This window comes from Neptuniibacter caesariensis (assembly GCF_000153345.1).
Taxonomy (GTDB): domain Bacteria; phylum Pseudomonadota; class Gammaproteobacteria; order Pseudomonadales; family Balneatricaceae; genus Neptuniibacter; species Neptuniibacter caesariensis.
This window is the reverse complement of the sequence record NZ_CH724125.1, coordinates 606,833-664,503: the sequence shown is the minus strand read 5'-3', so window position 1 is coordinate 664,503 and position 57,671 is coordinate 606,833. Positions and strand designations below refer to the sequence as shown.

Below are 57,671 nucleotides of genomic sequence, written 5' to 3'. Positions count from 1 at the left end.
ACCTATGACAGGCCTTGATATGGATGGTCAGCAATTGATTACTGATCTAATTCTATCGCTTCGCCAATCAGGTAAAACCTTGGTGATGGTGCATCATGATATGAGCTTTGTAGCCGAGCATGCTGACAATGTCTTAATTATCGATGGTGGATTGCAATCGCAAGGCGCACCGGAGCAGTTGAACCTTAACCAGGCTATTCAGGGCCAAAGTGCTGCATCATTAGGGGAAGTTGCCTGATGGAATCACTACGTAATTGGGCATTTCAGTTGCAGGCTGAAGGGGTATTGCCGGGTATCTTTGAATATGGCTTTCTGATTAATGCATTGGTGGCGGCATTGATTATCGGCCCTTTATTAGGGGGCATGGGGAGCCTGGTCGTTATTAAACGATTGGCCTTCTTTTCTGAAGCGGTGGGCCATGCGGCACTCACGGGGATCGCCATCGGTATTTTGCTGGGTGAGCCTGCGGCTCATCCTTACGCTTCACTGTTTAGTTTTTGCCTGATTTTCGCATTGCTGTTGCACTGGATTAAAAGCAGGACCCAGGTGCCTTATGATGCGCTGGTTGGGGTGTTTCTTGCCGTCGCCATTGCAATGGGCGCGGCCTTGTTATTGTATGTGGCGCGTAAGGTAAACATTCATATTATTGAGAATGTGCTTTTTGGCTCGATCCTTACCGTACAGGATCGTGATTTGTTTATTCTCGCAGTGATCGGTGCCATCTGTTTGCTACTTGCTATCATGTTTGGTAATCAAGCTCTGCTGGCTTCACTTAATCCTGAATTGGCCAGAGTCAACGGTATCAATACCCGGTTATTCGATTACATATTCGTGGTGATGATCGCGCTAATCACCGTGGCGGCGGTGAAAATTGCTGGGGCAATCCTGGTCGGAGCCATGTTGCTTATTCCTGCAACGACTGCGCGTCTGGTCACACGCAATATCAGGCAATTCTTCTGGAGTAACATCCTGTTGTCTACGCTGTGTTGTGTTGTCGGAATCATCATGCCGATGGCACTGGATCTGCCGATCCCATCAGGTGCCGCGATTGTGCTTCTTGCCAGCTTAGGGTTCGTTCTGGCAGTCATATTCAATCGTTTAAAAGCTATCGCTTAGCGAGTTGTATCTTCTAAGGAATATCGATGAAAGCACTGCTTCTGTTACTTTCTACGTCATTATTTATGACAAGTTCATGGGCGTTAGCACATAAAAAAACGCAGCCCAAACCTGTTATTGTCAGCGCGTTGCCGGTTTTGCATGCACTTAATCAAAGCTTGCTGGAAAGCACGCCGGTTGCGGTCAAATACCTTCCGGCCAAGCGGCTACCAGTTAGCCGAATAAGTAATTGGTTAAAGCATAAAAGCCAACCCGCTATTGCTAAATTAGAACCGGTCACCGCCCTGATTACGGTGGAATCTGTCTGGCCTGAATACGCATTACTAAAACATATGCGCAGTAACAATATTGCTGTGATAGAGATTGATGCCGCGACTGAAATCCTGGCTGGCGGCGCACAGATCCGCTTATCCGAAGCTGATCTGGAAGGTCAGACAGCGTTCTGGATGGCACCCGATAACCTGATCGTAATGAGTCAGATTATTGCACGCGATATGCTGCGTGTTTGGCCTCGCTATGCCGCACAGATTAAAGAAAATCAGCAATCACTTCAGCAAGCGATTCGTGGCTATGCACTTAAACTGGACCAACTGCTTCTCGAGCATGATATAGCGGAGATCTGTCTGGAATCAGACCGGCTGATGCCTTTAGCGCAGGCGACTTATTTACCGGTTGAAACCAGCAACTGTGCAACTGAAAGCCTGAAAATAATAGCTTTTAGTAAGAAGCAACTTATGCACAAAGGGCAGTGGCAGGTTGATAGCTTGAATAAGCCGATTAAGGGTAATCTGCATGATTGGTTGAGTGTAAATCTGCAGCGATTGGAGCAGGCTCTGTAGAGCGAAAATTTGCTCATTTTAAAGCTCTCTTCTACGTTTACTGAAAGATAGCCCCATTTAGTCCAGGGTTTGAGGACTAAAATTGATTGCTAAATTTCATAAGAGGAGAGCCCTCTCATGTCTCATTCACCCGTACACCGGGCAGGGGATGCGCCGGTTAAAGTACACCTGGAAGCAGGCCAGACATACGCCTGGTGCGCATGTGGTCGTTCTGCAAGTCAGCCTTTTTGTGATGGATCACATCAGGGAACCGGTCTGGATCCTATCGTGTTTACTGCCGAAAAAGATGGCGATGTCTGGTTATGCATGTGTAAACAAACCTCAGGGCCTCCTCTGTGCGATGGCAGCCACAAAAACTAATGGGGGCATGTGATTGCTGTGGTAAGATAGCGCGCTTTCTAATGGCGGTGAGGAAAGCCAGTGTCACAGTACGATGTTGTAATAATCGGAGCAGGGGCTTCAGGCCTTATGTGTGCGGCAACGGCGGGTTATCGCGGGCGCTCAGTTCTGGTGCTGGAACACAGCAATAAAATCGGTCGTAAAATCCTCATGGCGGGTGGTGGACGTTGTAACTTCACCAATATTCATAACTCACCGGCTAATTTCCTTTCGGAAAACCCTCACTTCTGTAAATCAGCATTAAGTCGCTACAAGGCTCAGGATTTTATCGATCTGGTTGACCGTCACGGTGTTGAATATCACGAAAAGACCCTCGGCCAACTGTTCTGTAACGAGACAAGTAAAGAGATTCTCCGCGTCCTGCTGACTGAATCAGAATGGGCAGGTAACGAGATTCGCACTGAAACTTCAGTAGAGAAAATCGACAAGCAAGCCTCTGGTTACTTACTCAAAACCAGTAGCGGTGATATCCAGGCGGAATCAGTCGTAATTGCCACCGGTGGTCTGTCCATTCCCAATGGTGGAGCAACCAGCTTTGCCTATGATGTCGCAGCGCAATACGGATTGCAGGTGTTACCTTGTGCGGCGGCACTGGTGCCTTTCACCCTTCAGCCTAAGGATAAAGAGGTGCTTAAAGAGCTGTCAGGTGTATCCCATCGGATTAAAGCGACAATTGGTAAAACCAGCTTTGTCGAGAATATGCTTTTTACCCACCGTGGCTTGAGCGGACCAGCGATTTTACAGATCTCCTCTTACTGGCAACCAGGTGGAGAGGTCGAGATAGATCTGTTCCCCGAATTTGATCTGTTGAGCTGGTTGAAGGAGCAACGTGAAGCGCGGCCTAAAGCGGAAATTACAACTATCATGGCGCAACAGATGAGCAAACGCGTGGCGCAAGTTCTGTGTCAGATGTTTGGTTTCAGCGGCATCATGGGCAACCACTCCAACAAAGATCTGGAGGCAATCAATAAGGCCTTTCGCGAGTGGAAAGTGAAACCTTCAGGTACCGAAGGCTACCGTACAGCGGAAGTTACGATCGGCGGTATCGATACCAATGAGATTAACCAGAAAACTATGGAAGCCAAGAAAGCGCCGGGATTGTATTTTATAGGTGAATGCCTCGATGTAACCGGTCATCTTGGAGGGCATAACTTCCAGTGGGCCTGGGCGTCAGGATTTGCTGCGGGGCAGGTGGTTTAATTTCAGGAAACAATTATAACGAGGATAGCTCTTCCCCCTTTCTTTTATAGAAAAAAGGGGGCTAAAATTGTTCCTTATTTCAGACTATTTTGTTGGATTGATAGGGAAATAGTTCAACAGCAATACTTTTAGACGTAGGGGTGCGACTTTGTTCCCCATAACTATCTAGCGGTATCAGCGGATTTGTTTCCGGATAATACGCCGCTATGTTGCCGATAGGGATATCGTAGGGAACAAGTCTGAAACCGTGAATTTCTCTAACCTTTTCGTCGTGCCATAGTGCTCGCAAGCTAACCCGCTGGTCCGCTTCATAACCTAGACGGGTGATATCTTCCGGGTTTATAAAAACTACCTTCCGTTCATTTTTGATACCCCGATAACGGTCATTCATTCCGTATATTGTGGTGTTGTATTGGTCGTGGGATCGCATAGTTTGCAGTATTAATGTGGTTTTACTGCGTTTGCTACCTGGCAAAAATGGAATAATTTCAGTGGGTAATTGATGAGTGTGGAAGGCCAGCTTTTCCGAAGCTGTTTTCCAAATACGTTCACGGGCACTGTTGCCCAGATAAAATCCACCAGGCTGATCAATTTTACGATTGAAGTTATTGAAGCCTGAAACAGTATCTTCGATAAGATCACGTACCAGCGAATAGTCTTCTGCTAATCTTGTCCAGGGCACCTTGGCTTCGCCAAGAGAAGCGGCTGCGATTCCACAGATAATATCTGGTTCAGAACGCATTTCCTTGGATAATGGCTCTAAAATTCCTTTAGATGCATGCACCATGCTAAAAGAGTCTTCTACAGTTACTTTTTGCTCTCCACTTTGTTGAAGGTCTATATCTGTTCTGCCAAGGCAAGGCAGAATTAGCGCATCTTTACCTGTAATCAGATGAGAACGATTGAGTTTAGTGCTGATATGTACAGTAAGATCACAGTTAGCCAAAGCGCTTTCTGTTACCGGGGTATCTGGTGTGGCTGCAGCAAAATTACCGCCAAGGCCAATAAATACTTTACTTTCACCCGATCGCATCGCCTCTATGGCCTCTACTGTGGAATGGCCGTGGTTACGCGGAGCATCAAAATCGAATCTCTCTTCAAGGCTATCAAGAAAGTCTGCAGAAGGGCGTTCATTAATTCCCATCGTCCGGTCACCTTGAACATTACTGTGACCTCGGACAGGGCAGAGCCCCGCCCCTTTTTTTCCTATATTCCCATTGAGCGCCATCCAGTTAACCAGTTCATGCAACGTGGCCACAGAGTGGAAATGTTGCGTTAGCCCCATAGCCCAGGTGCTGATAACCCGGTTTGATTTTGCATAGACCTCTGCCGCTGTTTCTATCTCTGATTGCTCCAGACCGGATTGCTCGCATATCTGGCTCCAGTCTGTTTCTTTAACTGTATTCAGGTAATCGGCAACACCGGTTGCGTGTTCGGATAGAAAGCCGGAGTCGGGTGTAAAGTCACTTCTTTCCAAAAGAGCCTTTACCATCCCGCGGATAATGGCCATATCTCCACCAAGGTGCGGGGTAAAGTACAACGAGTTCATGGTCGTTGAACTATTCGATAGCATTTCAATCGGATCTTGTGGGTGCTGAAATTTTTCAAGACCACGCTCTTTCAGGGTGTTAAATATGACTACGCTTGCACCACGCTTAATGGCTCCTCGCAAGGTGTCTAACATGCGGGGATGATTAGTGCCCGGGTTCTGACCGAAAACAAAAATTGCATCAGCGTGTTCGAAGTCTTCCAGAGTTACTGTGCCTTTGCCGATTCCTATGCTACTGCTAAGAGCGACGCCACTGGCTTCATGACACATGTTGGAGCAATCAGGGAAATTGTTCGTACCAAACATCCTGCCAAACAGCTGGTATAGGTAAGCCGCTTCATTGCTGGCCCTGCCAGAGGTATAGAGTTCAAGTTGATCAGGGTGTTGAAGGTTGTGAAGGTGATCTGCAATTAAATTGTATGCCTGATCCCATGTGATCGGTAAGTATTTATCAGAGTCAGCATCATAACGCATGGGCTCACAAAGCCGCCCCTGATATTCAAGATAGTAGTTGGTTTGTTGTTTTAACCAGCTCACTTGGTACTTGGCGAAGAATGTCCGATCAACTTTCTTAGATGTTGCTTCCCAGTTAACAGCTTTAGCCCCGTTTTCACAAAAACGGATTCTGCTCGGGTTTTTCTCTTCACCCCAAGCGCATCCGGGGCAGTCAAAGCCATCGTGTTGGTTGGTATTAAGCAGGGTTTTGATATTTTTCGCGGCATTCTTGCTTTGCAGGAGGTGCGTCGTTGTACTTTGCAGTGCGCCCCAACCGCCAGCTGGTTTATCATCAGAGGGTTTCTGGATCTCTGCTCTGTCGCTGTTCGATGACTTTTGCTTTTTCATAGTTCACCCCCGAGAGAATTCGAATGTGTGTAGACCCTGATCTCCCCTGAGCGGGTGACCTGAATAAGGTTTAATTTATAGTGCTGTGCCATATCTATCGCAAGATTGCTGGGGCTGGAGAGATTAACCAGAGTAGAGAGTCCTGCTCTGGCTGCTTTTTGTACCAACTCGACGCTGCAGCGGCTGGTTAATATTACGAAGTGCTGGCTTAGCTTGAGCTGTTCAAACAACGCAAAGCCGAGCACTTTATCTAACGCATTATGCCGCCCGATATCTTCCTGCGTAGTTAATATGGTGCCGGAAGGGTCTATTAATTGTGCAGTGTGTAGGCCTGCAGATGATTTAATATTCTTATGGGCATTTATTAATAGGTCAGAGGTTGGAATCTTTGTTTCGTGAAGAGGGTTAATGCCGGGTAATGCTTCGCTTATCGCTGCACTGCCACAGAGCCCGCAACTGGTTAACCCTCGCCTGAAACTTTGTCTTTTCTTGTATTCATGAAATTGCCGGGGGCTAATGCGCAGATCCACGATCAGGCTTTTTACCTTGAGGTCTTGTTCAGCGCTATTAATCTGGTGGGAATCTTCACGAATAGTAATATCCCGTATCTGTTCAATGTGATCAACGATTCCTTCAGCGAAGGCAAACCCGGCAGCATAGTATTTCAGATTAGTCGGGGTAACCATCATCACTGCATGAGCTATCCCATTAATAGCAATGCTGACAGGTGTTTCGATTGCGTGAGATTTAGATTGGCTACACATTTTTTGCATGAATTTATGATAACTAGTTAAAGTCTACCCTTAATAGCTGGCTAGCGGGTGTTGGCTGAACCGTTAACTGAAGTTTCGCTCCATATACCCTTTCTAAAAAAGCCCCCGGGACGGGGGCAATAAACTAGCTAATAAGCAAGCTAGCAGGTCGACGCAAAGTTTAGTGGATATAGATTAGCGCCCTCCTGCGCCTAAACGGGACTGCTCACTGGAACTGACCAAAATGCCTGTACCTAGGCGGTTTATCTCGCCCCAGAGTTCATCATCAATGTTGATACCGTTAGCAACCGCTTCTTCTTTATTTGATGCTACCTTTTCAGCAGATACATCAAGGGTATTGGAGTTTCCTCTCGAATGTTGCAATGAAGAGGTCAGGTCTACCCGTGAACTACAGATAATGGTCAATGCCTGAGCATCTAAATCGTTAACCTCAAGGGCTGTTGTTGCTTCACTGTAACTTGGGTAGCGATCACCGGCTTTTATCGCCGCAGTATGTTCTGTAATAACATGGCTGCCGTTTTGCCAATATGCTGCAGCGCTAATTCCTCTGCGGCCACAATCCGTGAGAGCTTTAAGGATAAATTTACGATTATGGCAGTTATGTACGGTAACGGTTGCTATGCCATTTTCCAGCGCCTTGGCATGAGCAAGATCGACTGAGGCTGCGATACAGTTGAGAGCGCTGCGGCCATGGCTATCAATGATGGCAGAGGTCTTGTCTTCATAAACTACGCTACTCAGTGGCTTATCACTGTCTGTATTGATGAAGGGCAAAGCACGGGTTAATTCATCCAGCCCTTTTAAACCATGCTTTTCCAGCCAAAGGATCATGTTGGCAGCGTCTTCGTAATTACCTACGAAGTAGCCGGTAGCTTCAAAACAGCGGCGTAGGGCTGCACTCAATTCATTCATGGATATTTTCATTAGTTTACTCCCTGCTGTTTTGGTGCCAGTGGCATGAACCAGTCATCGTTAAAGGGTTTGCCAATATCTTCGAGTAAAGGGGCCCCCTGGAACATGGTATTACGTACCCATAGTCGAGAACGCGGGTCAAACTTACTTACCCCAAAGAAGGCCAGTTTACAGCGCAGCAGGTGCATCGGCAGGATGTTTCTATCTAGCAAGTTAGCTTGAATATCACCATAGATGCAGCGGTTCATGCTTTGAATACGTCGTACTATGCCACGCATTTTAGGGTGGGCAACCATAAAGCGGGCGGTGGTGTGATCGGCGTGCTCGTCCATATACTCGCAGAGATGGTTGTAGCATTTACGTACCGCGTATCCGACACCGAGTGCCATTTGCTTATCTTTCGCTTCCAGGTCAGCGACGCTACCCAGACGAGGTTCCATCTTCTCTTCGGAGCGATACCAGCATGTTTCACGTGTGCCTTCAGCTGTAAAATCAATAGCAAGCGCCCAGTCATAACGGCTTTCAATCACTTGTTTCAATACCTGAAGGGGCATCAGAGGATCCAGTTCGAGGACTTCGTCAGCATTGTGAAACTCTTCAAGTTCATCGACCAGTTCCGGGTAGAGTTCCAGCATGATAGAAACTAGCATCTCCTGACCTTGAAGGGAGCAGTTAGTCTCACTCCATTGCAATAGCTCATCCCAGCCACTGAAACCATTATTCGTGTGTTGTTTCAATGATGTTAAGTCCTGCAATACCTTCTGGTTATTATCCGTCTGCCACTCATCTTCAGTTTCAGTTTCAGCCGTGTGTATGTAGCTGCGATCAATTAAGCAATTGAATTCTTGTTTGATACTGTCATCAATATGTCCTAAAGCGCGGACACGTGCCAGGGCCAGCTCTCGCATCTCTACCCACTGATTGATCAGCAATGGATGGTTAACCAGATAAGGAGCCATGCCCAGCCCTGTTGAGTTGCCAATGCCAAAATAACGTTTGATCTCTGGCTCAAATGGGGCAAAGTTCTCGGGGGACTTGTGTTTGGCAATATGCTCAGCCTGGAGTAGGCTGAAATTGCGTAACATCAGGCAGACAAACATCTCACCTGCAAAAGGGCGGGCAAAATCAGGGAATTTGCTGCGTACTTTTTCCCAGTCAGCCATACCTAATTTCCCGCTGCCGTAAACTGCAGTAGTACGGTACAAATAGCCAACTTTGGCAATTCGTTCGGCATCCGGCTGTTTGCCCTGTGCTAACTGCTCGACTACATAATCAAAATTACGTGCACTACGGTTGGCCCTTGAGAGAACAAACACCCGCGAATCAACTCGACCTGCTTCTTGTTTAGGTACGTTCTGACGTAGTTTTTCCAGGTAGACATCATCAACTTCACCTTCGACAAGCGCCATGGTCAGGTCCCACTTGGTGGCGATAACGCGGTCGTTACGTTCTTCTGAAGAGAGATAATCTGAGAAAAGTACGAAGCTGAATACCCCGTGAGGGGCGTTGATTTTATAGATAACAGTGCCGTAGCCGTCTTTATCCAGTTGGAACACGGCTGGGGTGATCTGCCAGCGTTCTTTCATAATCCGACGGACCAGCGTGCGCATAAAACTTAAGCGGCTTTGGTGCAACGAACCTAAGCGCTCCAGGTCCATGACTTGGTTGGCAGGGCGGAGTGGCAATGCATTATCACCTCTGAGTGAGGTAAGGATAGCAGCAGGTGTTGTCATTATTATAATCCTCTATTGCAACACATCTTTTTTAAATGGCCGGTATGAAACCCGGATACAGCATAGATGTGTGGAAACCAACGAACTCTGATTCTCTGCGGGTTTCGCATTAGTTGTTTTCTACAGAGAGAGCCACACCTGTATGGTTAAAGTATTAACCCGTTACCCGGTGTAAACAAATCAGACTGCTTCTGAAGCCTGATGATCAACTACAGTACGTCAGCGACCGTAGTGACTCGTTTATCATGGGAAAATAGTTAAGAACGTACAAATCAAAAGGTTATATCGCTCGATAAGATAAACTTATCAATAGTGCTGAAGGTATTATTTTTTCTATGGTTTGAGGCGCTGGGTTTACAGGACCTATCGCTTTAAAAAAATAAATAGTCCATTTTTGCCTTCTATTAGAAATGGTGACAGCTAGCCTTTACCCGTTGAGTCTAGAATAAACTGGATTAAGGACTCTGCTGCGGGGGTCAGGCTTTTATTGCTCATCTGGATAATCCCTATTTGGCGGACAATATCCGGTTCTTTTAAAGGGATGAACCTCAAATTGGGGTTGCCTTGTGGGAAAGCAAAGCCGGGCAGTGTGCTGATGCCTAATCCCTGTTCAAGCATAGCTATGAGTGAAATCATATTAGAGATATAGAACTGTGATGATGTCAGAAGGGGAGCAGCATCGGTTTCCTGAAGCAGGCGAGAGGTGCCGTTACTTATTAAGCGGTGATCACGTAACTCTTTCCAATGCAGTTCAGATTTATCTGCTAAAGGGTGGTCGCTACGGCAAACTACCCCAATCTGGTCTTCCCATATCGGGGTGAATGTTTTATCACTATGTTCATCCGCTTCCCACATGCTAGCTATCCCGAAGTCCACTTGCTTGTTTTCCACCATCTTTAAAACTGCCCCGGCATTATCATCAAAGAAACTGATATGAAGATTAGGGGCGTTTTCAACAAACTTAGATAAGATCTCCGGTAGCATTCTGCTTGCAATCGAGGGCACGGAAGCTAGACGCAGATGACCTGTTTTATGTTCTGCCAGTAAGGTCATATCTTGAGCGATGCGATCGTGGTGTTCGATTAGTTCTTTGGCTTTGGGCAGAAAGGATTTACCAAAAGGAGTTAGTTCAGTTTTAGTAGTTTTGGTGTTTCGCTTTTCAAACAGCGACTCTCCCAGCTTATTTTCCAGATCCTTGATAGAAAGTGATATCGCCGGTTGTGTGCGGTGCGCTTTCTCTGCAGCAAGGTGGAAGCCTTTCAGTTCTGCTACCCAAACAAAATGTCTCAACTGAGTGATCTTTAATTCAGGCAACATAATTATCTCCTATGGCTCTATTTATCTTCAGAATTGGGGTCAAAGGTGTTGTTTGAGCGCTGTACCAATATAGTGATAAGAAAACCTTATCGTCAAATATTAATTATTAATTTTTATTATCCAAACTTCCCCCCTAAGATGTGATTAACAACTTTAGGAGGTCGATATGTCTGATTCAGTTTTTCGTAATTACATTGCAGGTGAGTGGGTAGAAGGTAGTAAAGGCAGCGTGGCAAACATCAGCCCTGCCGATACCAGCGATGTGATCGGTCATTATGCTCAGGCGGATAAGGTGCAAACTGAGGCTGCGATCGCTGCAGCGCAGGAGGGCCAGAAAGAATGGCAGAAGAGTGGCCTGGAGCAACGTTACTCTGTTTTGATGGCGATTGGTGATGAGCTGATCGCACGTAAAGATGAATTAGGTGAAATTCTGGCCCGTGAAGAAGGCAAAACTCTCGCAGAGGGAGTGGGTGAAACATATCGCTCCGGTCAGTTCTTTCACTACTACGCAGCAGAAGTTCTGCGTCAGATGGGCGAAACAGCTGACTCTGTTCGTCCCGGTATAGAGATTGAAACTCGCCGTGAGCCAGTTGGTGTTGTGGGCATTATCACACCTTGGAACTTTCCGACTGCAACAGGTGCATGGAAGATCGCGCCTGCACTGGCTTTTGGTAATGCAATTGTTTGGAAACCTGCCAATCAGGTCCCTGCATCAGCCTGGGCTCTAACGGAAATTATATCTCGCCAAAACCTGCCTGCGGGTACCTTTAACCTGGTTATGGGGCCTGGTGCAGAAGTAGGTGATGTGCTGATTAACTCCCGTGATATTAATGCGCTGACCTTTACCGGTTCGTTGGAAACTGGCCGCAAGGTTGCTGCTGCAACGGCGGTTAACCTAGTTAAATGCCAGCTTGAGATGGGCAGTAAGAATGCTCTGGTAGTTCTGGATGATGCGGATCTTGAAAATGCTGTTGAATGTGCTGTAGGCGGTGCTTACGGCGGTACAGGTCAGAAATGTACGGCGTCCTCACGACTGATTGTTACAGAAGGTATTCACGATCGTTTTGTAGAAGCAATGGTCGAGCGTATGAAGAAGCTGGTTGTTGGGCACCCACTTAAAGCCGGGGTTCATATCGGTGCAGTGGCTGATGCACGTCAGATGGAACAGAACCTGGAATACCTGGAACTGGCCAAGAAAGAAGGTGGCAATCTGGTATATGGCGGTGAAGTTCTTAATGAAGAGACTGAGGGCTACTTCATGCAACCGGCACTGTTCACCGAAACTACAAATGCAATGACGATTAACCGTGATGAAGCGTTTGCGCCGATTGCGTGTGTCATCAAGGTAAAGGATTACGACGAAGCGTTGGCAACACTGAACGATACTAACTTTGGTCTGACTGGTGGTATCTGCACGCAATCCCTGAAACACGCATCTGACTTTAAACGAAATGCCAAAACTGGTTGTGTGATGGTTAACCTGCCAACAGCAGGGACTGACTACCACGTTCCTTTTGGTGGCCGTAAAGATTCTAGCTTCGGCCCGCGAGAACAGGGTACGTATGCCAAAGAGTTCTACACCGTTGTGAAGACAACCTATATCAGCGCCTAACAACAATTTTGTAATGCTGAGACGGAGAGATTGTCATGCATAACGAATTACATAACGAGATGATCGTAGTCGACGGCCTCCAGTATTCGAACTGGAACCGGAAGATCTTCGAGCAGCTCCGGGAGGGGGGCGTAACGATGGTGCATGCCACCATTGTTTACCACGAGCAGATCCGTGAAACGCTAATGCGCATTGCCGAATGGAATCGTCACTTTGAAATGAACAGTGATTTGATTATGCCGGTAAAAAGTGCTGCGGATATTAGGCTGGCAAAACAGCTGGGCAAGGTTGGCATCATGTTTGGTGCTCAGAACTGTTCACCCATTGAGGACGATATTGGCATGGTCGAGGTGATGCGTGAGCTGAATCTGATGATTATGCAACTGACTTATAACAATCAAAGCTTATTAGCTTGTGGTTGTTATGAGGCGGAAGACAGTGGTGTGACCCGTTTTGGTCGCCAGGCCATTAAAGAGATGAACCGAGTCGGCATGATTGTGGATATGAGCCACAGTGGTGAGCGCAGCACGCTTGAAGCGATCGAGATATCGGAACGCCCAATTGTTATCTCTCACGCAAACCCTTTGAGCTTCCATGCAGCAAAGCGTAATAAGTCTGACAAGGTATTAAAAGCTCTGGGTGAATCCGGTGGTTTGTTAGGTTTCAGCCTTTATCCGTTTCATTTGAAAAACGGCCCGGATTGCACTTTAGAAGATTTCTGCGACATGGTTGCCGGCACTGCCGACATGATGGGCATCGATCGGATCGGAATAGGTACCGATCTTTGTCAGGAGCAACCTCTATCTGTACTCGAATGGATGCGTAACGGTCGCTGGTCTAAGGACATGGATTACGGTGAAGGCTCTAAGTCGAATGCTGACTGGCCACGTCCCCTGAGCTGGTTCCGCGATAGCCGAGATTTCCCAAATTTAACCCGTGGTTTAGTCGAGCGAGGCTTCAGTAATGAAGATGTAGCCAAAATCATGGGGTTGAACTGGCTTAATTTCCTTGATGAGGGGCTGAAGCCAAAGCAAGAGTCTTAAGCAATGACAATGTTTGTAGAACTGATTAACTAGGATTAGTCAGTTCTACTGATTTGCCTGATAACAAATAAATATAAAGACCCGTCAGGAGAACTAAAATGAGTGATACTCTGCAAGCTGCAGTTCCTGAAACGCAGCTTAAAAATCAAGAAGAGGCGAACATGTCAGATAGCAAATACTTGGCAGGAGTTGATTTGCCGGTGCTGTTTATCAGCGGTGGTGCACTTTTGCTGTTTGCTATTTTCGCCTTGTATGACATTGAAATGGTTTCGGGCTGGGTTAATACCGCCTTTGCAACTTCGACAAAATACTTCGGTGCCTATTGGCAGGTACTGTTGCTACTTACGTTTGTCATTGGCCTTTTCCTTACCGTGGGGCGTACTGGTTCGGTTGTCCTTGGTGGAATCAAAACCCCAGAAATGCCTACCTTCCAGTGGATCTCAGTCATCATGTGTACACTGCTTGCAGGTGGTGGCGTGTTCTGGGCTGCTGCAGAGCCAATGGCTCACTTTACATCGTCTCCCCCTCTGTTTGCGGGAACCGAAGCAGGCACCCCTGAAGCGGCATATAACGCGCTGGCGCAAAGCTTTATGCACTGGGGGTTTCTGGCATGGGCGATCTTGGGGAGCCTGACAGGTATTGTATTTATGTACCTGCACTATGAAAAAGGTTTGCCACTGAAACCACGCACTCTGCTTTATCCGGTGTTTGGCGATAAGGTGATGACCGGCCCGTTAGGCGCTATAGTTGACGCGAGCTGTGTGCTGGCAGTGGTAGCGGGTACTGTAGGACCGATCGGGTTTCTTGGCCTGCAGGTAAGCTTTGGCCTTGAGAAATTGTTCGGTATTGCCAACACCTATACTACCCAGTTAGCGATCCTCGGTGTCCTTATTGGCATCTACACTATTTCTGCGGTGAGTGGTGTAACAAAGGGTATTCAGATTCTTAGCCGTGCCAATGTTTTCCTGGCTTTTTGTTTAATGGCATTCATTCTGTTCTTCGGTCCAACCGGGTTCATTATTGATGGTTACCTGCATGGCTTTGGTATCTACCTCGACCAGTTTATTCCAATGGCAACATTCCGCGCTAATCCAGGCTGGTTGGATTGGTGGACTGTATTCTTCTGGGGCTGGTTCCTGGGCTATGGCCCGCTGATGGCAATGTTTGTAGCGCGAATCTCTAAAGGACGTACGATCCGTGAAATGGTTCTGCTGATCTCCATTGTTGCACCCATTATCACCTGCTTCTGGTTCACCATTGTTGGCGGTAGTGGACTGGCATTTGAACTGGCGAATCCAGGAGTGATCTCTGAGCCTTTCACTGGTTTCAATCTGCCTGCTGCACTACTGGCTATCACTGAACAGCTGCCTTTAGGGTTTGTAATTTCAGTGCTGTTCCTGATTTTGACAACGATCTTTGTAGCCACTACCGGTGACTCCATGACCTATGCAGTGTCCATGGTAATGACGGGTACTGATCATCCAAAAAGCTCAGTGCGCGTGTTCTGGGGTGTAATGATGGGGGTCGTTGCGGCACTACTGATATCGATTGGCTCCGGGGGTATCTCTGCGCTGCAATCTTTCATTGTGGTAACCGCTGTTCCTGTATCTCTGGTATTGCTGCCATCTCTTTGGACCGCACCACAGATCGCCAGAAAGATGGCTGACGATCAAGGGCTGTAATCCTGGTATCTACTTCCCATTCAACTGAGCGGCCTCGGCCGCTCCTTTCTCTGTTACAAAAGTGAACTGTTATGAAAAAAGCGATTAAAACTGATCTTTTTGCCTCTAAAGCACCACTAGAATGGGCTGTTGTTGCCAATGGCCAGCTGTCTACAGCTCAGATACCAATTGATGCAGAAGGAAAGGTAGTAGAGGGTGGAATTGAAGCTCAGGCCCGTCAGACTATGGAGAATTTTAAACATACCATCGAATCTGCCGAGCTTACTATGGATGCAGTTACCCAAGTACTCATCTATGTGACGGATCGTGATCAACTGCCGGTATTCAACAAGGTGTACGCCGAGTATTTTGACGCGCCTTATCCAAATCGTGCAGCTATGGTTGTTGCAGGTCTGGCGCGTGAAGAGATGCTATGTGAGATTGTTGCTTACGCTGTAGTTCCTAACAGCTAACCGAACTTACCCTTTTCTATCTGATAGCCAACAGGATCTGTTGGCTTTTTCTTTGCAATTACTACCCCTGAACGATTGGTGCTTATTATGCGCGCAACACTGTTTTCGTTGATCTCGTTGTTTATAAGCTGCTTTATTTTGTTGACAGCTAACGGCTTAATTAACGTTCTGATGCCTGTGCGGATGGCGCTAGAAGAGTTTGATACCGACAGTATAGGTTTTGTGCAGTCTCTGTATTTTGTCGGGGTGTTAGTAGGCGCAATATACAGTAAAAAACTGATCATCCGCGCTGGACACATTCGTATGTTCGCAGGTTGTGTCTCTATAGGTGCAGTCAGTATTCTGATATGCAGTTTGCATGAGGATATTTATCTCTGGGGTTGCATGCGGATGGTGTTGGGCTTTTGTAATGCCAGCGCATTTTCTGCAATGGAAAGCTGGCTAAGTGATCGCACAACGCCTTCGAACCGTGGCCGTGTACTGGCTGTCTACAATGCAACTATGCTTGCAGGGTTGTTCGCCGGGCAATTCTTTATGAATCTGGCCGAACCAGAAGAATCTAAGCTATTTGTTATCGGAGGTATTTTACTATGCTTGGCTGTTATCCCCATCGCCCTGAGTAAACATAAAGGCCCGCGTATTGAAGAGGCAAAATCTATTTCACTGTTGGCTCTGTATCGGATCTCCCCTCTGGGCGTTGTGAGTTGTTTGGTCGCAGGTAGTATTTACGCGGCCATTTTTAATTTATTGCCAGTGTTTGCCAATGAAAACAGTATTGTTGATTTTCAACTTTCATTGTATATGGGTGTGGCAATTCTCGGGGCTTTCTTATTGCAATTCCCGGTAGGGTTTTTATCAGATAAATATGATCGGCGAACGGTATTATTTTCTCTGTTGTCAGTGTCTGCAGTAAGTTGTGTTGCGGCTACCTGGTTTGCTGAAATGGAGAACCTTACTGGGTTATTCATAACTACAGCGTTAAGTTGTGGAATTATTGCCTGTACCTATCCTCTTAGCCTCAGTGAAACCTTTGATAAGTTGGAAAAAGATCAATTAGTTGCCGCAATGGGATGCATGGTGTTGGCTTTTGCTTTCGGAGGGGTTGTCGGTCCTTATAGCGCTTCACTGGTTATGGAATGGGTGGGCAGTGCAGGCCTGTTCTATTGTCTGGCAGTAACTCAACTTCTCTTGGCTGTTTTTGTTATTTATAGAATCAAGATGCGACCTGCGCTTCCTGTTGAAGAGCAGACTCATTTTGTGATGCAGGGAGGGGCTGTTACCGGAGCGGTGGTAGAGATGGCGCCTGAAGAATCAAGGATAACAAGTGACAGTTAGGGTATGGATTAAAAGGAGAGGATCTCCCGATAAATAATAACCAAACATGAACTGATAGAAATAAACGCTATATATAGTTTTATTTGAGCGCTGTTCATACTATTACAGAATATTTCTGAAAGCTTGAACCCTACTAGTGTTGCTGGAATTAAAGGCAGGGTAAGCTCTATCTGTTTTAAAGAATAGTTTCCGGAGATCAACAGCATAATGATGGACAAGCTTGTACCTATCAAAAAATAAAAGCCTAACTGCGCCCGAACAATTTCCTCCCGACTGTTCTGATAGACCAAAGCGATGGGTGGGCCCCCTATAGATGTTGTCGTCCCCATCAAGCCAGAAAAGAAACCTGCAATAAGTAAGTTCTCATTGGTTGGCGCTACCTTAATATGATGATAACTGATTGCTACCGATAAGATTATCAATAATGCAAAGCCTAATGAAATCAGGCTTTGCGGTATAAGGCTCAACAGTACTATCCCTAGAAGGGATCCAGGAATACGGCCGTAAAGCGCTATAGCAGTTCTTCCCAGCTGAATGGACTTTCGATGACGTAGTGACATTAAGAGTGAAAGACAGCATCCGAGGGTGAGTATCGGACCGGGGAGAAATCTTGCGTCAATTATGACGAGAATTGGTGCAGCAACTAATGCCAGCCCAATCCCTGCCAGGCTTTGTATGAAAGAGGCGAAAGCAACAATGATAAAAGCAAAAATGTATAAATCGTAGGGTAACGGCATGCTGAGACAGGATCGTAAAAAGTATTATTTTAAATGTATTTTTCTCTCTTAGTTATTTGAAAATCTTATTGATTAATAAGGACTTTTTTAGATGGGCTTAATTGGTTTAGTTGTGCTGCAGATGGAGTAGCTATTTTAAAAGGGCCTGATTTTATCAGGCCCTTTTTAGTGGGTATCCATCGCGGTTTTTAAGCAACTTCCGCTGCGATTTTCTGGCTATCCATGTACTCATCAAAGGTACCGTGGAAATTGATCATCTTCTGATCTTTTATCTCGATAATATGAGTGGCCAACGAAGAGACAAAAGCACGGTCATGGCTGACAAAGATCAGTGTTCCGTCAAAGCCGAGGAGGGCATTGTTCAAGGCTTCGATTGCTTCCATATCCATGTGGTTGGTTGGCTCATCCATAATCAGGACGTTCAGATCCATCATCATCATTTTGCCAAACAGCAGACGGTTTTTCTCTCCACCGGAACAGACGTTAACTTTCTTATTAAAGTCATCAGCAGTAAAAAGCAGGCGGCCTAACATCGCTCTTACTTTCAGATCGTCATGTTTTGGTGTACGCCACTGGGACATCCATTCGAAGAGTGTCAGGTCGCAATCAAAATCAGCACTGCTATCTTGTGGGCAGTAGCCAATCACGGCATTTTCTGACCATTTGATCGTGCCTTCATTGGCTTGAAGTTCGTCCATAAGGCAGCGTAAGAAGGTGGTTTTACCCGCACCGTTTTCACCAATAACCGCAAGTTTTGCACCGGCTTCTAATATAAGGTTTCCATCTGCAAACAGGGGATTATCTTCAAAACCATGGCCGACATCTTCCAGAATAAGCGCTTGGCGATGTAACTTTTTATCCTGCTTGAACGTGATATAGGGAATCTGACGGCTCGAGGCTTTAACTTCAGCTAACTCGATTTTTTCCATCTTTTTAGCACGAGAGCTTGCCTGTTTTGCTTTAGATGCGTTAGCAGAAAAACGGTTTACAAAGGATTGGAGTTCATCGAGTTCGGCGCTCTTTTTCGCGTTGTCCGTTAATAACTGTTCACGGATCAGGGCAGACGCTTCCAGGAAAAAGTCATAATTCCCCGGGTAGATTCTTAACTCGCCATAGTCGATATCCGCCATATGGTTGCAAACCGCATTCAGGAAGTGGCGATCATGGGAGATAATAATCATGGTGCATTTTCGCTGGTTCAGAACGGACTCAAGCCAGCTGATCGTATGGATATCCAGGTTGTTGGTCGGCTCGTCCAGTAACAGAATATCAGGGTTGGCAAACAGCGCCTGAGCTAACAGCACGCGCAATTTCCAACCAGGGGCTACCTGACTCATCAAACCAAAATGGTATTCTTCGGCAATACCCGCTTCTAACAGGATATCACCCGCACGGCTTTCAGCGGTGTAACCATCCATCTCAGCAAATTCGCTTTCCAGGTGGGCAACCTTCATGCCGTCTTCTTCGGACATTTCCGGTAGTGAGTAGATACGATCACGTTCCTGCTTCACTTTCCAAAGTTCAGTATCACCCATGATGACCGCATCAATAACGGTGTATTCCTCAAAAGCGAACTGATCCTGGCTGAGTACCCCCATCTTCTCACCCGGTGTGATAGACACGTTGCCAGAAGTCGGCACCAGATCACCACTGAGAATCTTCATGAAAGTGGATTTACCGCAGCCGTTAGCGCCAATCAAACCATAACGATTACCGTTACCGAATTTAGCCGAAATATTTTCAAACAATGGCTCAGCGCCAAACTGCATTGTGATGTTCGCAGAGGATATCAAGGGAGTGTCCTGAGGGTAAAAAATAGAAGATCTACAGCCGCTTTTTCAGTGCTGTGACAGAGGCGCGTACTCTACCAGAAAAAGGCGGTGAAAAGTGAGTTTATTGCGATATCGAGTTAAGTAATCTCATACCTTTTACTTTGCTCGGCTGGGTTAATGTTTTGTTATCATCTGCTGATCAGTTAAAGGAATGAAACATGGCTAGAGAAGATTACGATAACGGCTTAAAAGTGCGTACAGAGGTAATGGGCGAAGCGTTCGTCCAGAAGGCGATCGACAACACCAATGAGACCACACAGGATCTTCAGGACTGGATCAATGAACACGCCTGGGGTAGTACCTGGCAACGTGAGGGGCTTCCGCGTAGTACTCGCTCCCTAGTAACGATTGCCATGCTGGCTGCTTTGAAAGCACCAACCGAATTAAAGGGGCATGTCCGTGGCGCGTTAAACAATGGCTGTACGCCGGAAGAGATCAAAGAAGTCCTTCTGCATTCGATTGTTTATTGTGGTGCACCTGCTGCACAGGAAGCGTTTCGTGCGGCTAAAGAAGTGCTGGAAGAGTACGAAGGGAAGTAGTGTTCCCTTCTTAAGCACACTGATGCTCAACCAGTGTTTCCAGTCGGTGAAATGCGACCAGGTTGGGTAGGTAGATAATTCTGACGGTCATGCCTTGGTTGGGCATCTGGTAGGCTGACATAAGATCGCATACTCGATTCGCGTACGCTTCATCAGCCAGGGAGCGGCGGATTACGCCAACGCGAAGGATCTTCTCTGATTCCCACTTGGCTTCGGCAGCAACCGGATCCTGGTTGCTGTTAAGATAGCCCGCAACTTTGCTGTGTTTACGGCTATAGTTTTTGCCTGGCTGTTGTTTACTGTTGTCTATTTTTTCTGAGCGTACGTCATCATTGCTATAGTAGCCGGAAGGTTTCTTTGGCTCATCAATGAAAAATGCAGTCGCGCTTGCCTGAGTACTTAATAGTAGTGATAGCAGAATGAAAGTCAGGCTTTGTGGTGCAAATTTAAGTCCGTTAAATCTAGCCATAGGTACGATGCTCAATTTTAATTAATTAAAAAATATCGCATCTGTTTTGATATTAAAAACCAAAGTTTATTAAAATTTTAACTGTTTTTTTCCTAGTTTCTGACGGGTTTCAATGCCAGCGATCACGTTCAAATCAGCCCCGGTGACTGAGCCACTTTATTATCTGCATAACGCCGAAATGGTGATTGAGTGGAGCCTAAACCACCACGCAGATCTGTTGCTTGATGATGAATTGGCACTTCTCAAACAGCTATTGCAGTTAGAAACCGCACCCAAGGCTTTACTGTTTCGTCTGATGATGCGGCGAGGTGAGCTTTTTAGGCTAGGTGCGTTGAGCTATAAAGAAGCTGAGCCTATATCTGAATCGCTTACTCATTTATACCGTTATCTTATGGTGGGAGCTGATCCTTGCCTTTCTATCACAGAATTAACAGGTTTGTGCCGCAAAGCAGAGTGCCTCGAATTAGCCTTGGAGCTGTTACCAGAAATTGAAATCAAGAAGAGCCTGAGTAAAGCGGAACTTGTCAATCTACTTGAAGAGCACTGTGGCACTTTATCCAAACCATTAGCTGACTGGTGGCAGGAATGCCCATTCAATGTCATTCGTTTTAACTGCCGTGATCTTTTCGATCGTATCCGTTTGATGTTTTTCGGCAACCTGTATCAGGATTGGTCTGAGTTTGTCGCCACTGAGCTGGGTTACCTGAAGTATGAGTCAGTAGAGCTAAGTTCAGATTCGAGGGCTTTCAGGTCTAGGGCTGAAGTCAATCATTACCTCTATCTGGCAGACGTTCAAAACGGGTTGAAGCAAGGGGAATCTATTGAAGTCCTGGCAGAGCAGGTGCTTGAGCGGTTGGATGTTGCTGAGCTATCTCCATGGCTATCCGAGAAGATGCACAAACTTCTATTTGAACTGGGCCATCAAGCCGAACGAGAAAAAAATACTGAGCTGGCCTTACACCTCTATGAATACAGTGGAAATTCTCAGGCCAAGCTGCGTCAATTAAGGGTGATGGAAAAAGTGGCTTGCCCCGGTGAGGTGTTGGAAAAGTCGCGAGCGTTGCTTGAAACCGTAAAGCAACCTGAGCTGCACCTTGGAATTAACCGGGTAATGAAAAGAGCTGCCCGCAAGTCTGGATTGGATCTTCCCGCTAATCCATCCATAACGCTACCTAAGACGCAACTGACACTAGCACAGCAGGCCGATTGCTCAGTGGAAACGATGGTTAGTCATCATATAGACGCTGAAGGTGTTCACAGCTTTCATGTTGAAAGTCGCTTAATGAATACACTGTTTGCGCTGTTCTTCTGGCCCGCAATCTATAAACCGGTACCTGGGGCATACTTCAATCCATTTCAGGATAAGCCTGCGGATCTCTACAGGTCTGGCTTTAAAGCGTTACGAGAAGATGAAATTAACGCGGGTTTTGGGTTGTTAGAAGACAACTCCTACAAGGATCTGATTCTGCAGCGCTTTAAGGAAAAGCAGTATACAGCGTGTCGTTTAATTCATTGGCCTTCAGTCACTGAAGATTTGCTTCAGTTAAGCCTGGCGCTGATACCGCCCGCAGACCTTCGGGCTCTCTTCGAATATATGTTTCTGGATCTGAGAAATCATCGTCGAGGCCTACCTGATTTGATCTGTTTCGATAAACAGGCAAACACTTATCGAATGATTGAAGTAAAAGGGCCAGGTGATCGTCTTCAGGATCACCAGCGATTATGGCTGGAGTATTTGCACCAGAAGGGCATTGATGTCGAAGTCTGCCATGTTGTTTGGGCTACCCCAGACAACTGATCTATCTGTTAAATACAGTACTTTAGTCGCTCCCATTTAGATCTTTATAGCAATTATGGTTAGGGGTAATCCCTATTAGCATTAGATAAAAATAAGAAAGTGCTAATAAAGACCATGTGCCATCTCAAAATCTGTAGCCTCAATCTGCGTAAGCTGATTGTGATGATTTTTCTGTTTCTGCTTACTTTGCCATCGCACTCGGGTGTGCTCAAAAAAGAGGATGTCATCGCAGCTTTTCCCTCACCTTATATCGTGGGTGATAAAGATGAAGCCTTGCCGGTCTGGCCTTTATATCAGCAGATATCTACAGATACGCCGTTGGTAGGTTACGCCTTTGAGTCAATCGATATGGCAGCGGTGCCTGGTTTTGCCGGGATTCCGTACAATCTGCTGGTCGCCATGGATCCTGAAGGTACTTTTATCAGTATCAGGGTTTTGTCTCATCACGAACCTGTTTTTCTGGAAGGCCTCGGTGAGAAACCACTGATTGATTTTGCTAAACAGTATTCCGGCATCTCCCTGATGCAGAATATTAAGATTGATGCGAAACCTACTCTGGCGCAGCGTGAAAACAAAGCCAATGCCTATATTGATGGGGTAACGAAAGCCACAGCCTCAGTACGTATTTTTAACCAGTCAGTACTTTCATCATCATTAACCGTCGCTCGGGAAAAGATGGGATTTGCCAAAGGGCGGGACCCGGATCTTATTGCACGAATAAAATCAGACCTCTATGAGCCGATGAGCTGGCAACAGCTTGTGGATGAAGGCTTGATCACCCGGTTTACGTTTACCAATAAACAAGTAGAGGAGATGTTTGTCGGTACGATCGGGGAAGGGCAGGATGAAGAGGGCTTGGCTGCGCCTGAAGAGGAGTTCATCGAGTTATTTATTGCCAACCTGTCTGTACCGATGGTCGGGCGCAACCTGTTATTACCTGAGGCCTGGGCTTATTTGCAGGAGAGTACCGCGCAAAATGATCAGGTGATTCTGGTTATCGGTAATGGTCGCTTTTCATTTGTTGGAGAGGACTTTGTCAGGGGAAAAGTGCCTGAACGGATTAGTCTGCATCAGAGCGAACTGCCTGTTGAGATAAGGGATTTCGATCTGAGTGACCGGCTTGATCTTTTTGAGCTGGATTACCAGATCAAGTTGCCTGAGCCATTGGACGATCACGAGTGGAAAGCGTTTCATATCATAGGGCAAGCGGGGCTGGATCCGGCTTATCCGTATGAATTTAAGCTGCACGTACCGCGCCAGAAAGGCTGGCTTTACCCAGAAACCGTGGTTAAAGATCTTGATCTGAAAACCGAGTTAAGCGCTGATTATTATGTTGCCGCTGAGTCGGATAACAAAACCTGGCATAGCCTGTGGGCGGGTCGCACAACGGATATCGTCATCTTGCTGGTGGGTTTATCAGTACTGACCATTGTATTGATACGTTACCAACTGCTCACCAAAAGTCAGCAGCATCTGCGTTGGTTCCGACCTCTCTATCTGCTGTATACGTTGGTGTTTATCGGCTGGTATGCGCAGGGACAGCTTTCAATCGTCAATATCACCGGGGTTCTGCAGGCCTGGTTAGCGGGAAGAAGTCTCGAGTTCTTCCTCTATGACCCTATGACGGTCATTATCTGGGCTTATATCGGATTAACCTTCTTTGTGTGGGGGCGCGGAACGTTCTGCGGATGGTTATGTCCCTTTGGAGCATTGCAGGAGCTCATCGGTAAGTTACTGGCTTTTCTCAAACTGCCGCAGGTGAAGGTGTCTGATCAGCTGGATGCCAGACTGAAATGGATCAAATATCTCGTTTTGATTGGGATTCTTGCGGTTGCGGTGGTTTCGGTACCGCTTACAGGTTCTGTAGTTGAGATTGAACCTTTTAAAACCAGTATAACGCTGATCTTTGATCGCTCGTGGCCATTTGTGTTGTGGGCTGTTGTGCTACTTTCACTTAGCTTGTTTGTCTATAAAGGCTACTGCCGCTATATCTGCCCGTTGGGCGCGGGGATGGCTATTTTTGGCAAGTTGCGAATCTATAACTGGTTGCCGCGTAGAGACGAGTGCGGTTCGCCTTGTCAGTTGTGTAATAAGCGTTGTGAATACCAGTCGATAGAGCGAAGTGGCAAGATTGATTACAACGAATGTTTCCAGTGTTTAGACTGCGTTGTGATCTATGATGATGACAAACAATGTGTACCTTTAGTGGTGGCGAAAAGAGGGCGCAAACTTAAAGTAAAACAGGTGGCTTAATAACGATACTATCGTAGTGGTACTAGTTTACGATTTTATTCCGGTGACTCTGAACTATGCTCAATCAGATGATTAAAGATTGAGGTGTTCAAATGGACAGCATTCAGGGTATCGTCAGCGGCGTTTATATTGGCCAGCCTTCACCTATAGGGCCTGAAGACGCCCCCAGTGGTATCTACAAATCGGCAGTGCCGGAGGCGCTATTGACCAGGATGGGACTCGAAGGTGATGTTCAGGTGGATCGGCGAGTTCATGGCGGCCCAGAGAAAGCCTTGTATCAGTTTCCCGAAGAGAATTATAGCGTTTTGAAGCAGGCGCTGGCGCACCTCGATCCTAAGTTTATTCCCGGCTCCATAGGCGAGAATATTTCCAGTATAGGCATGGACGATCAGCAGATCCATATCGGTGATATTCTCCAGATCGGTGATGCGATAGTGCAGGTATCCCAGCCGCGGCGGCCTTGTTGGAAGGTTAACCATAAATATGGCAACGGGCATATTGCACCCATATTGATGTCTCAAGCGGTGAGTGGTTGGTACTACCGGGTTGTCGAAGAGGGACTGATTCGGCAGGGGGATCGGATTGACCTGATTGATCGTCTTGAAGATAGTGTGCCGGTCGCTGAAATCTGGAAAATCTTCTTAGAAAAACTCAAATCGCGAATGCCCCCCGAGGCGTTTAATACAGATATTCCAGGTTTATCTTCGGAATGGCAGTTTAACTAGGTTAAGCGTCATTAATTGTATTCTAGTTGTTTAGCCTTCTCGAGTAAAAAGTCTACCAATACGCGGACTCGACGAGCTTTCTGGCTGTTTTGCACGAAGAAAAGGTACAGGCCTGAAAAGGGGTGCCAGTAGTCTTTCATTAAAGGGACGAGCTCGCCACGCTTGAACTGCTCGCTAACGATCGGTGTAACAAGGCAGCCAATCCCTAACCCTTTACTCGCCGCATCAGTCATTGCATTTGTATCATTAACAATAATAGAGCTGGGCATCTCGATATTAAGAACTTCACCTTTGTGCTCAAGTAGGAGAGGGGCAAGCTGGTTAGACGCGCTAAATCTATAACGAATCAGGCGGTGATGTTGTAGATCTTCAGGTTGTTTAGGAACGCCGTACTTAGCAACATATTCAGGTGAAGCAAACAGAGCCGCTTCAAGGTCGGGGGTTAGCTGACGTGCAACCATACCTGCTTCTAGTCTTTCACCAAAACGAATACCTAAATCGATACCCTCATCAAGTATGTTGACCGTTTTATCGGTTAAAGAGATCTCTAATTGGATATCTGGATATAGATCACAAAACTCAGCGTAAATCGGCTTAAGGAATATCTCAAACACGAAGTGAGGCAGCGTAATACTGACGCGGCCTGAGGCTTTTTCACTCAGGTCCTGCACGGACTCCAATGCAAAATCCAGCGTGCTTAGGGCGCTTCGGGTTTCTTCATGCAATTGTTCACCGGCTTCAGTTAGCTCAATACTTCGTGTGCTGCGGGTAAAGAGCGGTAAACCCAGATGGTTTTCTAATTGCTTAAGCGCCTGGCTCACGGACGGTGGGGCAATTTCTAGCTTTCTCGCAGCACCTCGAATACTGCCTTCCTGAACGATGGCATGGAAGATGGTGAGTTGGTTAAAGGTAGCGCCTTTCATAATCAGTATGTTGTTTGTTAGGCAGTAGCTAATAATTCATTAGGCATTATGAGTCTAAAAATTAATAGTTTCCAGTTCTAAACTAGATCCAAGTTAAATCGTTTGGAGTTTCCCCCCCATGAGCAAAGTTCTGGTTATTTCAGGTCATCCTGATCTGCAAAAATCTTTTACCAATACCGTCATCCTTGAAGAGCTGAATTCCGCATTAAGTGATGTTGAAATTCGCCGTCTGGACGCTCTGTATCCAGATTTCAAAATTGATGTTGCTGCTGAACAGGCTGCGTTGGTTAAAGCGGATTTGGTCGTTCTGCAGTTTCCGTTTTACTGGTATTCCGTACCGGGATTATTAAAACAGTGGATTGATGATGTGTTCAGCTACAACTTTGCTTATGGTGCGGAAGGTGACAAGTTGAAAGGGAAGGATTTCCTTCTGTCTTTCACCATTGGGGGACCAGAAGAGGCTTATGGCCCTCTGGGCAACAATCATTTCAGTATTGAAGAACTGGTAAAGCCACTCCAGCAGACCGCGTATCTGGCTGCTATGAATTACATAAAGCCAGTTTATACCCATAGAATGGTTTATATCCCAGGTGTTTATAACGAGCTAGAGGATGTGCAAGGGCGGGCTAAAGAGCATGCTACTCGTTTGATTAGTCAGATTGAAAAGCTAACCAACTCTGCAGAGGTCCGTATTCAGAAATTTGTTTCTGAATGGTTTGAACAATTTGATCAGTTACCTCAGGAGAGTGAATTCTTTACCAACTCCCTAGCCGAAGATATTAACTGGGTCATGCCTGAAGGTGCATTTAGTGGTCATGAGGGTTTCCGGTCTTGGTATGCGCAGGCCCGGGAAAGTTTTAAGCCCGGTTGTGATCATGATGTGGAGCAACTGGAGATCAAAGCGACTGAAAATGGCTTCCAGGCCGATCTGCGCATTCGACTGCGAGCTGAAACCTATGAAACATCAGTCTTTAAGGGTGAGTCGCTGAATCTACTGGTGAATGAAGTGTGGCAGATCGGCCTGAATGACTCGGGAGATATATTATTAAATGACTATCGTGTAGTACCCGTAGCTAATTAATATTTTAGTCTTTGAACTTTTAATTTATAACTTTTTGAACGTTTCCTCCTAAACTGGATCAGAGAACCATCAACTTTCATGTCATGGTTAAGCCGATCCGGTTAGGGGGAGCTGTGAAAAAGAATAATCAATCCTTTGCGCAACTAACGACCACGTTATTTGCGACGCTGTTAATCAGTGGCGCTGTTGGTGCTTCTGACCTCGTATTAACCAACGGTAAAATTCTCACGGTTGACTCCCTGTTTAGTGAGGCACAGGCCATTGCTATTGATGGCGGCAGGATTGTCGCCATCGGCAGTAATGCCTCGGTCGCAAAACATATCAAGGCAGATACCAAGCTAATCGACCTGAATGGCAAGACGGTTATTCCGGGGCTAATAGACAACCATATGCACCTGGTTCGTGGCGCTCAGAACTGGCAGCGTCAGATCCGCCTTGAAGGGGTCTTGGATTATCAGGAGGCGCTCTCGCAGATAGAGAAGGCAGCCAAACGTGCTAAGCCTGGCGAGTGGCTTACCGCTCCGGGCGGCTTTGTCGAAAGGCAGTTCGATGGCAGGCCGGGTGCAGGTTTCCTGCGTAAGGATTTAGACCGGGTAGCCCCTGAAAACCCCGTTTATCTTCAGCACTTATTCGATTGGGGCTATGCAAACAGCGCAGCATTGGAGCGTATTGGCGTTAACCCTGAAAACCCTGAAGGAATGGCGGGTCTGTTGCTGGACAATCAGGGCCTTCCCGAAGGACCGGTGACCAAACGAGCTCAATGGTTGATTGAGCAGCAGGTTGCTCAGGATAAACAAGCTGACCAGCTAGCGAATGCACATCAGGCATTATCAGACCTGGCTAAGACAGGACTAACCACAGTCGTTGATGCGGGTGGATTTAACACCGTTGACAGTCTTTATGCGCCTTTTCAGTCTTTGGATGAGCAGGGGGAGCTACCGATCCGGCTTTATTATATGAAGCAGGTGGTTGATTGGCAGCAGGGTAATAGAGCCACAAACTTACAGCGTCTGGATGGTGTGCGTTTTGGCGAGGGAAGTGACTTTTTCAAACCTGTCGCGGTAGGTGAACAGCTATTGCTCTCTGTTCAGGATACGGCAGGTAGTCCGGCTAATTCAGGTGATGCAGTAAAAGCCGAGTTCCTGGAAAAGGCTGCCGAACTGGCGAAAAGAGGTGTGCAACTGCATCTCCATGCGGTTAATGATCAATCAATAAATCAGCATCTGGATGCCTTTGCTGAAATAAATAAAACCTACCCGTTGGCCCCGCTGCGCTGGACACTTGCCCACGTTGACGGAATCCAGCCGGAAACTATTGATCGTGCTAATGATTTAGGGATCTTATTTGCAATTCATAGCCGCCCGGTTCTGATTGGTTATCGGTTCCAGTCCCGGTTTGGTCCAAAAGCGAATCAGATGACACCGATGAAAACCCTGACCGAAAAGGGCGCGCTGTGGGGGTTGGGTTCTGACAGCCCTACAGTCTCAATCTATAACCCGTTCCGTACGTTATGGTGGGCTATCAATGGCCGTATGGTGGATGGCACCAAGGTTTCGGAGCAAAACGTAGACCGTAAACAGGCTTTAATCGCGCATACAATTAATAACGCGCGTTTAGCCAATGAAGAGTCTAATTTGGGATCACTGGAGATCGGTAAGCGTGCTGATCTGGTTGTTATCGATCAAGACTATATGAAAATTGAAGCCAGCCAGATCTCCAAAATACGATCTCTGGCGACTATGGTTGATGGCGAGTGGGTTTATCGAGACGCGAGCTTTTAAGCAATATAGAAGCTCGTATCTACTTAGATAAAAGAAGTGAACAGCTGTTAAATAATTATTCGATATGAATAATGCTCTAAATTAGCTATATTGGCTTTAATGAATGGATTAAAGCGGTTACTTACAGCTTACTTCAAAGCCGGTCTGGACGAAGACAAAATCGATGAAACGTATCGTCGTAAATACGTGGTCAATCTGTTTTCGTTTGTCGGAATGTCCATCACTTTTGTTATGGCAACCGCAGCGTTGTTCGCACAAAACTGGTTACTTTCAGCGATCCTTTACATCGCAAGTTCTACTTACCTTTTTGGTTTCTTCTACCAGAAACAGACCGGCAACGTAAAAGCCTCATCGAATATTGTCCTGTATTCCCTGATTTTATTGATGATCTATCTGGTTTATGCCGGTGGGGCCAATAATACCGGGCCGCTTTGGATCTTTATGGTCGCTCCGGTTGCTCTGTTCCTACATGGTTTGAAACGTGGGCTTATCGATATAGGTATATTCCTATTTGGCATCAGTGGGCTGCTCTTCTTTCTCGACGAGACATTACTTGCGGCAACATATGATACTGATTTTAAAATAAGGCTGATTTTGTCGTTTTTGACGGTCACATTCCTGTCCTCATTTTACGAATACTCTCGAGAAGAGTCATACCAAAGAGCGTTGGAAATCAGTCAGGAATTTGAGCAGTTGGCAAAAGTTGATCCTTTGACCAAATTGTCTAACCGACGTGATGCCTTAGAGAAAATTGAGTACGAGTTCCATCGAATGGAGCGCACTCAGGAGCCCGTTACCGTTTTACTCTGCGATATCGATCACTTTAAAGCCATAAATGACAATTATGGCCACGATGCAGGTGATCTTGTTCTCGTGTCTTTATCAAGGCTCTTTGAGCTGCAGATTAGGGCGCAAGATACTGTCTCTCGCTGGGGTGGTGAGGAGTTCCTGTTTGTACTGCCGCAAACAGATTTGATCAATGCGAGTATCTTTGCTGAAAAGCTGCATAGGGCGATTCGACTAAATACAGCCTTCTATCAGGGGCAGGTTATACAATGCACCACCAGCATTGGTATGTGCCAGCTGGATCCAGGCACCTCAATCAAAGAATCGCTACGAAAAGCCGATGAAGCCTTATATCAGGCGAAGGATGCCGGCAGAAACACGACGATGCCCCAGGTGGATCGGACGAACTGATTTTCTCGGTAAAGCGTTTCGGCTGTTGAATTTTTCTAGCGCACTTTCCTTTTGTTGTCGTTGTTTTAGAAGACAACTACCCAACTTATCTCACGGTATTCCTACCATCATTTTTCGCTTGGTACAGAGCCTTATCGGCCCTGTTTAAAAGTGTGGTTATCGTGTCGCCGTCCTGAGGGGTTGAAATACCAAGGCTGGCGGTTCCATCACCGATCACGACAAATTCATGATTTGCGATAGCGTCACATAACTTACTGGCAATCAATTTCAGCCCTTCAATATCTGTTTCAGGGCAGATAACAATAAACTCATCGCCACCCCAGCGACCGGCATAATCAGTTCTTCTGATCTCATTACTGAGAATGTCAGCATACTCTTTAAGAACCTCGTCACCGACATGGTGTCCATAGTGATCATTGACCTCTTTAAAGAAATCAACGTCGATCATAACAACACCGAAATCGTGGTTATATCGTTCGGTTCGATTGAGCTCGTTTTGAAGTAGCTCATCGATTTTCGTGCGGTTGTAAAGGCCTGTGAGCTTATCCGTTGTGGCCATTAGTTCGAGCTTTATCTGAGCTTTTTTGAGGTTTTCCAGGGCTTCCTGGGTTTTTTCCTTGGCAGCATTAAGTCGCCAGTATAAGTAGGAAAAAATTGCGATAAGGCAGATAACCGCCGCAATAATTAAGCCGAGTAATTGATAGTCGAGTTCAGTTTTTACATCGACGGCCAACCACTTTTTATTGATGCGCTCAAAATCTTCAGGAGATAGGCTATTGGTTAGTTTTTCAAAAATGCTTAGTAGCTCGGGTTCATCGTTACGAGTAGCTGCGCCAAGTCCGCCATAACCTGGCAGCTCACCACCAATTTTTAATCCCGTTACTCCGTCTGTTTTCAGGGCATAGGCAATAACCGGCCAGCTGTCTATGAAACCGTAGGCTTCACCATTTTTTACTTTATCGAAGCCTTCGGCGCGATTTTTTACCTCTGCTATTTGTATTTTGGGGAAAGCATTAGGAAGGTTTTCAATAGCGGCATACCCTTTAGGAATGGCAAAGGTTTTGTGCATTTCTCGGGTGAAATCAGGGTTAGGTTCTGCAGAGCTATTCACGGCTACTGCTAATGGGAAGTTTAAATAGGGCGTAGTGAAATTAAGGTAAACCTCACGCTGCTTTGTGCGTTTGGCGGCTGAAATGAGATCGCATTTCCTGGTACGCACCGCTTCAAGTGTTTCGTTCCATGTTGTAGTGGGGTAGAGAACGATGGGGATACCCAACCGTTCCTGAAAGAGATCGAAATAATCGGCCGTTATCCCAAAATGGCGTCCACGCTCTGATATCTTTTCATAGGGCATCCAGTTCGGATCGATACAAAGCTTTAACTGCTTCTTTCTTTCAAGGTAGGTCTTTTCCTGGTCACTCAAAAGCAGAACGTGGGTTTCTGCATTAGCCCCGCTAAACAAAAAGAATGAGATGAGAAAGGTTACGAAAATACGTCTACTGACTTCCACGTTACTGCGTTCCGTCTGAATCTTGCTATTTGGTTATTGAATTGCCGTCTAATAATAGACGGGGTTTGAATGTTTTGAAACCAAGCATGGATGTTTTAAAAGTCAAGGTAACTTGATGATTAATAAGATATAAAGAGGCTATAAGTATTTTTAAATTACCCCGGTCATAAGACAGCGTTTTGATACCCGGTGAATTGAGGCTGTTTTCCAGACTAACATAGATTTATTTTGAAATTTCAAATGGCCAATTCTGTCCGATATTGGTCCGATAGTTATCTGATTATTCAGGCCCCTGTTTTGCACAATAGATTCAACGTTTAACAAAACAGAAAAGGATAGAATGATGACGGATACAGCGCTGCTTGTAATTGATGTACAGGACTCATTTAAACACAGAGATTACTGGACAGATGAACTGTTTGTCCCCTATCAGAAAAAACAAAACCAACTGATTCATCATGCCCGCCAGCAAGGGTGGGAGGTTGTATTTGTTCTGCATAATGAGAAAAGCGGAGTCTTCTCTCCAGAGTCCGGTTATGTCCGTTTAATGGACTTTCTTGATAAACAGGCGGATGATCAGGTTTTCAATAAGCATGTTCATAATGCGCTGCTTGAAAGCGGCTTGCATGAACATTTGCAGGCCAAAGGGATTACCAAGCTGGTTGTCAGTGGAATTCGTACCGAGCAATGCTGTGAGACAACAACCCGTGTCGGTAGTGATCTGGGATACGAGGTAGATTTTGTGGTGGACGCGACTTTAACTTTTCCAATGCACGACCCTTTTACCGATAAGCTGGTAAGCGTTGAAGAGATTCAGCAGCGAACCTGCCTGGTATTGAATCAACGTTTTGCCAAGATTTGCTGGACTGAGGAATATGCAGGCTAAGCGACGTCGAATCTATATGCTGGTGCTACCCAGAGTACATATTCTGGATCTGGCAGCACCTGCCCAGATCTTTGCTCATCCGAAATTAGAGGATGAGCTTGAACTGCACTATATATCACCGTGCCCTGAGGTCTCTTCGAAACAGGGGTTACACCTGGCGCAGTTAGAACCGCTGCCGCACAACATCGAGCCGGATGACTGGTTGTTATTAATTGGCACCAGTCGCCTGGACCGCCATCTTCATGAAGCAGCCTATCAACAGTCAATAAACTGGCTGAGTACTGTGGGGGCTGATTTTGCCTTGCTGGCCGGGATCTGTTCCGGAACAATTTTGGCCGGAAAGGCGGGGTTGTTGGATGGACGCCGTTGTACCACACATCATGATCTGACTCATTCGCTTGGGCAGATAGCACCTCGCGCTCAGGTTCAGGAAGACTGTATCTTCGTCGCCGATGAAAATATCTGGACCAGCGCAGGGATTACCACTGGCCTGGACCTGTGCTTGCAACTGGTGGCCGAACACTGGGGGCAGGACAGTGCTCTGGAGATTGCTCGGGAGATGGTGCTTTATCAGCGCCGTTCAGGAAATGAGCCCCAGCTTAGCTTCTGGCTACAGCACCGAAACCATACCCAGTCACGCATCCACAAAGTTCAGGACCTGATTATGCAAGCACCCGGGCAAGATTGGAAAATTGCACAGCTGGCAGAAGAGGTGTTTCTTAGTGAGCGCCACCTGCGGCGTTTGTTTACCGAAGCGACCGGTTTTAGTGTCCAACAATATCTGCAACAAGCGCGGGTAGAGTTAGCTAGACAGCTCCTTGAGCAAACCAGCTTCTCATTAGATGCGATCGCAGAACGCTGCGGCTTTGCAGCGGAGAGGAGTTTGCGCAGAGCTTGGGAGCAGTGGAGAGAGGGCACGCCGAGTCGATACCGCAAGGGGTTAGGTTAGACGTACTGGACGTCACCACGCGACTCGTTCGTATGGTGAAAGGCACTTACGTAGCGAGGCACGCCCTCATGCCGAAATGACTCATTATCGGCACGGGACGTGTCTCGCTACAGTGTTTGTTTAAGTGATCAGCGACGGCAGCTGTGTACCAGAAGCGAACAATTAGAAACACTATCTAATCGAAATTAGCAAATAGTTAATTGTGATGTTTTTGAATATATTTCTTAGTAATGCTAAATAACTAGTTATCAACGTCAACTGAGGGGCGGTCAATTTGACCGATATCCAGCATTGGTGCAGCATCAAGGTGCTGAGCATCCAGCATAAAGGAAACCCTCTCCAGAGCAGAGATAATCATGGACTGTTCCCAGTCTTGCATATCGTCAAAGCGGCGGGTAAACATATCCTGTTGAGTCGTAGGGGCGCCTTTCATTAGTTCGAGCCCATTAGTACTCAGTGAAATCCACACTTTGCGCTTGTCATTTAGGCCACGTTCTCGTGTGATCAGTTCTTTTTTTTCTAGGCGGTCAAGAATACTGGTAACGGTGGCTTGCGTCAGCGTAACCTCTTTAGCTAATTCACCGGTAGTCACAGGTGCAATCTGCCTTAATGCTTGCATTGTCATCAGTTGCGCCAGAGTTAGCCCGGTTAACCGACTAATCTCTTTTTCCTGCATATCTGTAGATCTGATGATCTGACGTAGAAGTACAAGTGCGTCTTGGCTTTTATCCATCATTTCTAACCTGACTTTAATTAAGCGCGCATTTTATCCGAGCTTGCATCTCTTGTCATAATTTAGAAAAAAACATAGTAATGCTAATTAATACTTTGGCTTTTTTGAGCTTTTTTGCACCGTTTTAAAGCGATTTGGTAAATATCTGGTTGAAATTGATCCAGCTTGGTGTTTTATAATGTATAGTATTACTAAATAATTGCATTGCTAAATATTAGAATGTCTAACGAAATAACTTATAGAAAGCCTGAGGATATGGATGGCGCTCAGGTACATGCTTTAATTGAACGTTGCCCTCCACTTGATACGAATTCTGTTTATTGCAATCTGCTTCAATGCCAAGATTTTGCTGAAACATCGATTGTTGCTCAGAACGAGCAGGGAGAGATCGTGGGCTTCATATCAGGCTATGTCCCTCCTAAGCGGCAAAGAACCTTGTTTATTTGGCAAGTAGCGCTTGACTCAGAGTACCGTGGGCAAGGAATAGCATCCGAAATGTTAGCTAGGTTGTTTAGTCGAGATAATGACCTGAAATACATCGAAACCACTATTTCCCCAAGTAATACAGCGTCTCAAAAGTTGTTTAAAAACTTTTTTACTACACATCATATGGCGCTTGAGACCCATACTCTTTTCGAAAGCGGTATTCACTTCTCAGATGATCATGAGGATGAAGTTCTATACCGGGCAGGCCCAGCCAAGCAGTTTGCTCCCATTCATGCAGTTTAGCTTTTCCCTCTATTAATTTTGAAATCTCAATAAGCCTTTTGGAGGCTAATAATGAAAATTTTTGAAGAGATTGAATCTGAAGTTCAGTCTTATGCACGCTCCTTTCCCCGTATTTTTAACCGGGCAAAAGGTGAGTTCCTATACGATGAAGAAGGTAGTGAGTATTTAGATTTTTTGGCGGGAGCAGGGACACTGAACTACGGTCATAACAACGACATTTTTAAACCCGCACTCATCAAGTATATCGAAGAGGATGGCATCACCCATGGCCTTGATATGCATACCAAGGCGAAAGGTGAGTTCATGGAATCTTTTAACGAAAAGATCCTAAAACCCCGTCAGCTCGATTACGTAATGCAGTTTACCGGTCCAACAGGAACCAATGCGGTTGAAGCCGCAATGAAACTGGCTCGTAATGTGACCGGACGTGAAAATATCATTGCGTTCACTAATGGTTTTCACGGCGTGAGTCTTGGTTCTTTGGCTGCTACTGGTAATTCCCATCATCGTGGTGCGGCAGGTGTAAGTCTTAGCGGTGTTACACGAGTACCTTACGATGGCTACCTAGGGGATGAAATAGATACAACTGAGTATCTGGAAAAGGTCCTGTCAGATACTAGTAGCGGTGTTGATCTTCCGGCAGCAGTAATTGTTGAAACTGTTCAGGGTGAGGGTGGCATTAACGCGGCCAATTTCAAATGGCTTCAAAATCTGGAAGTGATTTGCCGTAAGCATGAAATTCTACTGATTATTGATGATATTCAGGCAGGTTGCGGGCGTACGGGAACTTACTTCAGCTTTGAAGAAGCAGGGGTCACTCCAGATATTGTCACTCTTTCCAAATCATTGGGTGGTTACGGTTTACCATTCGCGGTTGTTTTGTTTAAACCTGAACTTGACCAATGGAAACCGGGCGAGCATAACGGCACATTCCGCGGTAACAATTTTGCGTTTGTTACAGCAAAGGCCGCAATTGATCACTACTGGTCTGATGATCAGTTCTCAAAAGAGATCAAACAGAAAGGCCGCTATGTATCGGAACGTCTTGAAAAAATCGTAGAAAAATACGGAGAGGGGAATTTTACGACGCGCGGCCGCGGCATGTTTCAGGGTATTAACTGTGTCAGCGGTGAGCTTGCATCCAAAATCACTAAAAAGTGCTTCCAGAATGGTTTGATTATTGAGACCAGTGGTGCCGACGATCAGGTTGTTAAGTTCCTTTGTCCTCTTGTGATCAAACAAGAGAACCTGGCAAAAGGGATCGATATTGTTGAGCAGGCAATTAAAGATGTTTGTGACGCAGAAAATACCATTCCGGAAGATAACGATTACTTCGACGCGGTATACCACCAGTCAGCATAAGGAAAAACCTGATGATTTTACGTACATTACAAGAAGCTGAAAAATCAGAGCGCCGTGTTGTATCCCCCGATGGAAACTGGGAGAGCACTCGATTACTACTTAAAGACGATAATATGGGATTCTCTTTCCATATTACGACCATCTATGCAGGTACTGAGAGCCATATATGGTATCAAAATCACCTTGAATCGGTTTATTGCATCAGTGGTGAGGGTGAAGTTGAAACATTAGATGATGCGGAAATCCACCCGATCAAACCGGGCTCTATTTACATTCTAGATAAGAATGATGAACACCTCTTACGTGCACATACTGAGCTAAAGCTGGCCTGTGTTTTTAACCCTGCTCTTAATGGTAAAGAGGTGCATGACGAAAATGGAGTTTATCCATTAGAAGGGGATTAAGGATCTTAAAATGTTACAGCCTGAAGATGTTTACCCTTCGAGAATTAAAGATTCTGCTGAAGTGTTGCCTCGTGTTGATCCAGTCATCCATCCGTCTGGTATTGACGGTTCTGAACTACTGGGTGAGGCTGACATTGAGAGCTTCAATGAAAAGGGGTATTTGTTACTGCCTAATACGTTTACAGCGACTGAAGTTGAAATGTTCAGGGCAGAATTAGAACGAATGCAGAATGACATATCGTTACTGGGTTCTCCAGAAGCTATAACAGAGCCTGATAATGGCGAGTTGCGTTCTGTTTTTCAGATTCATAAAGATCACCCGGTCTTTTCAAATGTTGCAAAAGATCCCCGAATTGCTGACATCGCACGCTTCATTCTGGGCGGAGATGTTTATATTCATCAGTCTCGCCTCAACTTCAAACCGGGTTACCGGGGAAGAGAGTTTTATTGGCACTCCGACTTTGAGACCTGGCATGTAGAAGATGGAATGCCGCGGATGCGTGCTGTTAGTTGTTCGATCTTACTTACAGATAATGATGCAAAAAATGGTGCATTGATGCTCATGCCCGGGTCACATAAAGAGTATGTAACCTGTGTAGGCGAAACACCGGATAATCATTACCTATCCTCTTTGAAAAAGCAGGAATATGGTGTTCCTAGTGATGAGAGTTTGAAGTATCTAAGTGAAAAGTATGGAATCGATTGCGCAGAGGCTAAGGCCGGCTCGGTGTTAGTTTTCGACTGTAATGTAATGCACGGTTCTAACAGTAACATCACCCCTGATCCGCGCAGCAATCTTTTCTTCGTCTACAACCATGTTGATAATATGGTTTTCGACCCGTTCTGCGGTAAACCCCCGCGCCCCGAATTTATTTGCTCTCGCGAAACTATCAAAACTATCTAAGAGCTGGGGGAGTTAATCCCCCAACATCACTTTTTTAATCCGGTAAAGTCATTTTTTTAACGACCACAGTGCCATGCCAAGTAAGTATGCTCCTGCCCATTGAGTGAGTGTTAATGAATGATTGAAATAGATCCAATCCACGATTAATGCTGTTCCCGGATACACAAACTGAAGCATTGCAATGCGGCTGGTATCCAGCCCTCTAATCCCCTCATAAAGAAGTGTGAAGGCAATCCCTGTATGTATAACACCAAGTCCAATTAGCCAAATCCAACCAGAACCTATAGACACAGAGACGTGATTGGAAACGCTCCAGCTCGTAACTCCTGCTCCGACCAGGCATTGCCACCAAGCAAAAGCCAATGGCGAAATATCCGAGTTTGTTTTGGCTATCAGGGTTGTAATGGCATATAAAAAAGACCCAAACAGGCAAAGACCTATCCCAATAATAAAGCCTCTACCATCGACGGTTTCTATCTTATTGAATGCACCGCTGGCTAATGCCAGCCCGAGAATGGCTATCAGCAAGAACACGATAGTGCTTCTTGTAATTCTTTCCTTGAATAGAAAAGATCCCAATAGAACCAGCCAGAAAGGCTGAAGGTGATAAACCAGCGTTGATAAACCGACAGAGATATAGTCAAGAGATACAAAGTATAGCCACCAGATGCTGGCTATTAGGGTTCCAGAAGCAAAAACAGCGAGTAGGCTTTTTGATGAAAGCTTTAATTGAGATAGTTTGCCTTTAATAGCTATCCATAGACCTAGCGAAATGCATCCGAAAAGGCATCTAAAGAACACCGTTGTAGCTGGGTCTTGTTCGGCATTAATAACAAATATACCAATAGTACCCAGTAATAGCCCGCCACTTACCATTTGAAGTGTATGAGTGCTTTGGCGTCTGTCCGTAGTAATTAAAATCATGATGGCAGCTCATGCGTTGATTAGCGGGTGGTACCTTAGGGAGTTACGTTGAATTAATTAATCTAATAATTTAAATTCTTATTATTCGATTATTTAATGCTTGAGATTATGAGAGCGAAAGACCTTCAGTTCGATTGGCTAAAATCTTTTGTCGCGACAGTTGATGCGGGATCTATATCTGGTGCTACACGCGTAGTCTGCCGATCTCAGGGGGCTATTAGTCTACAGATACAGAAACTAGAATCTGCTATTGGGGCGCCAGTTCTTATTCGGGATTCTAGGCGAATTTCCTTAACCCCTATAGGAAATGATCTGCTCATTTATGCTCGTCAGATTCTAAAGCTGCATTCAGAAGCACTGGAGATCACCAGAGGTACAGAAGTCCGGGGGATCATCCGGATAGGAGCTCCTGAAGATTATGCCCAGGCGTATCTATCACCTGTTATCAGAGCTTTCGCCCAGAGGTATCCTAATGTTGAGATTATGCTGACTTGCGAACCATCCGCTGCATTGATTGACCAAGTCGAATCTGGAGTGCTTGATTTAGCTATAACGACAGTCCATGGGTTAGACCGTGGAACCTTTCTGTTCAATGAGGAAGTGCACTGGGTGGCGTCAGAGTCTTATGGAACCTGGAATAAAGACCCGTTGCCCATTGCCGCTCATGATGAAGGCAGCCATATTCGTAAAGTCGTCTTAGAAAAGCTGGATCAGTGCAACAAGCGATACAATATTGTGTATCAGAGCCCAAGTACGGCGGGACAAATTATTGCGGCTACCAGTGGTATTGGTGTCGCGGTTTTGACTCAATGTAGCCTTGCACCTGAACTCATCGTGTTAGGAGAAGATGAAGGGCTTCCGAGTCTACCTTCAATGAGAGTTGAGTTAATTAGAAGAAAAGGAACCCAGGATATAACGTCAATTGAGGCTATGCATGATGAGATTATTAGCGCTCTTCAGCGTGAAGATTCTGTTTAGAAGGGATGATCGCTTCAGATTCATTTTTTATATTCTATGAAAAGTAAAACAGCATCTAATCACTTGATCCAGGCTTCTGTCTTTCCTCTGGCTACAAAGCAGCGTCCTGTTCTTAATCTATAATTTAAGGGTAATCCCTAAAATAGCACTTGCATTCGGTAGGGGTCTCTTAATATTATTAACATGTTAACTACTATAATGAATGATGTTACTACAGCAGTTCTATGAGCTAAGAGGATCGCGTGATGCAATACCATCTGAATGGGTTTAAGCCCGGCAACTACCAAGTTCCTGATGAGGCGAGAGAGCCTTACCCTGAACCACCGATCGTGGATCTGCCAACAGAAGTGGATGTACTGATCATTGGTACCGGCCCTGCGGGTTTAACTATGGCTAGGCAGATGTCTGAGTTTTCAGATATCAAAACCTGCATCGTAGATATGGAGCCAGGTCCGTTATTGTTTGGCCGTGCAGATGGTATCTCCTGCCGTACTATGGAGATCATGGAAGCGTTTAACAGCAGCGAGATGGTGGTCAAAGAGACCTACCAGCTTAAGCAGAATACGTTCTGGGAACCGGATCAGGAAAACCCAGCCAACATTAAGCGTACTCACAAGATCGCTGATGCACGTGCGGGATTGTCTGAATTTACCCACGGCATCGTTAACCAGGCGCGTTTGCATGAGCTACTGGTTGATGGCATGGAAAGGTCGATTACTCATCTGAGCCCTCATTACAGCCGCGAACTGCTTGAAGTAAAAATTGATGACGCGCAGACTCAGGATATTAATGCACATCCGATCACGGCGACATTCAAGCGTTCTGATGAAGCCGGCGAAGGTAAAATTGAAACAGTAAAAGCGCGCTTTATCGTTGGCTGTGATGGTGCCAGAAGTAAAGTGCGTAAGGGCATGGATATCCGTTTAGAAGGTGATTCTGCAAACAAGGCCTGGGGTGTAATGGATATCCTGCTGAACACGGATTTCCCAGATATCCGTGTGAAGAGCTTCATCCAGTCTAAAGACCACGGTGCGGTTATGACGATTCCTCGTGAGGGCGGCTACCTTTGCCGTTTTTATGTTGAATTGGATCTACTGGGTAAAGACAAACGTGCAGCGGATGTGAAGCTGACTGAGCAGGATCTTATCGCTAAGGCACAGAAGATTTTCAATCCTTATACACTGGATGTTAAAGAGGTGGCTTGGTGGTCTATCTATGAAGTGGGTCAGCGTATTGCTGAACGCTTTGATAACCGTCCAGCAGGCAGCCCGGAAGATGTTATTCCACGTGCATTTGTTGCCGGTGATGCTTGTCATACCCACAGCCCGAAAGGTGGTTGGGGTCTGAATACCTCTCTGCCTGATACCTTTAACCTGGGCTGGAAAATGGCTTCAGTACTGCAGGGTCGCAGTGAGCCTAAGCTGCTAAGCACATATGGTACAGAGCGCCGCAAAGTAGCCCAGCAGTTGATCGATGCTGACCGTGAACTTTCCAAGCTAGTTGCGACTCGCCCAACGGCGGGTGATAACTCAGAGCAGGCGAAAGTAGATACCGCAAAGATCGAAGCGTTTATGAAGCGTCAGAGCGGTTTCGTTTCAGGTACCTCGATCGAATACTATCCGTCTTATATTTGTACCGGACAAGAAAATCAGGGCCTGGCTACGGGTTATCATATCGGTCAGCGTTTCCACTCTGCTGAAGCAGTACGTGTTGCTGATGGCCGAAGCCAGCACCTGGGTCACCTGGTTAAAGCCGATGGTCGTTGGAGAATCTTCCTGTTTGGCAATAAGCAGAATCCAACGGATAGCACTTCCGATGCTTACAAGTTTATCGATTTCATGGCGAATGATGCGTCGTCTCCGGTGCAGAAATATACGCCGAAGGGCACGGATATCGATTCCGTCTTCGATACTTATGCAGTGTTCCAGCAGCAGGATCTGTCGATGCATGATCTGCACGATTACCTGTGGCCGGCAAAAGGTAAGTACGGTCTACGTGACTATGAAAAGGTTTTCCAGGCGCAAGAAGGTAACGACATCTTTGACCTGCGTGGGGTTAACCGTGATGAAGGCTGTATCGTTGTGGTAAGACCTGATCAGCATATCGCGTCCATCTTGCCGGTTACCGCTCACGAAGAACTAACCAAGTTCTTTGATGTGTTTATGATCGAGCAGAAGTAATAGCTTATTAAATAAAAGCGACAAAACTTAAAAGCCCGCTAGGTTATCACCAGCGGGCTTTTTTATTTATATCTCTATCCGTAAGCTGTCTTCAAAGGAGCTAAACGCAAGCCAGCGACTTTGCAGTTTTTGGGCCTTCGTAAATACTTTATGTATCTATAAAGATGTTTTAGTAAATAAAAGACATAGCATCAACACTTGCCCAACGGGCTAGGACCGCAGCTGTCAAATTGCACCTTTTGATAGCGTTACATACAATAAATACCGAGACTATTACCGGAGCTTTACGGGTATGAGTGAAAAGCAGCTAAACAATCCATTACACGGTGTGACGCTTGAGAAGGTCGTAACAAGGTTAGTTGAACACTATGGCTGGGATGGATTAGCTCGGAGAATCAACATAAACTGTTTTAAGAGTGATCCATCGATTAAGTCTTCATTGAAGTTCTTACGCAAGACTCAATGGGCGAGGGACAAAGTCGAGCAATTATATATTTCAACATTCACTAAGAAATCCCCTTGGGGTAATGCTAAGAGCTAGATTCTAGCTACTTCTTTTTCTCTAGCCACAAAGTGGCGTCCTCAAAGGCGAAGCCGCTCTTTAGTTGCAAAGTGACGTCCTGCGTTTCATGTCGTATTTCTTCAATACAGTCATACTTAATGTCTCTATCTTGATCTGAAAACTTATATAGGAGATCAAGAGGATGACTCAACGAGCTAACTATTTTGGATTAGCCGCCAATGCGATGCAGCTGCTGATGGAGCAGGAGAGCTATTTACGGAATCAGTTTTCCAGCTCCGATACCTTAACCCTAACCATTTGGGAGCTTGTGAAACTGCGCGTCTCTCAGATCAACCAGTGTGCCTTCTGTATCGATATGCATAGCACTGAAGCTCAGTCACAAGGTGAAAGTGCTGAACGGATTATTGGTTTGTCAGCATGGCGGGATATGCCGCTATACAGTGAAGCTGAGCGTTCAGCGTTGCACTGGGCTGAGTTTGTAACAGCAGGCAATGCTGTAGATAATCAGAGCTATATGGATGTGGTTAGTGTTTTAGGGGAGCAGGGGATCGTCGACCTTACCCTGGCCATTAACGCTATTAACAGCTGGAACCGCATCGCTAAGACATTTAAACCTGAGGTAGGCAGTTATAAACCCGAAAGTTAAACCTGAACCAGATTTTGAGTTCCAGATCTCCAGACCAGAGGACGAGCTATCCAACTTGGTTCAGGGGATCTGGACCGCTCAGGTACCTGACGAAAAGGGAAGAACGGTCGTTAAACCTTTGTACTCCGATGCGGGTAGCGGGATTATCTTTAATCTTGGTTGTAACATCTCAATTGGAGATGAGAATCTTCCTAGCGGGGTTTTTCTTCTGCCAGTGAAAAAGGTTGCCCAGTCTATCTCTCTACCTGCAAGCGCCAAGATAGCGGGGATCAGATTTCACCCGGCTGCGGGTTATGGTGTATTGGGTGATAAGCCCTCTAAGCCTATCCTGCTGGAGCGAGACGATACTTTTGCTTCAGGCCTGTATCACTTATTTGATGAGTTAAAACATCAGACTCAATCGGAACAACAAATAAAACTGATATTTGATTGGTGTATAGCTAATCTTGCTACTGAGTCTTTAATACCAACGCCTTTGGAAAAGGCCTTTTCCGCTATTTTGTGCGGAGCCGCGCCAGGTCAGTTGAGTGAAGAAACAAAGCTTAGCCAGCGGCAGATTGAACGGCTATTCAATACCTGGCTCGGTATGACCCCAAAACACTACCAGCGTATACAAAGAGTCCGTCAGGTAATACAGACTGTAAGAGAAAGAGGTGATATAGACCTCGCAGAACTGGCTGTTGAATTTGGATTCAGTGACCAGGCGCATATGACGCGGGAATTTAAATCGATCGCTGCAACTACACCGGGAAAGTTCATGAGTAGTGAGTAATCGTGTGAGCCTGATTGAGTATAAGGTTACTTCCCGCCACTAAAGCGTAGACTCACGAAACTGCTCAGCAATACTTATAAACTTATTTTTAAGCTTAATGGCAGCATTGACGCAATCAGGGTCAAAGAGGCTGCCGGAATTCTCTTCTAAGTATTGGAAAGTTTCTTCAGGGGACCAGGCTGTTTTGTAGGGCCTTGCGCAGGTTAGTGCATCATAAACATCGGCAACTCTGACAATTCTTGCTTCGATCGGAATCTCTTTAGCTTTTGAGCCAAGCGGATAGCCTGTTCCGTCCCAGTTCTCATGGTGGCTATAAACAATATTGATCAGCAACCGACTAAAACTTTTATCTTCCATATGCAGGTTTTTCAGCGCCTTAGCGATGATCTCTTTACCCACACTGGTATGGTCTTTCATCTCATCGAATTCATCATCGGTGAGTTTGCCTGGTTTCAATAGCACTCGGTCCGGGATGCCGATTTTGCCGATATCATGAAGGGGAGCGCACTGGAAAAGTTCTTCGATAAACTCATCATCAAAATTGAATTGATCAGCGAGTTCTAGTGCTATAAGGCGGCTATAACGGCTCATCCTTTCGAGATGTTCGCCTGTCTCATTATCTCTGAGGGTCGCCACCTCTTTAAGCGTTTTCGCTGTACCCTTTAGGCCTTTTAGCGCATAGATCTCACCGATTACTAGTATGGCAATCAACTTGATGACAACGTCCAGTTGTACCCTGATATAAGCTTTATCAAATCGGTCTTTTTTCAGTGAGGATAGGGCGACGACACCAATGAACTGATTTTCTTCGAAGATAGGTGCCAGGTAACTGCTTTTGTACCCCTGGTTAAGTAGTTCTTTTGCAGTGAAACTCTCAGGATGGTCTTCTAGGTGTCGAATGACACGGTTATTACTACTGTCTAACAGGCTCGTGACTTCAGAAAGGGCGCTGATGTTAGCTTCAATATGAGCGAGGGGCTCATTGGCCCCTTTGTTACTGAGAAATGCTTTTAGAGTTTTGGTCTGCTCGTCATAGATTCCTACCGATATGCGGGTGATATCTTCATAGCGAATTTCAAGGGCCTCTGCGATAACTCTCAGGTTATCATTCAGTGAACTTTTAAGGCTCAGTCCATCTAATGCTTTGCTGAGATCAACTTTCAGTCGATCCGAACCTTTAACATGACTCATGAATGGCAGACCTTAGCGCCCGAACAGGCACGTAAATCATTATTGGAGACTACAATTCATTCTAGCCTGCTGTCTTACGACTTTCACTTTAAATTGAAGTGATGATTATGATCTAGAGCAAGAATAATTGTTGATGAGTAGGCCAGTTTTGCGCAGTTTTTAGTATCTATTATTAAATTCTATTTTTTGAGCGAGTTTTGCGTCCACCGCGTTGAACATGACCATATTGAAGCGCCATGCTTTGAAATTAATATTTCTGATAATGGATCGAACTTGCCCAAGCGGCGCGGAAATTAATACCTTTTAATTGTCTCATTTGATTAATAAAACCGGAGTAACCTTGGCAAGGTTCATTCTCTTAAAAGTGCTGTATGAAGTTATGCTGAAATCAGCTCGAATAGAAATATAAGCAAGATTGCTTGGGCTTTAATTAATACTCTTGCGATAAAAGGACGAGACCATGCGTCATAAACAGTTAAGAGCTTTTCATACCGTAGCCGTTGAAAGCAGTTTTACCAAAGCGGCCGAGCGCCTCTGTCTTACTCAGCCTGCGCTGACTGTGCAGGTAAGAAATCTAGAGAAGGAATACGGTGTTCGACTGTTTGATCGTCAAGCTCACAGTGTTGAACTTACCGAACAAGGACGCACGGTTTTTGAGCTGACACAGCAGTTGTTTTCCCTCGAAGGTCAGATCAAGGATACCTTAAACAGTAACAGTTCTGAGCTGACGGGGCAGTTGTTTATGGGGGTTGATAATCCTTTTATCGCTTTGCCTCTGATTGCGGAATATCAACACCGTTTTCCCTGTGTTGATATTGAATTGGTTTCTGGTAATAGCCGCCAGGTTTGGCAGGATCTTCTGCAGGAGCGAGTAGATTTGGCGCTTATCACAGAGCCCCCTGAAGATTCTAGGGTTGAACGGATAGCGATGAATGACACCCACTTGTTGGTTGCGGCTCCAGCTACGCCTGAGTGGAAAGCCCATAATCGAATCTCATTGAAGGATCTGAAGAACCAACCATTGATCCGCCGCGAAGCCAATTCCAATACCCAGAAATTAGTAGAAAGCTTGTCAGATAAGCTGGCGATTAATCTCAGTTTTAAGTTCACACTCGGCAGCCGCGAGCTGATGAAGGAGGCGGTCGCTGCCGGTTTGGGTATTGGTTTTGTGATGTCTGGAGAAGCCGGGGCTGATCCACGCTTACATTTCATGACCCTGGAGCACGCGGAAGAGATTCGATCGGATTATCTGTTATATCGAAGGAGTGATCGTCACCGTAAGGTGGTCAGTGCAATGCTGTCTCTGTTACATGGTCGTTTATAGAGGTTAGATGCTTGCTTTTCTCATTGCTAACTTCTTTAAATCGTTAGATATTAAGCACATAGGGATAAGTTAGAGAGGATAAATGGAATGACGGCTCCTGATGTTTACAAAGCCCCTGAAAGTGATCTTTCTGTTGAAAAAGACACAGCATCTGAACGTGTCTATGCCGGTTTTTGGGTGAGAGCGGTTGCATCAATCATCGACACCATTCTAATCATGCTGGTCACGGTGCCGCTTGTTTTTACTGTCTACGGATCAGGATTTCTTCTATCTGATTCAATGATCAATGGTTCCTGGGATTTTGTTATCTCTTACGTGCTGCCTGCCATTGCTGTTGTGCTGTTCTGGCATTTCAAGTCAGCCACCCCGGGTAAAATGGTGATGGGCTTGAAAGTGATAAGCCTCGGTGAATCAGAGCATATGTCGATCGGCAAATCCGCATTACGATATGTCGGTTATTACCCATCAATGATGGTCTTTATGCTGGGAATAATCTGGGTAGCCTTTGATAAGAAAAAACAGGGTTGGCACGATAAAATAGCGAATACCGCGGTTATCAAAAGTCGTAAATGACCACTGTCCTTACTGTTAACCTTACGGTGAGTCGGCTGGTAATACATTTGTATACTGTTAGGCCGGTGTTTAGCTTGGTGTAATAGTGGCTTCGAATAGCCCAGTTGTTGAAGGGGAATGAATCAATGTCTGTTGGGAACGTTCGTGTCATCTACTGTAGCACCGTCACATCAAGCCTTAAAAAAGACAATTTTATCGAGCTGGTTCGTGCTTCGGTTATCAATAATAAAAACCTGAATATCACCGGTATTTTACTTTTTAATGGACGTTATTTTTTCCAGGTTCTCGAAGGTGACAATGGCGTTGTTAATAAACTGCTGGATAAGATTAATGGTGATGACAGACACGCGGAAATCGACATACTAAGCCGGCGAGCAATAGATTCACGACTATTTCCCAAATGGAGTATGGAACTCATAGATGCCAACAATGATTTCTTTAAGGAAACCTATGGCGGAGAGTTTAACCCTTACCTATTCACTGACCAGCAGTCGTTAGAGTGTGCAACCAATGCTAAAGCCTGGCGTATGCGGCGTTTACAAGAGGCATCCTAAGCAACGTGAAATCGCTTAGGCTAACCAGTAAACATCGTAAAAAAAATAAACAGTGATTCCACAGCTGGCAACAATCACAAAGTTTCTAACCCATTGTTGCGGTAGCTTTCGGGAAAAGTGGGCTGCGTAGTATCCACCAGCAAGTGTCCCAAGAAGAACGACAGTTCCTGCATACCAGTCGATGACGCCATCAAAGACAAACAATACGATCGCAATGAGAGACACAAACGATGAGATAAGCAGTTTGATGCCGTTCATCATATTAATGTCTTTATAGCCGGCGAGGGCCAGATAGCTCAACGAAATGATGCCCAGCCCTGCATTAAAAAAGCCACCGTAGACGCAAACCCCAAAGAGTAAGATAAGCAGCAGAAGCACACCTAATGTGGAGGCATGTTTGTGTTTAGAGGAGAGCTTTTTTAACTGAGTGTTTAATTGCCCACCAAAAATAAACAGAACTGTCGCGAAAAGCAGTAGCCAGGGAACCGCTTCAAGGAAAAGGGCTTCAGGGGTTTGTAGCAATAGCCAGGCGCCGCTAATACCCCCCGCTAGGCTGATTAAAGTGATTTTTAGTAAGTTAGCCTTGTCTTTGAGAATATCTTTACGGAAGGCATAAGCACCGCTGATATAACCTGCACATGCGGAAAAGGTATTTGTTGCATTGGCGCTGATGGGCGGAACACCCACAAACAGCAAAGCGGGAAAAGTAATAAAACTCCCGCCGCCCGCGATGGAATTAAGAACGCCACCAAAGAATCCTGCAACAAATAGAATAATTAACTCAAACAACATAGGCCCGCTTCAGCTTGAAAACCAGACCAGGGACTATAGCTTATTTGTCAGAGGGGCTGAAAGTGGTTGTGGGATTTAACTCTTTGAAAGGGACTGGTCGGCTCATCAGATAGCCTTGTCCAAAGTTGCATCTCATCTTAGCAAGGCTCTGGTATTGGTGCTCTAACTCGATACCTTCAGCGATTACCTCAATATCCAGATCATGGGCTAGCCGAATAATATTCTTAACGAGAGCCAGGTTGCGTTCATTCGATAGCATTGACTGAACGAATGATTTATCAATTTTCAGGGTATCAAAAGAGAAATCTTTCAAATAGTTGAGTGCTGAGAATCCGGTTCCGAAATCATCAATCGATACTTTAATGCCCATCTGCTTCAAGCGCTGAATTTTGGTTTCCACCTGATAGGCATCTTCAGCCAGTACTCGTTCAGTTAGTTCAATTTCGATCTGCTCTGGGTGAAGGTCGACTTTGCTGATTGCCCGTTGCAGATTTGGAATAAAACGATCCGAAATAAAATGCTGGTAAGAGATGTTGATTGCGATTTTAATTTTAAGATTATTCAACACGGACAGTTGCGAAATATCCCGACACGCCGTGTTGATGACCCATTCCTCAATAGGAATGATCAAGCTTTCATCTTCAGCAATCTCGATAAAACGATCGGGTGGAATGAAGCCCAGCTCAGGGCTATGCCAACGAATGAGAGCTTCGTATCCGTGAATAGACCCATCTGAGAGATTAACGATAGGCTGATAATTGAGACTGAACTCTTCTTTCTTTAATGCTGTGGTCAATGATTGCCTGATCTGATCACGCTCATTAATCTCCATATCCAGTGCCTTCTCATAGTAAACAGGTCGCGACAGCTTTCTGGATTCTTTGGCCATTCTCTCAGAGGCAAGTAATAGCGCTTCTGCTGAAGAAAAATCGTGGGGGAACGTAACAATCCCGATTGAGACGTTCAGTGAGAAATCTGAAACATCCTGTGAGAGGGCAACAGGGCTCTCCAGCTCTTTTTTTAGCAGGTCTACAATCAGTTCCACTTCATGGCGATGGAAAGGGTTGTAGTTCACTACGACAAAGCGATCGCTTCCATATCTTGAAATGTAAAAGTTCTCTTCAAGGATAGTTTCTAGCTTATGCTTAGCGGTGATCAGGAACTGATCACCCATATGACTACCATACAGGCTATTGATCGACTTAAAGTTTAGAAAGTCGATATGAATGACGTAGACAATTTCCCCAAGGGCCAGATCTTTGACAATGCGCTGCTGAAGGTAGAACTGGCAGTTTTTCCTGTTGGGCAGGTGAGTGAGTGAATCATAATTAGATTCTTCTTCGAGCTTCATCTGATATTGAAGGGTTTTAGTTTGTTCTCCCTGAAGTCTCTCAATCAGGTGATTAATGCTGTCCTTTATCAGTTCAATTTCGTAAGTCTTCGATGATTGAAACTCAATTTTTGAATCCAACTGATTTACAGAGTAGTTTTCAACGCTGCTACTGATTTCCTGTAAACCCTTAAGAACACTCATACGTACGGCCAGGAATATTGCAGCGGTTTGCAAGGTAAAAAACACCAGAAGAAAGTAGAGCGCTTCAAATATCTCTTCTTTTATTCTCTGCTCGCGAATTCCCTTATCAAGGTAAATGCGGATGGTTGCAATACGCTTACCTTCTCTGTTGAGAGAGAACGATGAGGGCTCGGTGATCGAAGGCATTTCACCTGCCTCGACTTCAAAATAGGGTAGTGCTTCAACTTCGATACGTTTGATATAAACCGATGTGGTTACACCATTAATGATTTGTTGTGCCTGCGTATCGTTGAAGTTCCAGACCGCTTCTTCAAGAGAGGGGAGATAGGATTCTTTAAACTGCTCAATACTGCTTTCAAATTCAGCGTTTACTTCGGACAAGGTTTTTTGCAAGGCGAACGTGGTGTAGGCGGTCGTCGTTAGGATAGCGACCAGCAAGGAAGATATAATTAGCTTAAAGGTTATAGTTTGCATAGGGCAAACCCGTGTTCGAACATAATCTCACTCTATTGCAGCCAGTTCGCGATAATCTTGTCGTATTCCCCTGTCTCTTTTAACGCTCTTAACTCACTGTCGAAAGCGCGGTAGATCTTTTCAATATCAGGATGTGAAGACTTTTTGATAAAAGCTAAAGGATAGCGTTTTGAATAAAGCGCTGTTGAGCTGTTATCAATCTGATCACTCAAGCCTAATAGTTTAGCGGTGTATTGACCATAGGTAGTTGTCGCAATTGTCAGATCAACCCGGCCATCAGCAACTTTGAGTATATTCTGTTTTAGGGTTTCTACGGGAACAAGCTGAGGATTAACGACGTTTAGAGATAGATCTCCCATGAACTCTCTGCTCCCATCACGGTAAGGGAAATGCTCCCACAACTGCTTATGATAGGAGTTGCCATGAATGATGCCGATTTTCAGGCCATGTTTTTTGGCGAAGTTCAAAGAAAGCTGTTCTGGATTAAAACGACCTTTCTTGTAAAAGAACACGAAGTCGCCTTGCCACATATCTTCTTCAGGGTACCAAACATAGGGTTCACGAGGTGTCTTGCGGCTTGTGGTAAGAATGATATCTGCCATGCCTTCCTGAACATAATACCAGGCCCGTTTCCAGGGCATGATTTTATATTCGGGTTCATAGCCCATTTTGCGAAAGATCCGATTGGATAGATCGATATCGATCCCGACGACTTTTCCGTTCTGAACGAATTCATACGGGGCAAACTCTTCTGCGATGATTAACAGCTTTTTATCATCGGCATTAGCTAGCGTAGCTAACTGAGTGAAAAATAAGGATAAAATAAACCTAACGATCTGTTTTAGTCGTTGGTTAAGAAAAGAATGGTATCTGCTCACGTACTTCACTGCGTCGGAGTTAAAACAATCGTTTTATTAGAGTGTATTTTCATTACAAAAATATTAAAAGTTTTATCTGCGACGATCCATATAAGCAAAAGTTATTGGTTTGACCAGGAATGAATTTTCTTTCGAGAAAAGTGATGAATTAAACCTTATCTAGGGAGAATAGGGTGATAGCAACCATCATCAGGCTTGCAGCAAGGATGCGCTGCACTAAAACACTACGGGGAGGAATAGGGTCTGAAAAGTTTAGGCTCATGGCCACAACGAATAAAGCCAGAAGAATAGAGATCAGCCCTCGGCTAGACTGAACTATACCGCCAAACACGACGCCAATTTCTGCAAAGCAGGCAAAAAGAAAGAGCATGGCTATAAACCAGCTTACCGCAGCGGGGGCGCTTGCTATAACAAGCTTTAGACTTTTTATTTTGGGTAGAAACAGAAGTGAGGTTAAACCACAGAGTGAAAAACTTAATGAAACACTGAGTAGAGCGGCTTCAAAAAGTGGAAGTGATTGGAAATGCTTCATTAAGTGTAAAATCGAGATGTCAGACAGCGCGTAACCAATGCAGGCTATGATCACCCAGGTAAGAGCTTTGAGGCTGATCTTACCGCCACTGGCACTTAGCCAAAGTGCCCCTGCAATACAAAGCCCTACAGCTCCCCACTGAAGGAATGTGTAGGTTTCATCAAAAAGGGCATATCCCATGACAGCCAGAACCAGGATTTTTAACCCTAAGAGAGGACTGACTCTTGAGGCTACGGAGTTATGAATCGCCTGATAAAGCGCATACTGGGCAAACATGTAGGTCGTTGCCGCACTGACCAAAGTGATAAAATAATTTGAAATATCAAAGGCTTTAGGATGCCAAATTAGAGGCAGGCTGATCACGGATAAAAGACCGATCACGATATGCACCATAATCAGATGCATGACTGGACTGGATCTGTGACGCTGTATAAAGGAAGCTGAAAACAGATAGGAGATGGCCTGCATTAATGCTGCCAATACTCCAAAGACTACTCCAGAAAGCACTGTTATCACCCGCCTTGGTCTAAGAAGCGGGTGAGTCTACAGGAAAAATGCCTCTAGAAAAGTTTTTTAGGCATCAATATGCAGCTTTAAGGCTGAGATCTCATCGGCTGACATCCATTCTTCAACCCATTGGTTAACCGCATCATCCGTCACGGGGGTATGAGTCCAACTTTTGTACGCGTGTAATTGACCGGGTGCTTCACATTCAGGGAACTGGTCAGTTGCATCGAACTGATGCTGAATCCAATCCGCGGTTTTCTGTATCAGGGGGCTACTCATATACATTCCCTCACAAGGTAAGTCGGGTCATTGAAGACCGTATTTAAATTATGGGACAGAATAATGTTAAGAGATGACAGGCATTATATTTGCTAAGATTTTTGTATCATAAGCAGAGCGGAAATAAGGACGAAAAGTAATGAGTAATATACGATTACAGTGTGCTAATGGTGATTCTCTGCCGATGATCGGGTTGGGAACCTGGAAAGCCAAGCCAGGAGAAGTGTATGAGGCGGTAAAATCTGCAATTGAAGTGGGTTACCGCCATATAGATTGCGCATCAGTATATGGTAATGAAGCCGAGATAGGGCAGGCAATTGCGGACCAAATAAACGCTGGCACGGTCTCTCGTGATGAGCTTTGGATCACCTCTAAGCTTTGGTGTGATAGTTTTGCGGCTGAAGATATCAAGCCTGCGCTTATATCCACGCTTCATGATCTTCAGTTGGAATATCTGGACCTCTACCTTATGCATTGGCCGATTCCGCTGAAAAAGGGGCATGGGATGCGAACGGCGGATGACTTTGTTGATCCAGTTTTACTGCCTTACCCTGATACATGGCTAAACATGAATCAGCTAAGTGCGGAGGGGCTTGTCAGGCACTATGGTGTCAGTAATTTCACGGTTAAGAAGCTTAAAGTGCTCCTTGAAAACACCCCATTTAAACCGGCTGTAAACCAGGTGGAGTTGCATCCCTACTTGCAGCAGGCCGATCTGGTAAATTTCTGTCAGGGGGCAGGTATTCACCTGACCGCTTATTCTCCACTGGGTTCATCAGATCGACCTGATCCCCTGAAACAAGCAGGTGAGCCCGTACTGCTTGAAAATAGCGTAATTGGTGAGATTGCAAAGGAACTTTCAGCGTCGGCGGCCCAAGTGATAATCGCTTGGTTGAATAGCCAGGGGATTAGCACGATACCTAAATCAACCCACTTGGACAGACAGAAGCAGAACCTGGATTCCAGGCATCTGAATCTGAGCGAAGAACAGGTTAATAAAATCGCCGAAATAGATCTGGCGCGTCGGTATATTACCGGTGAGTTCTGGATTAAAGACGAGGGCTTTTACACCCTGGAAGATATCTGGGATGAGTAAGGTGTTTTTGACCTGAGGTCTTGTGTAGTTTTTTTCATGTTAGCTAGCTGGAGAGAAGGGGTGTTTATTACTAACTTTTAGTTATCCGTCACATGGCGCACGAAGGAGGCTATATGTTAGGCGAAGACCACTCTCTGGTTCACGACTTTCCCGAATATCTGGATGTGATTGCAGATCTGACAGAAACTAATTTGAAGTTTGCTACGGAGTCCAAAAAATATCATTCACTGGACAAAGAGATCCGTACTCTGGAACTAAGAAGTTCACCCATTGATGATCAAGCGATGCATCAACTCAAACATGACCGGGCTATTCTAAAAGATTCTCTATTCGAACAGCTTCAGGCTGCTCGTAACTAAGGAGCCTAAGAACAAAAAAGTCCATCCGACAGGGCTTCACTCTCATTTCTTTAAGTGAGCTTGAGGCCCATTATTTCACATTAAAAGCCTGGCTGTTTCGTTTTAGGTAACAGTGAGTTTACTTTTATGCACCTAGCGACAGCTATCGAATATCTCTACTATAACTCCTTGTTTCTAATTACAGCAGGATGCGCTTTTTATGCCGCATATTATTCAGGTTAAGGATCTCAATAAAACCTATGATTCTGGCTTTACCGCCCTAAGAGGGGTAAATCTGGATATTCGACGTGGAGAGATTTTTGCCCTGCTGGGGCCTAACGGTGCCGGCAAAACAACACTAATCAGTATTATTTGTGGCATCGCCCGCGGCAGTTCCGGGTCTGTTAGTGCTGACGGGTTTGATATCGCTTCTGACTACCGTATGGCAAGAACTAAAATCGGTCTGGTCCCTCAGGAACTTACCACCGATGCTTTTGAAACTGTCTGGGCAACGGTTAACTTCAGTCGGGGCTTGTTTGGCAAAGCGCCGGACAAAGCTTATATCGAGCAGATTCTGAAGCAGCTCTCCTTATGGGATAAACGTCACGCGAAGATGCGTGAGCTATCAGGCGGGATGAAGCGTAGGGTTATGATCGCTAAAGCGCTGTCCCATGAGCCAGAAATTCTCTTCCTTGATGAACCAACTGCCGGTGTTGATGTTGAGCTGCGTAAAGATATGTGGGAGATGGTTCGTCAGCTCCGTGAGAATGGTGTAACCATTATTTTGACGACTCACTATATCGAAGAAGCTGAGGAGATGGCCGATCGAATTGGGGTGATCCGAAAAGGTGAGATCATTCTGGTTGAGGAGAAACAGGCGTTAATGTCAAAGCTGGGCAAGAAGAGCTTAAGCCTGCATCTGACCGAACCATTGTCAGAAATTCCACCGACCCTATCTGAATTTAATCTGTTTCTCGAAGAGGGTGGTGATTACCTGCGATTTGAATATGAAAGTGCCCAGAGTGATCAGGTTGCGTTGCTACTGAGCCGAATGAACGAATCAGGTATTGCGATTAAAGATCTGAACTCTAGTGAGAGTTCACTTGAAGATATCTTTGTAGAGTTGGTACAGGAGCAGTAAATGAACATTTATGGAATTATGGCCATCTACAAATTTGAAATGGCACGTACCTTCCGAACGCTGATGCAGAGTATTGCTTCACCGGTATTATCGACCTCTCTTTATTTTATTGTGTTTGGAACGGCCATCGGTTCGCGAATGGGTGAGATCGACGGGGTAAGCTATGCCGCGTTTATAATTCCGGGCCTGGTGATGCTGTCGCTTCTCAGTGAGAGCATTTCTAATGCGTCGTTTGGGATCTTTTTTCCAAAATTCTCAGGGACGATCTATGAGGTCCTCTCTGCGCCGGTTTCACCGTTTGAGATCGTGGCGGGCTATGTTGGGGCGGCTGCGACCAAATCGGTGATGCTGGGATTGTTGATTCTGCTGACCGCCAAGCTGTTTGTGGATTACACGATCGTACACCCGTTCTGGATGCTGGCTTTTCTGGTGATGACCGCCGTTACCTTCAGTCTGTTCGGCTTCATTATCGGAATCTGGGCCGATGACTTCCAGAAGTTGCAGGTGATCCCTTTGATGGTCATTACCCCGCTGACCTTTCTGGGTGGGGCGTTCTATTCGATCAATATGCTGCCAGAACCATGGCAAACCATCTCTTTATTTAATCCGGTGGTTTATCTGGTGAGCGGATTCCGTTGGGCCTTCTATGGGGTTGCCGACGTTAATGTGGTCCTCAGCCTGGGGATGACAACATTATTTATGGTGACATGTCTGGTAATTATCAGTTGGATATTTAGAACGGGCTATCGCATCAGAAGCTAAACCCATTTAATTGGATGTTTTTAATAAAACCTTAAGCCTGATTTGTATGATAGTGATAACACAACGTCTGGTTTAAGGTTTTTTTATGTCGGCTGAACTAAGAAAGATACTTTTCTTTACCCTTGCGACCGTTCTGATCTCGATCGGTTATTACCTATTCATCAGTGTCAAATATCCCGCAATTGAAGAACATGAAACTATTCTGTTTGAGATTGGTGAAGGGTTAGGTGAGATTGCTTTGTGGCTTGTTGTGTTCATCTATTTGCGAACACTCCTTAAGGTGGTCCTGGGTAAAGGCGGGTTTTCGAAACGCCTGCTCCCGTCGTATTCCAGCCCGGTTGATGCTAGATACTTTAAGACGCTGATTACTTATCTTGATCGGACACATATCTACTTCGGTATTGCCGCTATCGCAGTGAGTTTGCTACATGTTGTGATGGTAGGTCTGCCAATGCATATTCTGTTCTTCCCGGCTGTATTGGCTTTGCTCTTGTGGCAAGGGGCCTTTGGGATGTTTATTAGCTGGCGCTACTCACCTAAGGAGCTACGAAAGTTCTCCTATCTTGTACATGCGCAGTTGTTTACCGGGATTATGATGGGCGTGTTTGCCTATTTTGGTCATTTGCTTATTGATTAACTGCCAGGCACTGGTTTTAACCCCGGTGACAAGCTGATAGAGTTGCTGATCAATATGCTGATTTAGATAAGGATATCAATGACTAAGGCTTATTTACCGGAAGGGCACCTTAAGTTGGGTGAAGGGAATATCAGTGGGTATATTGCCTGCTTTCTAGCCGTTCTTAGCTTTCTGGGTGTTTTAGCGTTCCATTTCCCTCAATATCTCACCACGCCTGAACTTCGCCAGGCTTATGATGTAGAGCTGTTAAGGCATGTCATGTTTATCAGCCTGGTCATATCGGGGAGTCTTGGTTTACTTAATTTCATTCGCAACCGCCGGAAACGTCTTGGCACCATTGCCTGGATATTTATAGCGGTTACGGTCGCACTCGGTGGCAATCGGGTTGAAGTGGGTGAGTGGCAACAAGGTGCATACTACCTGGGGCTGGATTGGTTTATCCTGGATCTGCTCGGCTCCACATTGATCTTTGTTTTAATCGAGAAACTGATTCCCCATCGTCGGGAACAGCCAGTACTCAGGCCTGAGTGGCAGGGTGACCTGAACCATTTCCTGCTCAACCATTTGATTGTTGGTTTTGTCCTTCTACTGACCAATAAATTTGTCCATGGTGCTTTCGGTTGGGCTGTATCGGATGATATTCAAAGGCTCATCAATGATCTGCCATTTGCGGTGCAGTTGTTCCTGATTATCCTGGTTGCGGATATGGTGCAATATACGGCGCACAGAGGCTACCACGAGATACCATTGCTTTGGCGTTTTCACGCCGTGCACCATAGTGCAAAACATATGGATTGGTTAGCGGGTTCCAGACAGCATATTCTGGAACTGATCGCTACGCGCTGCCTGGTGCTGACCCCCATTTTTGTATTAGGGTTTTCCGAAGCGATTATCGATCTATATGTGATTATTGTGGGAATTCAGGCTGTCTTTAACCATGCAAATGTTCAAGTGAAATTTGGTTGGTTGAAATACATTATTGTCACCCCGCAATTTCATCACTGGCACCATTCCTCAGATAAAGCCGCAATAGATCGAAATTATGCAGCTCACTTTTCATTTCTGGATTATCTGTTGGGTACCGCTGTAAAAGGGCAGAAGGAATGGCCTGAGAAGTACGGAGTTGCAGGGGATTACATTCCAGTAGGGATGTTAAAGCAGCAGGTGTTTCCATTTAAGAAACAGCGCTGAAAGTAGAGCTATAAATCAAGGATGCAAATAATGAAATTTCTGGGATGGATTGTCTGCCTGTTTTCAATGGCTGCTTTACCGGCTTTCGCTGAAAGTGGCGAAACTGATATTCGCTACCGCTCTGTTGTTTATCTTTTTCCGCAGCAAGCAGCTCCGGATATGCAAAGCATACCGGCGTTATTTAACGGCTATGAATCAGTAGAAGCGCTACCCAAAACGGCAATGAAG

General features: G+C 45.6%; 56 protein-coding genes (1 of these 56 cut by a window edge). 38 read left to right on the top strand and 18 right to left on the bottom strand.

Annotated elements, in window-relative coordinates; translation table 11 throughout:
• The 5 genes from MED92_RS03280 to MED92_RS03260 form a co-directional block, all read left to right on the top strand.
• Nucleotides 1-238 carry part of the coding region annotated (locus MED92_RS03280) for an ATP-binding cassette domain-containing protein (RefSeq protein ID WP_007020057.1) on the top strand (this coding region is incomplete at its 5' end). Its footprint begins 126 nt before the window's first position, so 238 of the 364 annotated nt are shown.
• A complete protein-coding gene (locus MED92_RS03275; protein ID WP_007020056.1) occupies nucleotides 238-1,116 on the top strand; it encodes a metal ABC transporter permease in 879 nt (292 codons plus the stop codon). The genes MED92_RS03280 and MED92_RS03275, both read left to right, overlap by 1 nt.
• Nucleotides 1,117-1,142: 26 nt before the next feature.
• Nucleotides 1,143-1,955, top strand: a complete 813-nt coding sequence (locus tag MED92_RS03270) for a hypothetical protein (protein ID WP_007020055.1) — start codon at nucleotides 1,143-1,145, stop codon at nucleotides 1,953-1,955.
• A 117-nt stretch (nucleotides 1,956-2,072) separates the two neighbouring features.
• The gene (locus MED92_RS03265; RefSeq protein WP_007020054.1) at nucleotides 2,073-2,315 is read left to right on the top strand and encodes a CDGSH iron-sulfur domain-containing protein; all 243 of its coding nucleotides are present in this window, start codon (nucleotides 2,073-2,075) and stop codon (nucleotides 2,313-2,315) included.
• 108 nt (nucleotides 2,316-2,423) lie between these two features.
• Complete coding sequence (locus MED92_RS03260; protein WP_007020053.1) at nucleotides 2,424-3,554, top strand: BaiN/RdsA family NAD(P)/FAD-dependent oxidoreductase; 1,131 nt, start codon at nucleotides 2,424-2,426, stop codon at nucleotides 3,552-3,554.
• Between the two features lie 79 nt (nucleotides 3,555-3,633).
• On the opposite strand, the gene MED92_RS03255 is transcribed toward MED92_RS03260, so the two are convergent.
• From MED92_RS03255 to MED92_RS03235, 5 genes are all read right to left on the bottom strand, one after another.
• A complete protein-coding gene (locus MED92_RS03255) occupies nucleotides 3,634-5,946 on the bottom strand; it encodes an FdhF/YdeP family oxidoreductase (RefSeq protein WP_007020052.1) in 2,313 nt (770 codons plus the stop codon).
• Nucleotides 5,943-6,719 carry a formate dehydrogenase accessory sulfurtransferase FdhD gene (gene fdhD / locus MED92_RS03250; protein WP_007020051.1) on the bottom strand — a complete coding sequence of 259 codons (777 nt, stop codon included), beginning with the start codon at nucleotides 6,717-6,719 and terminating at the stop codon, nucleotides 5,943-5,945. Before fdhD ends, MED92_RS03255 begins: the two co-directional genes overlap by 4 nt.
• Before the next feature lie 174 nt (nucleotides 6,720-6,893).
• Nucleotides 6,894-7,643 carry a DUF3726 domain-containing protein gene (locus MED92_RS03245; protein ID WP_007020050.1) on the bottom strand — a complete coding sequence of 250 codons (750 nt, stop codon included), beginning with the start codon at nucleotides 7,641-7,643 and terminating at the stop codon, nucleotides 6,894-6,896.
• Nucleotides 7,643-9,364 (bottom strand): hypothetical protein, encoded by a 1,722-nt coding sequence (locus MED92_RS03240; protein ID WP_007020049.1) that lies wholly within the window; start codon nucleotides 9,362-9,364, stop codon nucleotides 7,643-7,645. Before MED92_RS03240 ends, MED92_RS03245 begins: the two co-directional genes overlap by 1 nt.
• 420 nt (nucleotides 9,365-9,784) lie before the next feature.
• Nucleotides 9,785-10,681: a LysR family transcriptional regulator gene (locus MED92_RS03235; protein ID WP_007020048.1), complete on the bottom strand. Its 897-nt coding sequence runs from the start codon at nucleotides 10,679-10,681 to the stop codon at nucleotides 9,785-9,787.
• A gap of 166 nt (nucleotides 10,682-10,847) precedes the next feature.
• Between MED92_RS03235 and MED92_RS03230 the strand changes: the two genes are divergently transcribed.
• The 5 genes from MED92_RS03230 (at nucleotide 10,848) to MED92_RS03210 (ending at nucleotide 16,805) form a co-directional block, all read left to right on the top strand.
• On the top strand, nucleotides 10,848-12,293 hold the full coding sequence (locus MED92_RS03230) for an aldehyde dehydrogenase family protein (protein ID WP_007020047.1): 1,446 nt from the start codon (nucleotides 10,848-10,850) through the stop codon (nucleotides 12,291-12,293).
• Between the two features lie 35 nt (nucleotides 12,294-12,328).
• A complete protein-coding gene (locus MED92_RS03225; protein WP_007020046.1) occupies nucleotides 12,329-13,336 on the top strand; it encodes a dipeptidase in 1,008 nt (335 codons plus the stop codon).
• Between the two features lie 98 nt (nucleotides 13,337-13,434).
• Nucleotides 13,435-15,018, top strand: a complete 1,584-nt coding sequence (locus MED92_RS03220) for a BCCT family transporter (RefSeq protein ID WP_007020045.1) — start codon at nucleotides 13,435-13,437, stop codon at nucleotides 15,016-15,018.
• Nucleotides 15,019-15,089: 71 nt separating this feature from the next.
• Entirely contained in the window at nucleotides 15,090-15,470 is a 381-nt protein-coding gene (locus MED92_RS03215) for a RidA family protein (protein WP_007020044.1), read from the top strand.
• 87 nt (nucleotides 15,471-15,557) lie between these two features.
• Nucleotides 15,558-16,805, top strand: coding sequence for an MFS transporter (locus MED92_RS03210; protein ID WP_007020043.1), 1,248 nt, complete (start codon nucleotides 15,558-15,560; stop codon nucleotides 16,803-16,805).
• A gap of 8 nt (nucleotides 16,806-16,813) precedes the next feature.
• Here MED92_RS03210 and MED92_RS03205 read toward each other — a convergent pair whose 3' ends face one another.
• Nucleotides 16,814-17,542: a sulfite exporter TauE/SafE family protein gene (locus MED92_RS03205; protein WP_007020042.1), complete on the bottom strand. Its 729-nt coding sequence runs from the start codon at nucleotides 17,540-17,542 to the stop codon at nucleotides 16,814-16,816.
• Nucleotides 17,543-17,730: 188 nt separating this feature from the next.
• Nucleotides 17,731-19,335: an ABC-F family ATPase gene (locus MED92_RS03200; protein ID WP_040661488.1), complete on the bottom strand. Its 1,605-nt coding sequence runs from the start codon at nucleotides 19,333-19,335 to the stop codon at nucleotides 17,731-17,733.
• Between the two features lie 197 nt (nucleotides 19,336-19,532).
• Here MED92_RS03200 and MED92_RS03195 point away from each other — a divergent pair, with 197 nt between their 5' ends.
• The gene (locus tag MED92_RS03195) at nucleotides 19,533-19,913 is read left to right on the top strand and encodes a carboxymuconolactone decarboxylase family protein (RefSeq protein WP_007020040.1); all 381 of its coding nucleotides are present in this window, start codon (nucleotides 19,533-19,535) and stop codon (nucleotides 19,911-19,913) included.
• Between the two features lie 10 nt (nucleotides 19,914-19,923).
• Here the strand turns inward: MED92_RS03195 and MED92_RS03190 are convergent, their stop codons facing one another.
• Entirely contained in the window at nucleotides 19,924-20,382 is a 459-nt protein-coding gene (locus tag MED92_RS03190) for a hypothetical protein (protein WP_007020039.1), read from the bottom strand.
• A gap of 112 nt (nucleotides 20,383-20,494) precedes the next feature.
• Here MED92_RS03190 and MED92_RS03185 point away from each other — a divergent pair, with 112 nt between their 5' ends.
• The 3 genes from MED92_RS03185 (at nucleotide 20,495) to MED92_RS03175 (ending at nucleotide 25,158) form a co-directional block, all read left to right on the top strand.
• Nucleotides 20,495-22,180, top strand: coding sequence for a VRR-NUC domain-containing protein (locus MED92_RS03185; protein WP_007020038.1), 1,686 nt, complete (start codon nucleotides 20,495-20,497; stop codon nucleotides 22,178-22,180).
• Between the two features lie 162 nt (nucleotides 22,181-22,342).
• Complete coding sequence (locus MED92_RS03180; RefSeq protein WP_202899525.1) at nucleotides 22,343-24,433, top strand: 4Fe-4S binding protein; 2,091 nt, start codon at nucleotides 22,343-22,345, stop codon at nucleotides 24,431-24,433.
• 92 nt (nucleotides 24,434-24,525) lie between these two features.
• Nucleotides 24,526-25,158: an MOSC domain-containing protein gene (locus MED92_RS03175; RefSeq protein ID WP_007020036.1), complete on the top strand. Its 633-nt coding sequence runs from the start codon at nucleotides 24,526-24,528 to the stop codon at nucleotides 25,156-25,158.
• A gap of 11 nt (nucleotides 25,159-25,169) precedes the next feature.
• Here MED92_RS03175 and MED92_RS03170 read toward each other — a convergent pair whose 3' ends face one another.
• Nucleotides 25,170-26,081: a LysR family transcriptional regulator gene (locus MED92_RS03170; RefSeq protein ID WP_007020035.1), complete on the bottom strand. Its 912-nt coding sequence runs from the start codon at nucleotides 26,079-26,081 to the stop codon at nucleotides 25,170-25,172.
• Between the two features lie 118 nt (nucleotides 26,082-26,199).
• Between MED92_RS03170 and MED92_RS03165 the strand changes: the two genes are divergently transcribed.
• From MED92_RS03165 to MED92_RS03155, 3 genes are all read left to right on the top strand, one after another.
• Complete coding sequence (locus MED92_RS03165) at nucleotides 26,200-27,162, top strand: NAD(P)H-dependent oxidoreductase (RefSeq protein WP_007020034.1); 963 nt, start codon at nucleotides 26,200-26,202, stop codon at nucleotides 27,160-27,162.
• Nucleotides 27,163-27,275: 113 nt separating this feature from the next.
• Nucleotides 27,276-28,943 (top strand): amidohydrolase, encoded by a 1,668-nt coding sequence (locus MED92_RS03160; protein ID WP_162010846.1) that lies wholly within the window; start codon nucleotides 27,276-27,278, stop codon nucleotides 28,941-28,943.
• Nucleotides 28,944-29,042: 99 nt separating this feature from the next.
• Nucleotides 29,043-30,140, top strand: coding sequence for a GGDEF domain-containing protein (locus MED92_RS03155; RefSeq protein WP_007020032.1), 1,098 nt, complete (start codon nucleotides 29,043-29,045; stop codon nucleotides 30,138-30,140).
• A gap of 85 nt (nucleotides 30,141-30,225) precedes the next feature.
• Here MED92_RS03155 and MED92_RS03150 read toward each other — a convergent pair whose 3' ends face one another.
• A complete protein-coding gene (locus MED92_RS03150; RefSeq protein ID WP_007020031.1) occupies nucleotides 30,226-31,650 on the bottom strand; it encodes a diguanylate cyclase in 1,425 nt (474 codons plus the stop codon).
• Between the two features lie 340 nt (nucleotides 31,651-31,990).
• On the opposite strand from MED92_RS03150, the gene MED92_RS03145 reads away from it, so the two are divergent.
• Complete coding sequence (locus tag MED92_RS03145; protein WP_238321485.1) at nucleotides 31,991-32,536, top strand: isochorismatase family protein; 546 nt, start codon at nucleotides 31,991-31,993, stop codon at nucleotides 32,534-32,536.
• Nucleotides 32,526-33,485: a GlxA family transcriptional regulator gene (locus MED92_RS03140; protein WP_007020029.1), complete on the top strand. Its 960-nt coding sequence runs from the start codon at nucleotides 32,526-32,528 to the stop codon at nucleotides 33,483-33,485. Before MED92_RS03145 ends, MED92_RS03140 begins: the two co-directional genes overlap by 11 nt.
• A 241-nt stretch (nucleotides 33,486-33,726) precedes the next feature.
• Here the strand turns inward: MED92_RS03140 and MED92_RS03135 are convergent, their stop codons facing one another.
• Nucleotides 33,727-34,218, bottom strand: a complete 492-nt coding sequence (locus MED92_RS03135) for a MarR family winged helix-turn-helix transcriptional regulator (RefSeq protein ID WP_007020028.1) — start codon at nucleotides 34,216-34,218, stop codon at nucleotides 33,727-33,729.
• A gap of 219 nt (nucleotides 34,219-34,437) precedes the next feature.
• Between MED92_RS03135 and ectA the strand changes: the two genes are divergently transcribed.
• From ectA to thpD, 4 genes are read left to right on the top strand one after another with little or no spacing between them, the layout of a single operon-like run.
• Nucleotides 34,438-34,947 (top strand): diaminobutyrate acetyltransferase, encoded by a 510-nt coding sequence (gene ectA, locus MED92_RS03130; protein WP_040661484.1) that lies wholly within the window; start codon nucleotides 34,438-34,440, stop codon nucleotides 34,945-34,947.
• A gap of 51 nt (nucleotides 34,948-34,998) precedes the next feature.
• Nucleotides 34,999-36,309: a diaminobutyrate--2-oxoglutarate transaminase gene (gene ectB / locus MED92_RS03125; protein WP_007020026.1), complete on the top strand. Its 1,311-nt coding sequence runs from the start codon at nucleotides 34,999-35,001 to the stop codon at nucleotides 36,307-36,309.
• A gap of 11 nt (nucleotides 36,310-36,320) precedes the next feature.
• Nucleotides 36,321-36,713: an ectoine synthase gene (locus tag MED92_RS03120; protein ID WP_007020025.1), complete on the top strand. Its 393-nt coding sequence runs from the start codon at nucleotides 36,321-36,323 to the stop codon at nucleotides 36,711-36,713.
• A 10-nt stretch (nucleotides 36,714-36,723) separates the two neighbouring features.
• Nucleotides 36,724-37,617, top strand: coding sequence for an ectoine hydroxylase (gene thpD, locus MED92_RS03115; RefSeq protein ID WP_007020024.1), 894 nt, complete (start codon nucleotides 36,724-36,726; stop codon nucleotides 37,615-37,617).
• A 48-nt stretch (nucleotides 37,618-37,665) separates the two neighbouring features.
• Here thpD and MED92_RS03110 read toward each other — a convergent pair whose 3' ends face one another.
• Complete coding sequence (locus tag MED92_RS03110) at nucleotides 37,666-38,541, bottom strand: DMT family transporter (protein WP_007020023.1); 876 nt, start codon at nucleotides 38,539-38,541, stop codon at nucleotides 37,666-37,668.
• Nucleotides 38,542-38,637: 96 nt separating this feature from the next.
• Between MED92_RS03110 and MED92_RS03105 the strand changes: the two genes are divergently transcribed.
• From MED92_RS03105 to MED92_RS03085, 5 genes are all read left to right on the top strand, one after another.
• Nucleotides 38,638-39,519 (top strand): LysR family transcriptional regulator, encoded by an 882-nt coding sequence (locus MED92_RS03105; protein WP_154715131.1) that lies wholly within the window; start codon nucleotides 38,638-38,640, stop codon nucleotides 39,517-39,519.
• A 245-nt stretch (nucleotides 39,520-39,764) separates the two neighbouring features.
• On the top strand, nucleotides 39,765-41,699 hold the full coding sequence (locus MED92_RS03100) for an FAD-dependent monooxygenase (RefSeq protein ID WP_007020021.1): 1,935 nt from the start codon (nucleotides 39,765-39,767) through the stop codon (nucleotides 41,697-41,699).
• A 292-nt stretch (nucleotides 41,700-41,991) separates the two neighbouring features.
• Nucleotides 41,992-42,240 (top strand): VF530 family protein, encoded by a 249-nt coding sequence (locus MED92_RS03095; protein WP_007020020.1) that lies wholly within the window; start codon nucleotides 41,992-41,994, stop codon nucleotides 42,238-42,240.
• A gap of 163 nt (nucleotides 42,241-42,403) precedes the next feature.
• A complete protein-coding gene (locus tag MED92_RS03090; protein WP_007020018.1) occupies nucleotides 42,404-42,868 on the top strand; it encodes a carboxymuconolactone decarboxylase family protein in 465 nt (154 codons plus the stop codon).
• Nucleotides 42,852-43,640 carry a helix-turn-helix domain-containing protein gene (locus MED92_RS03085; RefSeq protein WP_083774888.1) on the top strand — a complete coding sequence of 263 codons (789 nt, stop codon included), beginning with the start codon at nucleotides 42,852-42,854 and terminating at the stop codon, nucleotides 43,638-43,640. Before MED92_RS03090 ends, MED92_RS03085 begins: the two co-directional genes overlap by 17 nt.
• A gap of 39 nt (nucleotides 43,641-43,679) precedes the next feature.
• Here the strand turns inward: MED92_RS03085 and MED92_RS03080 are convergent, their stop codons facing one another.
• Nucleotides 43,680-44,831: an HD domain-containing phosphohydrolase gene (locus tag MED92_RS03080; RefSeq protein WP_007020016.1), complete on the bottom strand. Its 1,152-nt coding sequence runs from the start codon at nucleotides 44,829-44,831 to the stop codon at nucleotides 43,680-43,682.
• 460 nt (nucleotides 44,832-45,291) lie between these two features.
• On the opposite strand from MED92_RS03080, the gene MED92_RS03075 reads away from it, so the two are divergent.
• The 3 genes from MED92_RS03075 (at nucleotide 45,292) to MED92_RS03065 (ending at nucleotide 47,282) form a co-directional block, all read left to right on the top strand.
• Nucleotides 45,292-46,155 (top strand): LysR substrate-binding domain-containing protein, encoded by an 864-nt coding sequence (locus tag MED92_RS03075; RefSeq protein WP_007020015.1) that lies wholly within the window; start codon nucleotides 45,292-45,294, stop codon nucleotides 46,153-46,155.
• A gap of 87 nt (nucleotides 46,156-46,242) precedes the next feature.
• Complete coding sequence (locus MED92_RS03070) at nucleotides 46,243-46,728, top strand: RDD family protein (RefSeq protein WP_007020014.1); 486 nt, start codon at nucleotides 46,243-46,245, stop codon at nucleotides 46,726-46,728.
• Between the two features lie 125 nt (nucleotides 46,729-46,853).
• Nucleotides 46,854-47,282: a BLUF domain-containing protein gene (locus tag MED92_RS03065; RefSeq protein ID WP_007020013.1), complete on the top strand. Its 429-nt coding sequence runs from the start codon at nucleotides 46,854-46,856 to the stop codon at nucleotides 47,280-47,282.
• A 15-nt stretch (nucleotides 47,283-47,297) separates the two neighbouring features.
• Here the strand turns inward: MED92_RS03065 and MED92_RS03060 are convergent, their stop codons facing one another.
• The 5 genes from MED92_RS03060 to MED92_RS03040 form a co-directional block, all read right to left on the bottom strand.
• Complete coding sequence (locus MED92_RS03060; RefSeq protein WP_007020012.1) at nucleotides 47,298-48,074, bottom strand: sulfite exporter TauE/SafE family protein; 777 nt, start codon at nucleotides 48,072-48,074, stop codon at nucleotides 47,298-47,300.
• A gap of 40 nt (nucleotides 48,075-48,114) precedes the next feature.
• Entirely contained in the window at nucleotides 48,115-50,082 is a 1,968-nt protein-coding gene (locus MED92_RS03055) for a putative bifunctional diguanylate cyclase/phosphodiesterase (RefSeq protein ID WP_007020011.1), read from the bottom strand.
• A gap of 32 nt (nucleotides 50,083-50,114) precedes the next feature.
• Nucleotides 50,115-50,960, bottom strand: coding sequence for a substrate-binding periplasmic protein (locus tag MED92_RS03050; RefSeq protein WP_007020010.1), 846 nt, complete (start codon nucleotides 50,958-50,960; stop codon nucleotides 50,115-50,117).
• A 148-nt stretch (nucleotides 50,961-51,108) separates the two neighbouring features.
• Complete coding sequence (locus MED92_RS03045; RefSeq protein ID WP_154715130.1) at nucleotides 51,109-51,999, bottom strand: EamA family transporter; 891 nt, start codon at nucleotides 51,997-51,999, stop codon at nucleotides 51,109-51,111.
• Nucleotides 52,000-52,065: 66 nt separating this feature from the next.
• Complete coding sequence (locus MED92_RS03040) at nucleotides 52,066-52,278, bottom strand: hypothetical protein (protein ID WP_007020008.1); 213 nt, start codon at nucleotides 52,276-52,278, stop codon at nucleotides 52,066-52,068.
• A 139-nt stretch (nucleotides 52,279-52,417) separates the two neighbouring features.
• Between MED92_RS03040 and MED92_RS03035 the strand changes: the two genes are divergently transcribed.
• The 7 genes from MED92_RS03035 to MED92_RS19060 form a co-directional block, all read left to right on the top strand.
• Complete coding sequence (locus tag MED92_RS03035; protein ID WP_007020007.1) at nucleotides 52,418-53,374, top strand: aldo/keto reductase; 957 nt, start codon at nucleotides 52,418-52,420, stop codon at nucleotides 53,372-53,374.
• Between the two features lie 113 nt (nucleotides 53,375-53,487).
• A complete protein-coding gene (locus tag MED92_RS03030) occupies nucleotides 53,488-53,733 on the top strand; it encodes an HP1242/YdcH family protein (RefSeq protein WP_007020006.1) in 246 nt (81 codons plus the stop codon).
• A 199-nt stretch (nucleotides 53,734-53,932) separates the two neighbouring features.
• Nucleotides 53,933-54,853, top strand: a complete 921-nt coding sequence (locus MED92_RS03025) for an ABC transporter ATP-binding protein (protein ID WP_007020005.1) — start codon at nucleotides 53,933-53,935, stop codon at nucleotides 54,851-54,853.
• Entirely contained in the window at nucleotides 54,854-55,615 is a 762-nt protein-coding gene (locus MED92_RS03020; RefSeq protein ID WP_007020004.1) for an ABC transporter permease, read from the top strand.
• Nucleotides 55,616-55,700: 85 nt separating this feature from the next.
• Nucleotides 55,701-56,252 (top strand): hypothetical protein, encoded by a 552-nt coding sequence (locus MED92_RS03015; RefSeq protein WP_007020003.1) that lies wholly within the window; start codon nucleotides 55,701-55,703, stop codon nucleotides 56,250-56,252.
• A 78-nt stretch (nucleotides 56,253-56,330) separates the two neighbouring features.
• Entirely contained in the window at nucleotides 56,331-57,443 is a 1,113-nt protein-coding gene (locus MED92_RS03010) for a sterol desaturase family protein (protein ID WP_007020002.1), read from the top strand.
• Nucleotides 57,444-57,473: 30 nt separating this feature from the next.
• The coding region (locus MED92_RS19060; protein ID WP_007020001.1) for a hypothetical protein at nucleotides 57,474-57,671 on the top strand (198 nt) is incomplete at its 3' end.

Coding starts and splice junctions, on each gene's coding strand:
- MED92_RS03275 (WP_007020056.1), top strand. CDS start 238: ATGGAATCACTACGTAATTGGGCATTTCAGTTGCAGGCTGAAGGGGTA.
- MED92_RS03270 (WP_007020055.1), top strand. CDS start 1,143: ATGAAAGCACTGCTTCTGTTACTTTCTACGTCATTATTTATGACAAGT.
- MED92_RS03265 (WP_007020054.1), top strand. CDS start 2,073: ATGTCTCATTCACCCGTACACCGGGCAGGGGATGCGCCGGTTAAAGTA.
- MED92_RS03260 (WP_007020053.1), top strand. CDS start 2,424: ATGTGTGCGGCAACGGCGGGTTATCGCGGGCGCTCAGTTCTGGTGCTG.
- MED92_RS03255 (WP_007020052.1), bottom strand. CDS start 5,946: ATGAAAAAGCAAAAGTCATCGAACAGCGACAGAGCAGAGATCCAGAAA.
- fdhD (WP_007020051.1), bottom strand. CDS start 6,719: ATGCAAAAAATGTGTAGCCAATCTAAATCTCACGCAATCGAAACACCT.
- MED92_RS03245 (WP_007020050.1), bottom strand. CDS start 7,643: ATGAAAATATCCATGAATGAATTGAGTGCAGCCCTACGCCGCTGTTTT.
- MED92_RS03240 (WP_007020049.1), bottom strand. CDS start 9,364: ATGACAACACCTGCTGCTATCCTTACCTCACTCAGAGGTGATAATGCA.
- MED92_RS03235 (WP_007020048.1), bottom strand. CDS start 10,681: ATGTTGCCTGAATTAAAGATCACTCAGTTGAGACATTTTGTTTGGGTA.
- MED92_RS03230 (WP_007020047.1), top strand. CDS start 10,848: ATGTCTGATTCAGTTTTTCGTAATTACATTGCAGGTGAGTGGGTAGAA.
- MED92_RS03225 (WP_007020046.1), top strand. CDS start 12,329: ATGCATAACGAATTACATAACGAGATGATCGTAGTCGACGGCCTCCAG.
- MED92_RS03220 (WP_007020045.1), top strand. CDS start 13,435: ATGAGTGATACTCTGCAAGCTGCAGTTCCTGAAACGCAGCTTAAAAAT.
- MED92_RS03215 (WP_007020044.1), top strand. CDS start 15,090: ATGAAAAAAGCGATTAAAACTGATCTTTTTGCCTCTAAAGCACCACTA.
- MED92_RS03210 (WP_007020043.1), top strand. CDS start 15,558: ATGCGCGCAACACTGTTTTCGTTGATCTCGTTGTTTATAAGCTGCTTT.
- MED92_RS03205 (WP_007020042.1), bottom strand. CDS start 17,542: ATGCCGTTACCCTACGATTTATACATTTTTGCTTTTATCATTGTTGCT.
- MED92_RS03195 (WP_007020040.1), top strand. CDS start 19,533: ATGGCTAGAGAAGATTACGATAACGGCTTAAAAGTGCGTACAGAGGTA.
- MED92_RS03190 (WP_007020039.1), bottom strand. CDS start 20,382: ATGGCTAGATTTAACGGACTTAAATTTGCACCACAAAGCCTGACTTTC.
- MED92_RS03185 (WP_007020038.1), top strand. CDS start 20,495: ATGCCAGCGATCACGTTCAAATCAGCCCCGGTGACTGAGCCACTTTAT.
- MED92_RS03180 (WP_202899525.1), top strand. CDS start 22,343: ATGATTTTTCTGTTTCTGCTTACTTTGCCATCGCACTCGGGTGTGCTC.
- MED92_RS03175 (WP_007020036.1), top strand. CDS start 24,526: ATGGACAGCATTCAGGGTATCGTCAGCGGCGTTTATATTGGCCAGCCT.
- MED92_RS03170 (WP_007020035.1), bottom strand. CDS start 26,081: ATGAAAGGCGCTACCTTTAACCAACTCACCATCTTCCATGCCATCGTT.
- MED92_RS03165 (WP_007020034.1), top strand. CDS start 26,200: ATGAGCAAAGTTCTGGTTATTTCAGGTCATCCTGATCTGCAAAAATCT.
- MED92_RS03155 (WP_007020032.1), top strand. CDS start 29,043: ATGAATGGATTAAAGCGGTTACTTACAGCTTACTTCAAAGCCGGTCTG.
- MED92_RS03145 (WP_238321485.1), top strand. CDS start 31,991: ATGATGACGGATACAGCGCTGCTTGTAATTGATGTACAGGACTCATTT.
- MED92_RS03140 (WP_007020029.1), top strand. CDS start 32,526: ATGCAGGCTAAGCGACGTCGAATCTATATGCTGGTGCTACCCAGAGTA.
- MED92_RS03135 (WP_007020028.1), bottom strand. CDS start 34,218: ATGGATAAAAGCCAAGACGCACTTGTACTTCTACGTCAGATCATCAGA.
- ectA (WP_040661484.1), top strand. CDS start 34,438: ATGTCTAACGAAATAACTTATAGAAAGCCTGAGGATATGGATGGCGCT.
- ectB (WP_007020026.1), top strand. CDS start 34,999: ATGAAAATTTTTGAAGAGATTGAATCTGAAGTTCAGTCTTATGCACGC.
- MED92_RS03120 (WP_007020025.1), top strand. CDS start 36,321: ATGATTTTACGTACATTACAAGAAGCTGAAAAATCAGAGCGCCGTGTT.
- thpD (WP_007020024.1), top strand. CDS start 36,724: ATGTTACAGCCTGAAGATGTTTACCCTTCGAGAATTAAAGATTCTGCT.
- MED92_RS03110 (WP_007020023.1), bottom strand. CDS start 38,541: ATGATTTTAATTACTACGGACAGACGCCAAAGCACTCATACACTTCAA.
- MED92_RS03105 (WP_154715131.1), top strand. CDS start 38,638: ATGCTTGAGATTATGAGAGCGAAAGACCTTCAGTTCGATTGGCTAAAA.
- MED92_RS03100 (WP_007020021.1), top strand. CDS start 39,765: ATGCAATACCATCTGAATGGGTTTAAGCCCGGCAACTACCAAGTTCCT.
- MED92_RS03095 (WP_007020020.1), top strand. CDS start 41,992: ATGAGTGAAAAGCAGCTAAACAATCCATTACACGGTGTGACGCTTGAG.
- MED92_RS03090 (WP_007020018.1), top strand. CDS start 42,404: ATGACTCAACGAGCTAACTATTTTGGATTAGCCGCCAATGCGATGCAG.
- MED92_RS03080 (WP_007020016.1), bottom strand. CDS start 44,831: ATGAGTCATGTTAAAGGTTCGGATCGACTGAAAGTTGATCTCAGCAAA.
- MED92_RS03075 (WP_007020015.1), top strand. CDS start 45,292: ATGCGTCATAAACAGTTAAGAGCTTTTCATACCGTAGCCGTTGAAAGC.
- MED92_RS03070 (WP_007020014.1), top strand. CDS start 46,243: ATGACGGCTCCTGATGTTTACAAAGCCCCTGAAAGTGATCTTTCTGTT.
- MED92_RS03065 (WP_007020013.1), top strand. CDS start 46,854: ATGTCTGTTGGGAACGTTCGTGTCATCTACTGTAGCACCGTCACATCA.
- MED92_RS03060 (WP_007020012.1), bottom strand. CDS start 48,074: ATGTTGTTTGAGTTAATTATTCTATTTGTTGCAGGATTCTTTGGTGGC.
- MED92_RS03055 (WP_007020011.1), bottom strand. CDS start 50,082: ATGCAAACTATAACCTTTAAGCTAATTATATCTTCCTTGCTGGTCGCT.
- MED92_RS03040 (WP_007020008.1), bottom strand. CDS start 52,278: ATGAGTAGCCCCCTGATACAGAAAACCGCGGATTGGATTCAGCATCAG.
- MED92_RS03035 (WP_007020007.1), top strand. CDS start 52,418: ATGAGTAATATACGATTACAGTGTGCTAATGGTGATTCTCTGCCGATG.
- MED92_RS03030 (WP_007020006.1), top strand. CDS start 53,488: ATGTTAGGCGAAGACCACTCTCTGGTTCACGACTTTCCCGAATATCTG.
- MED92_RS03025 (WP_007020005.1), top strand. CDS start 53,933: ATGCCGCATATTATTCAGGTTAAGGATCTCAATAAAACCTATGATTCT.
- MED92_RS03020 (WP_007020004.1), top strand. CDS start 54,854: ATGAACATTTATGGAATTATGGCCATCTACAAATTTGAAATGGCACGT.
- MED92_RS03015 (WP_007020003.1), top strand. CDS start 55,701: ATGTCGGCTGAACTAAGAAAGATACTTTTCTTTACCCTTGCGACCGTT.
- MED92_RS03010 (WP_007020002.1), top strand. CDS start 56,331: ATGACTAAGGCTTATTTACCGGAAGGGCACCTTAAGTTGGGTGAAGGG.